The sequence below is a fragment of the Pseudoxanthomonas suwonensis genome, from assembly GCF_000972865.1.
GTDB classification, from domain to species: domain Bacteria; phylum Pseudomonadota; class Gammaproteobacteria; order Xanthomonadales; family Xanthomonadaceae; genus Pseudoxanthomonas; species Pseudoxanthomonas suwonensis_B.
The window spans coordinates 57,672-113,589 of sequence record NZ_CP011144.1 but is presented as its reverse complement, the minus strand read 5'-3'; the positions used below and the strand labels follow the sequence as shown (position 1 = coordinate 113,589).

49 protein-coding genes are annotated in these 55,918 nt (G+C 70.0%); 29 read left to right on the top strand and 20 right to left on the bottom strand.

Features of this window, described 5'->3' with window-relative positions:
• Window positions 1–159 precede the first annotated feature (159 nt).
• Window positions 160–1,782 (top strand): oligopeptide:H+ symporter, encoded by a 1,623-nt coding sequence (locus WQ53_RS00460; protein ID WP_052629508.1) that lies wholly within the window; start codon window positions 160–162, stop codon window positions 1,780–1,782.
• A gap of 8 nt (window positions 1,783–1,790) precedes the next feature.
• Complete coding sequence (locus WQ53_RS00455; RefSeq protein ID WP_052629507.1) at window positions 1,791–2,408, top strand: rhomboid family intramembrane serine protease; 618 nt, start codon at window positions 1,791–1,793, stop codon at window positions 2,406–2,408.
• Between the two features lie 288 nt (window positions 2,409–2,696).
• Here WQ53_RS00455 and WQ53_RS17125 read toward each other — a convergent pair whose 3' ends face one another.
• Window positions 2,697–2,864, bottom strand: a complete 168-nt coding sequence (locus tag WQ53_RS17125) for a hypothetical protein (protein WP_173427193.1) — start codon at window positions 2,862–2,864, stop codon at window positions 2,697–2,699.
• Between the two features lie 184 nt (window positions 2,865–3,048).
• Between WQ53_RS17125 and WQ53_RS00450 the strand changes: the two genes are divergently transcribed.
• From WQ53_RS00450 to cfa, 3 genes are all read left to right on the top strand, one after another.
• Window positions 3,049–3,333: a GNAT family N-acetyltransferase gene (locus WQ53_RS00450; RefSeq protein WP_052629506.1), complete on the top strand. Its 285-nt coding sequence runs from the start codon at window positions 3,049–3,051 to the stop codon at window positions 3,331–3,333.
• Window positions 3,334–3,401: 68 nt separating this feature from the next.
• Window positions 3,402–4,244, top strand: coding sequence for a DUF3298 and DUF4163 domain-containing protein (locus WQ53_RS00445; RefSeq protein WP_236685878.1), 843 nt, complete (start codon window positions 3,402–3,404; stop codon window positions 4,242–4,244).
• An 11-nt stretch (window positions 4,245–4,255) separates the two neighbouring features.
• On the top strand, window positions 4,256–5,374 hold the full coding sequence (gene cfa, locus WQ53_RS00440; RefSeq protein WP_052629505.1) for a cyclopropane fatty acyl phospholipid synthase: 1,119 nt from the start codon (window positions 4,256–4,258) through the stop codon (window positions 5,372–5,374).
• A gap of 414 nt (window positions 5,375–5,788) precedes the next feature.
• On the opposite strand, the gene WQ53_RS00435 is transcribed toward cfa, so the two are convergent.
• On the bottom strand, window positions 5,789–7,975 hold the full coding sequence (locus WQ53_RS00435; protein WP_052633796.1) for a M3 family metallopeptidase: 2,187 nt from the start codon (window positions 7,973–7,975) through the stop codon (window positions 5,789–5,791).
• Window positions 7,976–8,081: 106 nt separating this feature from the next.
• Window positions 8,082–8,678: a hypothetical protein gene (locus tag WQ53_RS00430; RefSeq protein WP_052629504.1), complete on the bottom strand. Its 597-nt coding sequence runs from the start codon at window positions 8,676–8,678 to the stop codon at window positions 8,082–8,084.
• Window positions 8,679–8,774: 96 nt separating this feature from the next.
• On the opposite strand from WQ53_RS00430, the gene WQ53_RS00425 reads away from it, so the two are divergent.
• Complete coding sequence (locus WQ53_RS00425) at window positions 8,775–9,266, top strand: glutathione peroxidase (RefSeq protein WP_052629503.1); 492 nt, start codon at window positions 8,775–8,777, stop codon at window positions 9,264–9,266.
• A 12-nt stretch (window positions 9,267–9,278) separates the two neighbouring features.
• On the opposite strand, the gene WQ53_RS00420 is transcribed toward WQ53_RS00425, so the two are convergent.
• From WQ53_RS00420 to WQ53_RS00395, 6 genes are all read right to left on the bottom strand, one after another.
• Window positions 9,279–9,818, bottom strand: coding sequence for a TlpA disulfide reductase family protein (locus tag WQ53_RS00420; RefSeq protein WP_236685877.1), 540 nt, complete (start codon window positions 9,816–9,818; stop codon window positions 9,279–9,281).
• Between the two features lie 85 nt (window positions 9,819–9,903).
• Window positions 9,904–10,686 carry a ferredoxin--NADP reductase gene (locus WQ53_RS00415; RefSeq protein ID WP_052629501.1) on the bottom strand — a complete coding sequence of 261 codons (783 nt, stop codon included), beginning with the start codon at window positions 10,684–10,686 and terminating at the stop codon, window positions 9,904–9,906.
• A gap of 99 nt (window positions 10,687–10,785) precedes the next feature.
• The gene (locus tag WQ53_RS00410; RefSeq protein ID WP_082112775.1) at window positions 10,786–11,970 is read right to left on the bottom strand and encodes a PQQ-dependent sugar dehydrogenase; all 1,185 of its coding nucleotides are present in this window, start codon (window positions 11,968–11,970) and stop codon (window positions 10,786–10,788) included.
• A gap of 30 nt (window positions 11,971–12,000) precedes the next feature.
• Window positions 12,001–13,881, bottom strand: coding sequence for an ABC transporter ATP-binding protein (locus WQ53_RS00405; RefSeq protein WP_052629500.1), 1,881 nt, complete (start codon window positions 13,879–13,881; stop codon window positions 12,001–12,003).
• 931 nt (window positions 13,882–14,812) lie between these two features.
• Window positions 14,813–15,244, bottom strand: coding sequence for a c-type cytochrome (locus WQ53_RS00400; RefSeq protein WP_052629499.1), 432 nt, complete (start codon window positions 15,242–15,244; stop codon window positions 14,813–14,815).
• Window positions 15,245–15,257: 13 nt separating this feature from the next.
• The gene (locus tag WQ53_RS00395) at window positions 15,258–15,653 is read right to left on the bottom strand and encodes a c-type cytochrome (RefSeq protein WP_052629498.1); all 396 of its coding nucleotides are present in this window, start codon (window positions 15,651–15,653) and stop codon (window positions 15,258–15,260) included.
• A 236-nt stretch (window positions 15,654–15,889) separates the two neighbouring features.
• On the opposite strand from WQ53_RS00395, the gene WQ53_RS00390 reads away from it, so the two are divergent.
• The 3 genes from WQ53_RS00390 to WQ53_RS00380 are packed head-to-tail and all read left to right on the top strand — an operon-like array spanning window position 15,890 to window position 23,645.
• Window positions 15,890–17,017, top strand: a complete 1,128-nt coding sequence (locus WQ53_RS00390) for an efflux RND transporter periplasmic adaptor subunit (protein WP_052633792.1) — start codon at window positions 15,890–15,892, stop codon at window positions 17,015–17,017.
• A complete protein-coding gene (locus tag WQ53_RS00385; protein ID WP_082112774.1) occupies window positions 17,014–20,541 on the top strand; it encodes an efflux RND transporter permease subunit in 3,528 nt (1,175 codons plus the stop codon). Before WQ53_RS00390 ends, WQ53_RS00385 begins: the two co-directional genes overlap by 4 nt.
• A complete protein-coding gene (locus WQ53_RS00380) occupies window positions 20,538–23,645 on the top strand; it encodes an efflux RND transporter permease subunit (protein WP_052629497.1) in 3,108 nt (1,035 codons plus the stop codon). Before WQ53_RS00385 ends, WQ53_RS00380 begins: the two co-directional genes overlap by 4 nt.
• Window positions 23,646–23,835: 190 nt before the next feature.
• On the opposite strand, the gene WQ53_RS00375 is transcribed toward WQ53_RS00380, so the two are convergent.
• The 6 genes from WQ53_RS00375 to ykgO all read right to left on the bottom strand — a co-directional run bounded on the left by WQ53_RS00375 (window position 23,836) and on the right by ykgO (window position 28,687).
• Window positions 23,836–25,071, bottom strand: a complete 1,236-nt coding sequence (locus WQ53_RS00375; RefSeq protein ID WP_052629496.1) for a TraB/GumN family protein — start codon at window positions 25,069–25,071, stop codon at window positions 23,836–23,838.
• Entirely contained in the window at window positions 25,061–25,591 is a 531-nt protein-coding gene (locus tag WQ53_RS00370) for a GNAT family N-acetyltransferase (RefSeq protein WP_052633790.1), read from the bottom strand. Before WQ53_RS00370 ends, WQ53_RS00375 begins: the two co-directional genes overlap by 11 nt.
• Before the next feature lie 11 nt (window positions 25,592–25,602).
• Window positions 25,603–26,487 (bottom strand): carbon-nitrogen hydrolase, encoded by an 885-nt coding sequence (locus WQ53_RS00365; RefSeq protein ID WP_052629495.1) that lies wholly within the window; start codon window positions 26,485–26,487, stop codon window positions 25,603–25,605.
• A 361-nt stretch (window positions 26,488–26,848) separates the two neighbouring features.
• Window positions 26,849–27,880, bottom strand: a complete 1,032-nt coding sequence (locus tag WQ53_RS00360) for an agmatine deiminase family protein (RefSeq protein ID WP_052629494.1) — start codon at window positions 27,878–27,880, stop codon at window positions 26,849–26,851.
• 142 nt (window positions 27,881–28,022) lie between these two features.
• Window positions 28,023–28,352, bottom strand: coding sequence for a hypothetical protein (locus WQ53_RS00355; protein ID WP_052629493.1), 330 nt, complete (start codon window positions 28,350–28,352; stop codon window positions 28,023–28,025).
• Window positions 28,353–28,561: 209 nt separating this feature from the next.
• A complete protein-coding gene (gene ykgO / locus WQ53_RS00350) occupies window positions 28,562–28,687 on the bottom strand; it encodes a type B 50S ribosomal protein L36 (RefSeq protein WP_010342887.1) in 126 nt (41 codons plus the stop codon).
• 174 nt (window positions 28,688–28,861) lie between these two features.
• On the opposite strand from ykgO, the gene cmk reads away from it, so the two are divergent.
• The 8 genes from cmk to galU all read left to right on the top strand — a co-directional run bounded on the left by cmk (window position 28,862) and on the right by galU (window position 37,152).
• Window positions 28,862–29,539 carry a (d)CMP kinase gene (cmk, locus tag WQ53_RS00345; protein WP_052629492.1) on the top strand — a complete coding sequence of 226 codons (678 nt, stop codon included), beginning with the start codon at window positions 28,862–28,864 and terminating at the stop codon, window positions 29,537–29,539.
• Window positions 29,540–29,714: 175 nt separating this feature from the next.
• Window positions 29,715–31,403 (top strand): 30S ribosomal protein S1, encoded by a 1,689-nt coding sequence (gene rpsA, locus WQ53_RS00340; RefSeq protein ID WP_052629491.1) that lies wholly within the window; start codon window positions 29,715–29,717, stop codon window positions 31,401–31,403.
• A 92-nt stretch (window positions 31,404–31,495) separates the two neighbouring features.
• Complete coding sequence (locus WQ53_RS00335; protein ID WP_052629490.1) at window positions 31,496–31,810, top strand: integration host factor subunit beta; 315 nt, start codon at window positions 31,496–31,498, stop codon at window positions 31,808–31,810.
• A gap of 62 nt (window positions 31,811–31,872) precedes the next feature.
• Entirely contained in the window at window positions 31,873–32,169 is a 297-nt protein-coding gene (locus tag WQ53_RS00330; protein ID WP_052629489.1) for a hypothetical protein, read from the top strand.
• Between the two features lie 4 nt (window positions 32,170–32,173).
• Window positions 32,174–33,352 carry a lipopolysaccharide assembly protein LapB gene (gene lapB / locus WQ53_RS00325; protein WP_052629488.1) on the top strand — a complete coding sequence of 393 codons (1,179 nt, stop codon included), beginning with the start codon at window positions 32,174–32,176 and terminating at the stop codon, window positions 33,350–33,352.
• A complete protein-coding gene (locus WQ53_RS00320; RefSeq protein WP_082112773.1) occupies window positions 33,352–34,329 on the top strand; it encodes a glycosyl transferase in 978 nt (325 codons plus the stop codon). Before lapB ends, WQ53_RS00320 begins: the two co-directional genes overlap by 1 nt.
• Before the next feature lie 10 nt (window positions 34,330–34,339).
• A complete protein-coding gene (locus WQ53_RS00315; RefSeq protein ID WP_052629487.1) occupies window positions 34,340–36,253 on the top strand; it encodes a polysaccharide biosynthesis protein in 1,914 nt (637 codons plus the stop codon).
• A complete protein-coding gene (gene galU / locus WQ53_RS00310) occupies window positions 36,250–37,152 on the top strand; it encodes a UTP--glucose-1-phosphate uridylyltransferase GalU (RefSeq protein ID WP_052629486.1) in 903 nt (300 codons plus the stop codon). The genes WQ53_RS00315 and galU overlap by 4 nt, the downstream gene beginning before the upstream one ends.
• A gap of 95 nt (window positions 37,153–37,247) precedes the next feature.
• Here the strand turns inward: galU and WQ53_RS00305 are convergent, their stop codons facing one another.
• Genes WQ53_RS00305 through WQ53_RS00295 form a run of 3 tightly spaced genes read right to left on the bottom strand, consistent with a single transcriptional unit; the run spans window position 37,248 to window position 41,507 of the window.
• Window positions 37,248–38,453: an acetyl-CoA C-acyltransferase gene (locus WQ53_RS00305; protein ID WP_052629485.1), complete on the bottom strand. Its 1,206-nt coding sequence runs from the start codon at window positions 38,451–38,453 to the stop codon at window positions 37,248–37,250.
• 23 nt (window positions 38,454–38,476) lie between these two features.
• Window positions 38,477–40,849, bottom strand: coding sequence for a 3-hydroxyacyl-CoA dehydrogenase/enoyl-CoA hydratase family protein (locus WQ53_RS00300; protein ID WP_052629484.1), 2,373 nt, complete (start codon window positions 40,847–40,849; stop codon window positions 38,477–38,479).
• Window positions 40,850–40,877: 28 nt separating this feature from the next.
• On the bottom strand, window positions 40,878–41,507 hold the full coding sequence (locus tag WQ53_RS00295) for a TetR/AcrR family transcriptional regulator (protein WP_052633788.1): 630 nt from the start codon (window positions 41,505–41,507) through the stop codon (window positions 40,878–40,880).
• A 233-nt stretch (window positions 41,508–41,740) separates the two neighbouring features.
• Between WQ53_RS00295 and ndk the strand changes: the two genes are divergently transcribed.
• The 11 genes from ndk (at window position 41,741) to WQ53_RS00240 (ending at window position 53,399) form a co-directional block, all read left to right on the top strand.
• Window positions 41,741–42,166, top strand: coding sequence for a nucleoside-diphosphate kinase (gene ndk, locus WQ53_RS00290; RefSeq protein ID WP_052629483.1), 426 nt, complete (start codon window positions 41,741–41,743; stop codon window positions 42,164–42,166).
• Between the two features lie 15 nt (window positions 42,167–42,181).
• On the top strand, window positions 42,182–43,390 hold the full coding sequence (rlmN, locus tag WQ53_RS00285; protein ID WP_052629482.1) for a 23S rRNA (adenine(2503)-C(2))-methyltransferase RlmN: 1,209 nt from the start codon (window positions 42,182–42,184) through the stop codon (window positions 43,388–43,390).
• Window positions 43,380–44,189 (top strand): type IV pilus biogenesis/stability protein PilW, encoded by an 810-nt coding sequence (pilW, locus tag WQ53_RS00280; protein ID WP_052629481.1) that lies wholly within the window; start codon window positions 43,380–43,382, stop codon window positions 44,187–44,189. Before rlmN ends, pilW begins: the two co-directional genes overlap by 11 nt.
• Complete coding sequence (locus WQ53_RS00275; protein WP_052629480.1) at window positions 44,186–45,040, top strand: helix-turn-helix domain-containing protein; 855 nt, start codon at window positions 44,186–44,188, stop codon at window positions 45,038–45,040. The genes pilW and WQ53_RS00275 overlap by 4 nt, the downstream gene beginning before the upstream one ends.
• 69 nt (window positions 45,041–45,109) lie before the next feature.
• On the top strand, window positions 45,110–45,736 hold the full coding sequence (locus tag WQ53_RS00270; RefSeq protein WP_052629479.1) for a YfgM family protein: 627 nt from the start codon (window positions 45,110–45,112) through the stop codon (window positions 45,734–45,736).
• 1 nt (window position 45,737) lies between these two features.
• The gene (gene bamB / locus WQ53_RS00265) at window positions 45,738–46,934 is read left to right on the top strand and encodes an outer membrane protein assembly factor BamB (protein ID WP_052629478.1); all 1,197 of its coding nucleotides are present in this window, start codon (window positions 45,738–45,740) and stop codon (window positions 46,932–46,934) included.
• Window positions 46,935–46,962: 28 nt separating this feature from the next.
• Window positions 46,963–48,363 carry a ribosome biogenesis GTPase Der gene (der, locus tag WQ53_RS00260; protein ID WP_052629477.1) on the top strand — a complete coding sequence of 467 codons (1,401 nt, stop codon included), beginning with the start codon at window positions 46,963–46,965 and terminating at the stop codon, window positions 48,361–48,363.
• A 2-nt stretch (window positions 48,364–48,365) separates the two neighbouring features.
• Window positions 48,366–48,971 carry a molybdenum cofactor guanylyltransferase gene (gene mobA / locus WQ53_RS00255; RefSeq protein WP_052629476.1) on the top strand — a complete coding sequence of 202 codons (606 nt, stop codon included), beginning with the start codon at window positions 48,366–48,368 and terminating at the stop codon, window positions 48,969–48,971.
• 28 nt (window positions 48,972–48,999) lie between these two features.
• On the top strand, window positions 49,000–50,226 hold the full coding sequence (locus tag WQ53_RS00250) for a molybdopterin molybdotransferase MoeA (protein ID WP_052629475.1): 1,227 nt from the start codon (window positions 49,000–49,002) through the stop codon (window positions 50,224–50,226).
• A 167-nt stretch (window positions 50,227–50,393) separates the two neighbouring features.
• The gene (gene moeB, locus WQ53_RS00245) at window positions 50,394–51,533 is read left to right on the top strand and encodes a molybdopterin-synthase adenylyltransferase MoeB (protein WP_052629474.1); all 1,140 of its coding nucleotides are present in this window, start codon (window positions 50,394–50,396) and stop codon (window positions 51,531–51,533) included.
• A gap of 45 nt (window positions 51,534–51,578) precedes the next feature.
• A complete protein-coding gene (locus tag WQ53_RS00240; RefSeq protein WP_052629473.1) occupies window positions 51,579–53,399 on the top strand; it encodes a monovalent cation:proton antiporter-2 (CPA2) family protein in 1,821 nt (606 codons plus the stop codon).
• Window positions 53,400–53,511: 112 nt separating this feature from the next.
• On the opposite strand, the gene WQ53_RS00235 is transcribed toward WQ53_RS00240, so the two are convergent.
• Window positions 53,512–54,297, bottom strand: a complete 786-nt coding sequence (locus WQ53_RS00235; protein WP_236685875.1) for an alpha/beta hydrolase — start codon at window positions 54,295–54,297, stop codon at window positions 53,512–53,514.
• Window positions 54,290–54,586, bottom strand: coding sequence for a DUF1244 domain-containing protein (locus WQ53_RS00230; protein ID WP_052629472.1), 297 nt, complete (start codon window positions 54,584–54,586; stop codon window positions 54,290–54,292). Before WQ53_RS00230 ends, WQ53_RS00235 begins: the two co-directional genes overlap by 8 nt.
• 77 nt (window positions 54,587–54,663) lie before the next feature.
• On the opposite strand from WQ53_RS00230, the gene folD reads away from it, so the two are divergent.
• Entirely contained in the window at window positions 54,664–55,530 is an 867-nt protein-coding gene (gene folD, locus WQ53_RS00225; protein WP_052629471.1) for a bifunctional methylenetetrahydrofolate dehydrogenase/methenyltetrahydrofolate cyclohydrolase FolD, read from the top strand.
• The last annotated feature ends 388 nt before the right edge of the window (window positions 55,531–55,918 follow it).

Below are 55,918 nucleotides of genomic sequence, written 5' to 3'. Positions count from 1 at the left end.
CGGCGTTTCCGGAGCGGGACGCGCCCATGATGCCAGCGCCGGCGGCGGCCCGGCAGCGGCCACGGGCGCTTGCCGACGGCCGCGGCGCGTCCCGGACCGGCGGTTCCGGTAGGGGTGGGCGATCGGGTAACCTCGGCTTCTTTTGCAGCAAGACTCCGGATGAGCACGACCACCGCAGACCACGGGCGCATGCCGCGCCAGATCTCCTACATCATCGGCAACGAGGCCTGCGAGCGCTTCAGCTTCTACGGGATGCGGAACATCCTGGTTCCGTTCCTGATCAGTTCGGTCCTGCTGGCGTACCTGCCCGAAGGGGCCGCGCGCGACACCGCCGCCAAGGACATCTTCCACACCTTCGTCATCGGCGTGTACTTCTTCCCGCTGCTCGGCGGCTGGCTGGCCGACCGGTTCTTCGGCAAGTACAACACCATCCTCTGGTTCTCGCTGGTCTACTGCGCCGGCCACGCCTGCCTGGCGATGTTCGAGAACAACGCCACCGGCTTCTACACCGGCCTGTTCCTGATCGCGCTCGGTTCGGGCGGCATCAAGCCGCTGGTGGTGTCCTTCTGCGGCGACCAGTTCGACCAGAGCAACAAGTCCAAGGCCAGGCTGGTGTTCGACGCGTTCTACTGGATCATCAACTTCGGCTCGTTCTTCGCCTCGCTGCTGGCGCCGCTGTTCCTGCGCCACTGGGGCCCGGCGGTGGCCTTCGGCATCCCCGGCGTGCTGATGTTCATCGCCACCTTCGTGTTCTGGCTGGGCCGCCGCCACTACGTCAACGTGCCGCCGTCGGGCAACGATCCGAACGGCTTCCTGGCGGTGGTGAAGACCGCGCTGCGCGCCCGCGCGCCGGGCCAGGGGCGCCCCGGCTACGTGGTCGCCGTGCTCGGCGTGGCGCTGGCGGTGGCGATGCTGCTGCTGTGGGCGTTGTCGGTGGCGGGGCTGGCGCCGTCGTGGTGGCCGGACTTCGGCTTCGTCATCACCGCCTGCCTGGCGCTGGGCGTGGTGATCGCGCTGGGTGGCTGGGGCGCGTCGCTGCAGCTGGAGCGCGCCCGCGGCGCGCATCCGGACGCGGCGGTGGACGGCGTGCGCGCGGTGCTGCGGATCCTGATCGTGTTCGCGCTGGTGACCCCGTTCTGGTCGCTGTTCGACCAGAAGGCCTCGACCTGGATCATCCAGGGCCGGGAGATGGTGATCCCGCACGCCTCGGCCTGGTGGCCGAGCTGGCTGATCAAGGACGCGGCGCAGATGCAGGCGCTCAACCCGCTGCTGGTGATGCTGCTGATCCCGTTCAACAACATCGTGCTGTACCCGCTGCTGCGCAGGATGGGCTTCCAGGTCACCGCGTTGCGGCGGATGGGCTGGGGCATCGCCATCTCCGGCGTGTCGTGGATCGTGGCCGGCGCGCTGCAGCTGTGGCTGGACGGCGGCCAGCAGGTCTCGCTGGCCTGGCAGTCGCTGCCGTACCTGCTGCTGACCTTCGGCGAGGTGCTGGTCTCGGCGACCGCGCTGGAGTTCGCCTACAGCCAGGCGCCGCACGCGATGAAGGGCGTGATCATGGCCTTCTGGTATCTGACCAGCACCTTCGGCAGCCTGTGGGTGCTGCTGACCAACTTCGGCATCCGCAACGAGGCGGTGCTGGGCCGGATCGCCGACACCGGGCTGAGCGAGAACGCGTTCCTGATGTTCTTCTTCGCCGGCTTCGCGTTCGTGGCCGCGCTGGCGTTCGCCGCCTACGCGCGCCGCTACCCGATGCAGGACAACTACCGCGCCGCCGCCTGAGGACCGCGATGCAGTCTCCCGTGACCCTGGTCCTGATCGCCGTCACCGCGCTGGTGTCATGGCTGGCCTTCAACAACCGCCGCCTGGCCGACCGCCTGATCCTGTGGCCTCCGGCGATCTCGCAGCGCCACGAATACTGGCGCCTGGTCAGCTACGGGCTGTTGCACGCCGACTTCCCGCACCTGCTGTTCAACATGGTCACGCTGTTCTTCTTCGGCCGGCTGGTCGAGCGGCTGATGCTGCAGATCACCGGCAGCGTGCTGACCTATCCGCTGTTCTACGTGACCGCGCTGGTGGTCTCGATCCTGCCCAGCTACCTGAAGAACCAGAAAAACCCCAACTACCTCAGCCTGGGCGCCTCGGGCGCGGTGTCGGCGGTGCTGTTCGCCTTCATCCTGATCTCGCCGTGGTCGCTGATCTTCGTGTTCTTCATCCCGGCGCCGGCGATCCTGTACGCGGTGTTCTACGTCGGCTACAGCATCTGGATGGACCGGCGCGGCGGCGACCGCATCAACCACAGCGCGCACCTGGCCGGCGCCGCGTTCGGGGTGATGTTCATGCTGGCGATGGAGCCGCGGCTGCTGCAGGTGTTCCTGGAGCGGGTGACCAATCCGAGCTTCGGCTGAGCCGCCACATCCCCGGGGTCACCCTGGCGGGGTGCCAGGCACCTTGCGGCGGCGAGTCCGTGCGCACGCCGCTGGGGGCGCAAGACGCGCCAACCCGTGAGGGCGCCTTAGGAAGAAGGGGTGGAGGCTGTGGCCGGATGCCGGATGCCGGATGCCGGTTCCGGGGCCGCTGCGCCGCCTGCATGGCCAAGGCGCCGATGTTGCCGCCGGGTAAAAAGGCAGCCCCGCCGCCGGCGGGGCTGCCCGGACGGTGCGCGTGTTGTCGCGCTCCGTCCTTCCCCCGAGCCGTCAGTTGGTGACCGCGTAGGTGTGCTTGAGGCGCTCGTAGACCACGCTGTCGAGCTGCTCGAATTCCCAGCCATCGGTGTGGCCGGTGACCACGAGCTGGTAGAGGCCCTCCAGCAGCGAGGCGTCGTTGGCGAAATCGGCCGAACTGTTGTGTTCCAGTGCGTTCATTGCTGCGTCCCCTGCAAACGATGGCGTCAAGACCGGTTGCCTGAATCCACGCAGAACCCGTGCCAACCTCTTGGACCGGGTCCGGCTTCCTGTTCAGCAATGTCGTCACCCGCTCTTGGCGAGTGCCACGCCAAAATGTGACGCAATGTGTCGGCTTTTGCCGTCGCGCCACCCGGGAGCCCCGATGACCGACCTGCCAGCCATCCAGCATGATGCCGGGCGCCAGCGCTTTCACCTCCGCCTGGAGGGCCACGAGGCCGAGTTGGCCTACCACCTCCAGGGTGGGGCGCTGGTGATCGACCATACCGGCGTGCCCCAGGCCATCGGCGGCCGCGGGTTGGCCGGCAGGCTGGTGCAGGCGGCCTTCGACCATGCCCGGGCCCAGGGCTGGCGGGTGGTGCCGGCCTGCTCCTACGCGCGGGGCTGGGTCGCCCGGCATCCGCAGTACGCTGATCTGGTCGCCGGCTGACTACACTTGCGCCAGGCCGGTGCCCGGCGGTCCGGCCGTTCCTTGCCAACGCACAGGGGAGGTGCCGCATGAACTGGATGACCCCCACGACCCGCATGGTCGCCGCCGGCCTGCTGCTGGTGGCGCTGGCGGCCTGCCGCCGCGACGAGGCGCAGGCCCCCGGCGCACCCGCCGGGCCACCTGCGGCCGACGATGCAGCCGTGCCGGCCGTCCCGGCTGCGGACGCGCCGGTCGCGCTGGCCGACGTGATCGAGACCGACCCACGCTACGTGGTCGGGATCAGCTACCCGCCGGGCGCCGCGGACGACCCGGGGCTGGCCCAGGCCCTGCACGGGTACGCCGAGGCCGCGCGCGGCGAGTTGATGCAGGCGGTCGCTGGCCTGGACGGCAATCCGACCGCCCCCTATGAGCTGTCGCTGGGCTTCCGCGAGACCCTGCGCAGTGCCGACGTGGTCGCGGTGGCGGCCGATGGCAGCCTGTACACCGGCGGGGCGCACGGCCAGCCGCTGGTGGCGCGCTTCGTCTGGCTGCCGCGCCAGCAGCGCATGCTCACCGCCCAGGACCTGCTGGCCTCGCCGGAGGACTGGCGGCCGGTGGCCGACTACGTGGCCGAACAGCTCGGTGCCGCCGCGCATACCCGCGCCGCCGACGAGGCGCTGGAGCCGGCCGACCGCCAGCGACTGCTGGCGATGGCGCTGAAGACGATCGCCGAGGGCACCGCGCCGCGGCCGGAGAACTTCGCCCAGTTCGAGCCGGTGCGCTCGGCCGACGGCCGCATCGCCGCGCTGCGGTTCGTGTTCCCGCCCTACCAGGTGGGTCCGTACGCCGACGGCGTGCAGAGCGTGGTGGTGCCGGCGGCGGTGTTGCGGCCGTACCTGGCGCAGGATATACGCGGGCTGTTCGCCGAGTAGGGGAAGCCGTCATGCCGGTATCGCGTTCCCAGCGCAGGGTCGAGGCGTTGCTTGGGGAGGCCGGCGTGCGCATCGGCGGCGGCCGCGACTGGGATCCGCAGGTCCACGACCAGCGCCTGTACGCGCGGCTGCTGGCGCAGGGCTCGCTCGGCCTGGGCGAGTCGTACATGGATGGCTGGTGGGACGTGCGTTCGCTGGACGCGTTCCTGACGCGGCTGCTCCAGGCGCGGCTGGACCGGCGCGTACGCGGCCTGGCCGAGATCGGTGACGCGCTGCTGGCCCGGCTGTCGAACCGGCAGACCCGCGCGCGCAGCGGCGAGGTCGGCCGGCGCCACTACGACCTGGGCAACGACCTGTACGCCGCGATGCTCGGCCGCCGGCTGGTGTACAGCTGCGGCTACTGGCGCCGGGCCGCCGACCTGGACGAGGCGCAGGAAGCCAAGCTCGACCTGGTCTGCCGCAAGCTGGAGCTGCGCCCGGGCATGCGCGTGCTGGACATCGGCTGCGGCTGGGGCGAGGCGCTGAAGTACGCGGCCGAGCGTTATGGCGTGTCCGGCGTGGGCGTGACCATCTCCAGGGAGCAGGCCGACTTCGCGCGGCGACTGTGCGAAGGGTTGCCGGTGGAGATCCGGCTGCAGGACTACCGCGACCTGGACGAGCCGTTCGACGCGGCGTTCTCGATCGGCATGTTCGAGCACGTGGGCGTGCGCAACTATCGGACCTACTTCGAGGTGGTGCGGCGCTGCCTGCCGGAGCAGGGGCTGTTCCTGCTGCACACCATCGGCAGGAACCTCTCCGCCAACCGCACCGATCCGTGGATCGCGCGCTACATCTTCCCCAACTCGATGCTGCCGTCGGCCGCGCAGGTCGCCACGGCCAGCGAGGGCCTGTTCGTGGTCGAGGACTGGCACAACTTCGGCATCGACTACGACCGCACCCTGCAAGCCTGGTGCGACAACGTCGAGGCCGCATGGGGCCGGCTCGATGCACGCTACGACGAGCGCTTCCGGCGGATGTGGCGCTTCTACCTGGCCGGCTCGATGGCCAGCTTCCGCACCCGCCGCGCGCAGCTGTGGCAGCTGGTGATGTCGCCGGGCGGGGTGCCCGGCGGCTACGTCGCGCCGCGCTGACCAGGAACGGCCTCTCCTTGTAGGAGCCGACTCCAGTCGGCGACACGTGCGTCGGGACTACGACGGCGTCGCCTGTGCCTAGGGCGTCGCGTCGCCGACTGAAGTCGGCCCCCTGCAAAAAGCGGCATCGAGCCGACACGGAACGACGGCGTACCGTGCAAAGGCATCGGACCTGCATGAAAGGCACCGCAAAGTGTGGCGGCGGCAGCGCAGTTCCGGGTGGTGTGGCTAAAAAACAGCCAGGCCTCTTGACAGTCCTGCCGTGCCTGCCGCTCCGGCGCTTATCCACAGCTTCGTGCAGGCTCCATCCACACCGGTTGTGGAAAACCATGGCCGCCGTCTGCCCGCCCTGCCAACCCGGAAACGACTGCGCCACCCGAAGGTGGCGCAGTGCGGTGTTGCCGGTGGAGTGGATCAGCGCGGCGGCGCCGCGTCCAGCCCGCGCTTCTCCAGCAGCGGCTCGATCTTCGGATCGGAGCCGGCGAAGTCACGGAACAGCTCCATCGCGTCCTTGCTGCCGCCGCGCGAGAGCAGGGTGGCGCGGAAGCGGTCGCCGTTCTCGCGCTTGAGGCCGCCGTTGGCAAGGATCCAGGCCTGGGTGTTGGCGTCCAGCACCTCCGACCAGATGTAGGCGTAGTAGCCGGCCGAGTAGCCGCCCATGATGTGGCTGAAGTACGGGGTGCGGTAGCGCGGCGGCACCGGGGTGAAGTAGATGCCGTCGGCGACCAGCGCGTCGTGCTCGAACTGCATCACCCCGGCTGCCTCGGGCACCTGGTCGGCGGTGATCTGGTGCCAGCGCTGGTCGAGCATGGCCGCGCCCAGGTACTCGGTGGTGGCGAAGCCCTGGTTGAACTTGCTGGCGGCCAGGACCTTGTCCAGCAGCGCCTGCGGCATCGGCTCGCCGGTCTGGTGGTGCTTGGCGTAGTTGGCCAGGATCGACGGCCAGTCGGCCCACATCTCGTTGACCTGCGAGGGGAACTCGACGAAGTCGCGCGGCACGCTGGTGCCGCTGAAGTACGGGTAGGTCACGTCCGAGAACATGCCGTGCAGGGCGTGGCCGAACTCGTGGAACATCGTGGTGACCTCGTCCCAGGTCAGCAGGGTCGGCTGGCCGTCGGCGGGCTTGGTGATGTTCTGGTGGTTGGCCACCACCGGCTGGGTGCCGCGCAGCTTGGACTGCGACACGTACGAGTTCATCCACGCGCCGCCGCGCTTGGACCCGCGCGCGTACGGGTCGAAGATGAAGATCGACAGCTGCTGGCCGTCGGCGTCGAAGACGTCGTAGGTCCAGGTGTCGGCGTGGTACTTTGGCAGGTCGGTGCGTTCCTTGAAGGTGATGCCGTACAGCTGGGTGGCGGCGAAGAACACGCCGTTCTCCAGCACGTTGCGCATCTCGAAGTACGGCTTGAGCTGCGACTCGTCGAAGTCGTACTTGGCCGCGCGCACCTTCTCGCTGTAGAACGACCAGTCCCAAGGCTCCAGCTTGAAGCTCGGTTCGCCCTTGGCGGCCTGCTCCTGGTCGATCATCTTCTGCAGCTCGGCGGCCTCGCGCCTGGCGTTGGCCACCGCGGCCGGGGCCAGCTTGCCGAGCATGTCGTTGACCGCCTGCGGGGTCCGGGCGGTGGCGTCCTCGAGCGCGTAGGCGGCGTGGTTCGGGTAGCCCAGCAGCGCGGCGCGCTCGGCGCGCAGCCGGATCACCTGCGAGACCACGCCGGTGTTGTCGTACTCGTTGCCGCGGTGGCCGCGGGCGACGGAGGCCTCGAAGATCCTGCGCCGCGATTCACGGTCGCTCAGGTAGGCCAGCGGCGGCTGGCCGGTGGTGTTGAGCAGGGTGACCACGTACTTGCCGTCCAGGCCGCGCTTCTTGGCCTCCTCGGCGGCGGCGGCGATCTGTGCGTCAGTGGCGCCGGCCAGGGCCTCGGCGCTGTCGAACGCCACGGCCGAGGCGTTGACCTCGTTGAGCACGTTCTGGTCGAACCGGGTGCCCAGGCTGGCCAGCTGCGCATTCATGTCCTTCAGCTTGGTCTTGTCGGCATCGGACAGCTGGGCGCCGGCGCGGACGAAGTCGGAGTGGTAGCGCTCGACCAGGCGCACGCCCTCGGCGTCCAGGCCCAGGCCGTCGCGCTGGTCGTACAGCGCCTGGATGCGGGCGAACAGGGCACCGTCCAGGAAGATCGCGTCGCGGTGCGCGGCGAACTTCGGCGAGTACTCGGCCTGCAGTTGCTTGCGGGTGTCGTTGGTGTCGGTGCCGACCAGGTTGAAGAACACGCGGGTGGCGCGGCCCAGGGTCTGGCCGCTGTTCTCCAGGGCGATGATCGTGTTGTCGAAGGTCGGCGCCTCGTCGTTGGCGGCGATCGCCGCGACCTCACGGAGCTGCTCGGCCATGCCGGCGTCGAAGGCCGGGGCGAAGTCGGCATCCTTGATCCGGTCGAAGTGCGGGTACAGCAGCGGCAGCTCGCTCTGCACGAAGAAGGGGTTGTCCTGCGTGGCCGGGGAGGCCTGCTCGGCGGTGCCGGCGGCGGGACTGTCGGTGCGGTTGCAGGCGGTCATGCCAAGTCCAAGGGCGGCGGCGAGCGCCAGGGTGAGGCCGGTCTTCTTCATCAACATGGGATCCTGCGGAAAGATTCCTCTGAATCTAACCCAGTGCCGGGTGCGGCGACCCGTGACAAAAGGCACAGGACGGCAGCGATTCAGGCCGCTCCCGGCGTCAAAGCGTCTCAAACTGGCGTGCGATCCATGAGATCTGGTAGGCCAGTCCCAGGCTGACGAACGCACCGTGGAACCAAGGGTTGCGGGTGAGGGCGGCGACCACGCACAGCACGATGTAGACCAGGTTCCGGATCACGAATTCCGGACCGAAGCCATGGAAGTAGGCCGGCCCCTTGATCCAGGTGTCGGCCATGTCAACGGCGTAGGCCAGCGCCAGCAGGCCGAAGAACCACTGCCGCCGCGCGTAGAAGTATTCGCGGTAGTCGGGATACTCGCTGGCGCTGTCGGAGAACACGCAGGCGCACAGCAGGTACAGGAGCAGCGCGTACAAGGTGACGAACAGGTACAGGTTGAAGCTCCACTGGACCAGGTGCCCGAGCCTGAACTCCCACCACCAGAAGTGGATCAGGTACAGGAACATCGACAGCGCCCAGCCCAGGTGCACCCAGTAGATCGGCTTGCGCCGCGGGTTCTCGATCAGGTTGGCGAAATGGCGCAGCAGGTGGGTCAGGCCCAGGCCCACGATCATGCCCATCAGGATCCGGATGTGGGCATAGAGGGTCGCCATCGAGGCGGTGTCGTGCGCGGCCTGCATGGGGCGGCTCCTGCGGGTTCGACCAAGGGTAGGGCATCGCGCGTATCGGTGGGAGGCGCGGTTATTCTGGTGCTCCCCGGCCCGGCTGCGACCGCCATGACCTGCGCCTACGACTTCACCGCCACCGACATCGACGGCCACGAGCGCGCCCTGTCCGAGTTCGCCGGCCAGGTACTGCTGGTGGTCAACGTGGCGTCGCGTTGCGGCTTCACCCCGCAGTACGCCGGGCTGGAGCGGCTGTGGCGGGAGCGGCGCAACCGCGGCTTCGCCGTGCTCGGCTTCCCCTGCGACCAGTTCGGCCAGCAGGAGCCCGGCGACGAGGCGACGATCCGCGACTTCTGCGCGCTCAACTACGGGGTGACCTTCCCGATGTTCGCCAAGGTCGAGGTCAACGGGCCCGGCGCGCATCCGCTGTGGAGCTGGCTGAAGCGGGAGAGGCGCGGGCTGCTGGGAACCGGCAGGATCAAGTGGAACTTCACCAAGTTCCTTGTCGGCCGCGATGGCCGGGTGCTGGCCCGCTACGCGCCGCGCGAGCGGCCCGAAGCGCTGACCAGCGCCATCGACCGGGCGCTGGCAGCCGCGTCGTAGTCGGGCTCGCGGCTAGCTCTTGGCCGGCGGCCGTCTCTTCACCTCGTCCGGGAGCAGCGACAGGATTTCGTCGATGATGCCGGGCAGCGCCCGTTCCGAATAGCCGAGGTGGGTGTAGGCCACCTTTCCCTCGTGGTCCAGGACGAACATGTGCGGCACCGACTTGACCCCGTAGAGGTCGCTGGTCGCGCCGCTGGCGTCGCGGACGTAGGTCAGGGCCAGCTTGCGGTTGGCGCGGACCACCGCGTTGAAGTCGCTGTGCGGCTCCTTGAAGTTGACCGCGATGACCTCGAGCGCGTCCTTGCCGATCACGTCCTGGAAATGGCCGAGGACGAGCAGTTCCTTGCGGCAGGGGCCGCACCAGGACGCCCAGAAGGTGACGATGGTGACCTTGCCGCGGTAGTCGGCCAGGTCGATCGGCTTGCCGTGGCGGTCCTTGCCCAGCTGCTGCGGCGGCAGTTCGCCCACCGCCGGCGGCGGTTGCAGGTCGGCCGCGGAAAGATCCATCGCCGACAGGGCCAGTCCGGCCAGCAGCAGCCATCGCATCGCCATGCGTTCCCCCTGTTCGCTGTGTGCCCCGTGTGCTGCGCGCACGCTAGCACGCGGCCGGGTGCGACGACAGGCCATCTGTTTACAGCTATTTCTCGACGAACGCGCGCTCGAACACGTACTGGCCGGGGCTGCCGATCCGCGGCGAGGCGGTGAAGCCGCGTCCGTCGAGCAGGGCGCGGAAATCGGCCAGCATCTGCGGGCTGCCGCAGATCATGGCGCGGTCGTGCGCCGGGTCGAGCGGATCCAGGCCCAGGGCGCGCATCATCCTGCCGCTGGCCATCAGCTCGGTCAGGCGGCCGCGGTGGGGGAAGTCCTCGCGGCTGACCGCCGGGTAGTACAGCAGCTTCTCGCGGATGGCCTCGCCCAGGAACTCGTGCTGCGGCAGTTCCTTCTCGAAGTAGTCGCGGTAGGCCAGGTCCTTGGCGTTGCGCACGCCGTGGCACACGACCACGCGCTCGAAGCGCTCGTAGGTCTCCGGGTCCTTGACCACCGACAGCCACGGCGCCAGGCCGGTGCCGGTGCCCAGCAGGTACAGGTTGCGGCCCGGGTGCAGGTCGCTGATCAGCAGGGTGCCGGTGGGCTTGCGCCCGATCAGCACGCTGTCGCCGGGCCGGATGTGCTGCAGGCGCGAGGTCAGCGGGCCGTGGGGCACCTTGATGCTGAAGAACTCCAGCTGCTCCTCCCAGTTGGCGCTGGCGATCGAGTAGGCGCGCAGCAGCGGCTTGCCGCCCTCGGTGGCCAGCCCGATCATCACGAACTGGCCGTTCTCGAAGCGGAAACCGTCGTCGCGTGTGGTGGTGAAGCTGAAGTAGTCGTCGGTCCAGTGACGGACATCGAGCACCGTCTCGGTGCCGTAGGCGGAGGACATCGCGGACAACTGGGGGGAGGGGAGGAAGACGCGTATTGTAGCCCAGCCGGATGAGAGCCGTTCTCATCCGGCTGCCGGTGCCCGCGGCGCCCGCGTGGCTCAGCCCTGCGGCGGCTCCAGCTTCAGCAGCTTGCCGTCGGTCTCGTCGGTGACCAGGTACAGGTTGCCGTCGGCGCCCAGGCGCACGTCGCGGATGCGCTCGCCCAGGTCGTGCAGCAGGCGTTCCTCGGCCACGATGCGGTCGCCGTCCAGCTGCAGCCGGATCAGGTTGCGCTGGGCCAGCGCGCCCAGGAACAGGCTGTCGTTCCACGGCTTGCCCGGATGGCCGGTGTAGAAGGCCATGCCCGACAGGCCGGGCGAGACCTCGAACACGAAGTGCGCCGGCTCCATGCCTTCCTGCGCCTTGCCCACCGCCTCGGGAATCGGCTGGCCGGAGTAGTTGATGCCGTGGGTGACGATCGGCCAACCGTAGTTCTTTCCAGGCTGCGGCAGGTTGATCTCGTCGCCGCCGCGTGGGCCGTGCTCGGTCTCCCACAGCTTGCCGGTGCGCGGATCGAAGGCCAGGCCCTGCGCGTTGCGGTGGCCGTAGCTCCAGATCTCCGGACGCGCGCCGGCCTGGCCGACGAAGGGGTTGTTGTCCGGCACGCTGCCGTCCAGGCGCAGCCGGACCAGCTTGCCCTGCAGCTTGTCCAGCTCCTGCGCGGTCGGGCGCTGGGTGCGGTCGCCCTGGCTGATGAAGACGTGGCCCTGGCCGTCGAAGGCGAAGCGCGAGCCGTAGTGGTTCTCGGCATCGACCTTCGGCTCCTGGCGGTAGAACACGGTGAGGTCCTGCAGGCCGGCGTCGCCCAGGGTGGCGTAGGCGGCGCTGGTGCCGGCCAGGCCGCTGTCGCCGGGCTCGGAGTAGCTCAGGTAGATGCGCCTGCTCTGGGCGAAGTCGGGCGCCAGGGCCACGTCGAGCAGGCCGCCCTGGCCGCGCGCGGCCACCGCCGGCACGCCGGCCAACGGCGCCGACACGCTGCCGTCGGCGCCGACGCGGCGCAGCTGGCCGCCGCGCTCGGTGACCAGGAAGCCGCCGTCCGGCAACGGCGCCACCGCCCACGGATGCGACAGGCCGCGGGCGACCACGGTGAGCCTGGCCTCGCCCTGCTCGCTGGCCACGCTGCGCGCCGGTCCGGAGGTGGCCGGTCCTGGCGTGGCGGCCGGTTCCTGCGCCGGCTTGCAGGCCGCCAGCGCGGCGGCCAGGGCGAGGGCGGAAACGGCGGTGGCGTGCGCGGGCAGCCGCATGGCGGGCATCCTGTCGTCGGGGAAGGGCCGTCAACGATAGCCGGCGGCCTGCAACTCGAACAACTCCGCGTAGCGCCCGCCCTGCGCCATCAGCTCGGCGTGGGTGCCGCTGGCCTCGAGCCGGCCGCCGGCCAGCACCAGGATCCGGTCGGCCATGCGCACGCTGGAGAAACGGTGCGAGATCAGCACCGCGGTGCGCCGGTGGGACAGTTCCTTGAAGCGCTGGAACACCTCGAACTCGGCGCGTGCGTCCAGCGCCGCGGTCGGCTCGTCGAGGATCATCACCTGCGCGTCGCGCATGTAGGCACGGGCGATGGCGATCTTCTGCCACTGCCCGCCGGACAGGTCCACGCCGGTCTTGAAGCGGCGGCCGATCAGCTGGTCGTACTCCTGTGGCAGGCTTTCGATCAACTCGTCGGCCATCGCCCGCCGCGCCGCCTCGCGGATGCGCGCGGCGTCGTCCATCGCCTCGATCCGGCCCACGCCGATGTTCTCGCCGGCGCTCAGGTGGTAGCGGACGAAGTCCTGGAAGATCACCCCGATGTTGGCGCGCAGGTCGTCCAGGTCGTAGTCACGCAGGTCGCGGCCGTCGAGCAGGATCCGGCCCTCGTCCGGGTCGTACAGCCGCGCCAGCAGCTTGACCAGGGTGGTCTTGCCGGCGCCGTTCTCGCCGACCAGCGCCAGCACTTCCCCTGCGCGCAGTTCGAACTCCAGTCCGCGTAATGCCCAGGTTTCGGCGTCGGGATAGCGGAAGCCCACGTTCTCAAAGGCGAAGCCGCGCGCGATCGGCCGCGGTACCGGCAACGCGTCCGGCTTGGAGGCGATTTCAGGCTCGATCTCGAAGAACGAGTACAGGTCGTCCAGGTACAGCGCCTGCCCGGCCACCTGCGAGAAGCCCACCAGCAGCCCTTCCAGCAGCTGGCGCAGGCGGCGGAAGCTGCCGGCCAGGAAGGTCAGGTCGCCGATGCTGAAGTCGCCGCGCACGGTGCGCCAGGCGATGTAGGCGTAGGCCACGTAGTAGCCGAGCGTGCCCAGCGCCGCCAGCAGGGTGCCCCACAGCGCGCGGCGCCGGGCCAGGGCGCGGTTGGCCAGGTAGAACTTCTCGGCCAGCGTGCGGTAGCGGTCGATCAGGAAGCGATGGAGGTTGAAGATCTTCACCTCCTTGGACGTTTCCACGCTGGCGCCGGTCTGGCGCAGGTACTCGAGCTGGCGCCGCTCCGGGGTCCACTGGTAGTTGAGCGAATAGCCCAGCGCGTTGAAGTGCGCCTCGCCGACGAAGGCCGGTACCAGCGCCACCGCCAGCAGCAGGATCAGCCAGGGCGCGTAGACCAGCAGGCCGGTGGCGAAGGCGATCACGGTGACCGCGTCCTGCGCCTGGCCGAACAGCTGGCTCATCAGGTTCATCCGGCTCATGGTCAGGCGCCGGGCGCGGTCGAGCTTGTCCTGCAGGTCCGGATCCTCGAAGTCCTCGAGGTCCAGGGTCGCGGCGTGCTCCATCAGGCGCACGCTGCTGGCGTTGGTGAACAGTTCCGAGAGCAGGCCGTCGGCGTAGCTGACCAGTCGTCCGAGCAGGTCGGAGGCCACCGCCAGGACCAGTTCCAGGCCCAGCAGCCACAACAGGTGGTCCAGGTCGCCGCTGCGCACGGCCGGGCCCAGTTCTTCGAAGCGCAGGTCCAGCCCGACCAGCCGGATCGCTTCGTCGATGATCAGCTTGCCGATGTAGAGCATGACCACCGGCATCAGTGCGCGTATCAGGCGCAGGCCGAGGCTGGTCAGGGTCAGCCCGGGGCTGGTGTCCCAGATCTGGCGCAGGAACGGCGGCAGGTTGCGCATGGCGTCGAAGCGCTCGCGCAGGCTGGGATTGCCGCGCTCACGGCGCGGCTTGGGCGGGGCGGACGGGGAGGCGGCCATGGCCGCATTGTGCCGCGTGCGGGCGTGCGATCGGAGTACACGCTCGAAGGGAAGTGTGTCGTGACCACGAAGATGCCGCTACAACCCGCAGCCGCAGCTGTATTGGCAACGGCGACCGCAACCGCAACCGCAACCGCAACCGCAACCGCAACAACAACGGCAACCGCCAAAGCGCCGGGCGTGGTCGGCTTCGGGCTGAGCCGCGGCGAGCCGGGAGTATTGCGGTCGTCTCGACGGCACATCCCTGTGCCGACTCGCCGACGCGGCCATCCCTGGCCGCTGCCGCAATACTCCCGGCCCGCCACGTCTTCGGGAGCTTCCGGGTTGTGGCTCCGTTCGCAGCCGACAGCCGCAAGCCTGGGCTTTTGTAGGAGCGGGCATGACCGCGACGCGACGCCGTCGGCCCAGGCGACGCCCTCGTGATTCCGACGCCCGTGTCGCGGTCATGCCCGCTCCTACAAAAAGCGGCGCCGTCGCGGATTCGCCCCCCTCCCTTTCGCCGCCGGCGAAGGGGAGGGGGGCGTTGCTGTTGCTCCCAGATCGAAGCCACGACCTGGAATCCGCCCGAGGCCGTCGTGCCCAGGGGATCTGGCGCAAGCAGCACAGGGATGTGCTGCGGTCGCGACTCGGAGGCAGGACGCCGCAGCGGAGCGATGCGCCAGACCCCCTGGGCATGGCGGCCCCCTCCGAAGCCGACGCTTCTGCTTCTGCCTTCACGGCACGGCGGCCCCTCCGAAGCCGCCGCTTCTGCTTCTGCGTTCACGGCACGGCAGCCCCCTGTGAAGCCGCCGCTTCTGCTTTTGCGTTCACGGAACGACGGAACCCAGTCCGAAGCCGCCGCGTTTCAAGACTGCACTCAGGGCTTTGCAACCGTTCCCCAAAAAGCGAAGGCCCGCTTGCGCGGGCCTTCGAAGTCCTTCGCGAGGGCGGCTCAGTGCACGCCCTGCAGGTCCCGCAGCTGCGAGGCGCGCGAGCCGAAGAACGCGGCCAGGTCGGCGATCTGCTGGTCGGTCAGGTCGGTGGCCTGCGGGGTCATCAGCGCGTGCTGGCGGTCGCCCTTGCGGTACTCCTGCAGCGCGTGGGCGAGGTAGTCGGGGTACTGGCCGCCGAGCTTGGGATAGGTGGCGTCGATCGGCGCGTTGCCGTCCGGGCCATGGCAGTCGATGCAGCTCTGGCCGGTGGCCTTGCCCTTGGCGCTGGCCAGCTGCTCGCCGGCGGCGACATGGCCAGCGGGCAGGCCGGCGGAGGAGCTCTTGGCGGTGCCGCCTTCGGCGTAGGAACTGTCCTGTCCGGAACAGGCCGCCAGCACGAGGGCGGCGGTGAGGGCGATGGCGAGACGCGGGGCGGTCACGGCTGTCGGCATGGTGGGTGGCTGCTTACTTGATGGTGGACAGGAAGGCGGCGATGTCGGCGATGTCCTGGTCCGAGAAGCTCTGGGCCTGGGCCTGCATGGTCGGGTGCTTGCGCTTGCCCTGCTGGTAGTCGTGCAGGGCCTGCGCCAGGTATTCGGCCGACTGGCCGCCGATCAGCGGCACCTTGAAGCTGGGATAGGCGTTCTTGTACCCGGTGATGCCGTGGCAGCCCTGGCAGGTGTAGGTCAGCAGGCGGCCGGTTTCCGGGTTGCCGACCGGCACCACCGGGGTGGCCGGAGCCGTGGCGGCGGGGGCGGCCGGTTCGGTGGCCGCCGGCTGCGCGGCCTCCTGGGCCGGGGCGGCGAAGGGCAGGGCGGAGACCAGGGCAAGGCAGGCGGCTAGCGGCAGCGGGCGCGTCATTCGGTGGTCCGGGGTCGGTCGCGAGTAGGAAGGCGGGTCATGCCGGGCGGGCCGGCATGGAGCCGGCGCAGTATAGCCGCGCGTTCACGCGACCGGAACCGGCGCCCCGCCGCCGCGGTCGAAAGGCGATCGCGGGTACCCATGACCTTCGGCGCATGGCAGCCGACTGTTCAGGTGATCTACTTGCATACAACACCTGATCACACCCCCGATCCCCTTCTTATATGGATATCGTCATGGCTACCCGCCATCGCTCTTACCCGCGCGCCGGACTGCGCGCCGCTGCGGCCACCCTCGTCCTTGCCACCGCCCTGGTCGCCTGCAAGAAGGGCGAAGGCGGCCCCGGGGAGGCCCAGGCCAAGAAGCCGGAGGTCGACGCCATTCCGGTCGAGGTGGTGAAGGCCGCCAACCGGCCGATCGCGGCCAGCTATACCGGCACCGCGGCGCTGGAACCGCTGGCCGAGTCGCAGGTGGTCGCCAAGACCTCCGGCGTGGCCCTGGCGGTGCTGGTCGAGGAGGGGCAGCAGGTCAAGGCGGGGCAGCCGCTGGTGCGGCTGGATCCCGACCGCGCGCGCCTGGCCATGGCGCAGGCCGAGGCCCAGCTGCGCAAGCTGGAGAACAACTACCGCCGCGCCCAGCAGCTGGTCGCCCAGCAACTGATCAGCGCCGGCGAGGTCGACCAGATGCGCTACGACCTGGAGAACGCGCGCGCCCAGCACAGCATGGCCAGCCTGGAACTGTCGTACACCACGGTGACCGCGCCGATCTCCGGCGTGATCGCATCGCGCTCGATCAAGCCGGGCAACTTCGTCCAGATCAACACCCCGATCTTCCGCATCGTCGACATCTCCAAGCTGGAGGCCACGCTCAACGTGCCCGAGCGCGAGCTGGCCACGATCAAGACCGGCCAGCCGGTGCTGCTGCAGGTCGACGCGCTGCCGGGCCGCACCTTCCAGGGCGTGGTCGACCGCGTCGCACCGGTGGTGGACGCCGGCAGCGGCACCTTCCGCGTGATCAGCGCCTTCGCCGGCGACGCGCTGCAGCCAGGCATGTTCGGCCGCATCCGCATCGACTATGACCGGCGCGCCGAAGCGCTGGTAGTGCCGCGCATCGCGCTGCTGGACGACCAGAGCGAATCGGCGGTGTACGCGGTGCGCGACGGCAAGGCGGTGCGCGTGCCGGTGGCACTGGGCTACATCGAAGGCGAATGGGCCGAGATCCGCGACGGCCTGAAGCAAGGCGACGAAGTGGTGACGGCCGGCAAGGTCGCGCTGCGCGACGGCAGCGCGGTGCAGGTGATCGGCCAGGAAGCGAAGCTGGCCGCCACCGGCGTGGCCGCCGAAGCCGACGGTAGCAAGCAATGAGCCCGCAACATTCCGGAGAACCGCGCGGGCCGGGCGCTTCCGGCTGGCAGGACGCCGCCCGCGGCGGCCTGGTGGAGTTCGCGGTGCGGCGCCGGGTGACGGTGGCGATGTTCACCATCACCCTGGTGCTGTTCGGCCTGCTGGCGCTGGGCGACCTCAAGGTCAACCTGCTGCCCGACCTGAGCTATCCCACCCTGACCGTGCGCACCGAGTACACCGGTGCGGCGCCGGCCGAGATCGAGACGCTGATCACCGAGCCGGTCGAGGAAGCGGTGGGCGTGGCCAAGGGCCTGCGCAAGCTGAAGTCGGTCTCGCGCACCGGGCAGAGCGACGTGGTGCTCGAGTTCGCCTGGGGCACCGACATGGACCAGGCCAGCCTGGAAGTGCGCGACAAGATGGAAGCGCTGCAGCTGCCGCTGGAGGCCAAGGCGCCGGTGCTGCTGCGCTTCAATCCGTCGACCGAGCCGATCATGCGCCTGGCGCTGACCACCAAGGGCGAGCCGGCCAACGACGCCGACGCGATCCGCCAGCTGACCGAACTGCGCCGCTATGCCGACGACGACCTGAAGAAGCGGCTGGAGCCGGTGCCCGGCGTGGCCGCGGTCAAGGTCGGCGGCGGCCTGGAGGACGAGATCCAGGTCGACATCGACCAGCAGCGCCTGGCCCAGCTGAACCTGCCGATCGACACCATCATCGAGCGGCTCAGGCAGGAGAACATCAACCTGTCCGGCGGCCGCCTGGAGCAGGGCTCGCAGCGCTTCCTGGTGCGCACGGTCAACCAGTTCGCCGCGCTGGAAGAGATCCGCAACATGCTGGTCACCACCCAGGGCGCGGGCGGCGGCGAGGCCGAGGCGGCCGCGCGGCAGATGGCGGCGATCGCCGCCTCCACCGGTTCGGCCGCGGCGATGGCGGCGGCGGCGTCGGTGCAGAGCGCGTCGTCCGGTTCGTCCGGCGTAGTGGCCGGCGGCATGCCGGTGCGGCTGAAGGACGTGGCCGACGTGCGCCAGGGCTACAAGGAGCGCGAGGCGATCATCCGCCTGGCCGGCCGCGAAGCGGTGGAGCTGGCGATCTACAAGGAAGGCGACGCCAACACGGTGTCCACCGCCGATGCGGTGCAGGCGCGGCTGGCGCAGATCCGCGAGCAGTTCCCGGCCGACATGGAACTGGCCGTGATCGACGACCAGTCCAAGTTCATCCGCAGCGCGATCCGCGACGTCAAGACCGATGCGGTGCTCGGCGGCAGCCTGGCGATCCTGGTGATCTTCCTGTTCCTGCGCAGCGGCTGGAGCACGCTGGTGATCGGCCTGTCGCTGCCGGTGTCGATCATCACCACGTTCTTCTTCATGGACCAGCTGGGCCTGAGCCTGAACGTGATGTCGCTGGGCGGCCTGGCGCTGGCCACGGGCCTGGTGGTGGACGATTCGATCGTGGTGCTGGAGAGCATCGCCAAGGCGCGCGAGCGCGGACTGGACCCGATCCGGGCGGCGATCGAGGGCACCCGCGAAGTGAGCATGGCAGTGGTCGCCTCGACCCTGACCACGATCGCGGTGTTCCTGCCGCTGGTGTTCGTCGAGGGCGTGGCCGGCCAGCTGTTCCGCGACCAGGCCCTGACCATCGCCATCGCAATCGGCGTGTCGCTGCTGGTGGCAATGACCCTGATCCCGATGCTGTCGGCCTGGAAGGGCCGCCCGCCGCTGGGCTTCCTGGAAGAGCCGCCGCATCCGCGCTGGCATCCGGACTCGAAACTGCAGAAGCCGGTGGCGGCGGTCGGACGCGGCATCGGCACGCTGGTGCGCGGCTTCTTCTTCGGCATCGCCTGGGCCCTGGTGCGCGCGTGGCGCGCGCTGGTGGCGGTGGTCTCGCCGGTCATGGGCAAGTTCAGCGACCTGGCGATGAAGCCGTACCACCGCGCCGAACGCCGCTACCTGGAACTGCTGCCGGCGGCGCTGGAGCGGCCCAGCCGGGTACTGGCATTCGCCGGCGCGGCGTTCGCGCTGGCGCTGGCGATCGTTCCGATCCTCGGCACCGACCTGATCCCGCAGCTGGCGCAGGACCGCTTCGAGATGACGGTGAAGCTGCCGCCCGGCACGCCGCTGCGCGATACCGACCGGCTGGTGCGCGACCTGCAGTCCCGGCATGCCGGCGACACCGGCGTGGAATCGCTGTACGGCGTCAGCGGCAGCGGCACCCGGCTGGACGCCAATCCGACCGAGAGCGGCGAGAACATCGCCAAGCTGACCGTGGTGATGGAAGGCGGCGGCAGCCGCGCGTTCGAGGTCGAGCAGAGCGACCGCATGCGCGCCAGCATGGCCCAGTATCCGGGCGCGCAGGTGGACTTCAGCCGCCCGCAGCTGTTCAGCTTCTCCACGCCGCTGGAGGTCGAACTGCGCGGGCAGGACCTGGACAGCCTGCAGCTCGCCGGCCAGAAGCTGGCCGCCCTGCTGCGCGACAACCCGCACTACACCGACGTGAAGTCGACGGTGGAGCAGGGCTTTCCGGAGATCCAGATCCGCTTCGACCAGGAGCGCGCCGGCGCCCTGGGCCTGACCACGCGCCAGATCGCCGACGCGGTGGTGAAGAAGGTGCGCGGCGAGGTCGCCACCCGCTACAACTTCCGCGACCGCAAGATCGACGTGCTGGTGCGCGCGCAGGAGTCCGACCGCGCCACGGTGCAGGACATCCGCCAGCTGATCGTCAACCCGGGCAGCGCGCGCGCCGTGCGGCTGGAAGCGGTGGCCGAGGTGGTCGCCACCACCGGCCCGAGCGAGATCCACCGCGCCGACCAGATGCGGGTGGCGGTGGTATCGGCCAACCTGCGCGGGATCGACCTGGGTTCGGCGATGGAGGAAGTGCGGCAGATGGTGGCCGCCGACCCGCTCGGCGCCGGCGTGGGCATGCACATCGGCGGCCAGGGCGAGGAACTGGCGCAGTCGGTACGCTCGCTGCTGTTCGCGTTCGGCCTGGCGATCTTCCTGGTCTACCTGGTGATGGCCTCGCAGTTCGAGTCGCTGCTGCATCCGTTCGTGATCCTGTTCACCATCCCGCTGGCGATGGTCGGCGCGGTGCTGGCGCTGGTGCTGACCGGCAACTCGATCTCGGTGGTGGTGTTCATCGGCCTGATATTGATGGTGGGCCTGGTGACCAAGAACGCGATCATCCTGATCGACAAGGTCAACCAGCTGCGCGAGGCGGGCGTGGCCAAGCGCGAGGCGCTGGTGGAAGGCGCGCGCTCGCGCCTGCGGCCGATCATCATGACCTCGCTGAGCACGCTGTTCGGCTTCCTGCCGCTGGCCATCGCGATGGGCGATGGCGCCGAGGTGCGATCGCCGATGGCGATCACCGTGATCGGTGGCCTGCTGGTGTCCACCCTGCTGACCCTGTTCGTGATCCCGGTGGTGTACGACCTGATGGACCGCCGCGCCGACGCGCACTACCTGGAGCGCGGCCGCCGGGTGCGGGCCGATGAGGCCAGCGGCGGCCTGGACGGCGAGGCGCCGGGCACGGAAGGACTGGAGCGCGCATGAGCCTTTCCGAGTTCAGCATCAAGCGGCCGGTCACCACGATCATGTGCTTCGTGTCGCTGGTCGTGGTCGGCCTGATCGCCTCGTTCCGGTTGCCGCTGGAGGCGCTGCCCGACGTGTCGGCGCCCTTCATGTTCGTGCAGCTGCCGTACACCGGATCGACCCCGGAGGAGGTGGAGCGGACCGTGGTGCGGCCGGTGGAGGAAGCCCTGGCCACGATGACCGGGATCAAGCGCATGCGCAGCCAGGCGCGCGCGGACGGCGGCGGCGTGTTCCTGGAGTTCTCCGACTGGGACCGCGACATCTCGATCGCCGCCTCGGAGGCGCGCGAGCGGCTGGACGCGATCCGCGACGAGCTGCCGGACGATTTCCAGCGCTACTACGTGCACAAGTGGTCGACCAGCGACGAGGCGATCCTGCGCGTGCGCCTGGCCGCCGACATGGACCTGACCGGCGCCTACGACCTGATCGACCGCGAGATGAAGCGGCGGCTGGAGCGCATCCCCGGCGTGGCGCGGGTGGAGATCAGCGGCGCGCCGCCGAACGAGGTCGAGATCGCGATCGATCCCAGCCGCCTGACCGCGCACGACCTGAGCCTCAACGAACTGGCGCGGCGGCTGCAGCAGGTCAACTTCTCCATCTCCGCCGGCCAGATCGAGGACGCCGGCCAGCGCCTGCGCCTGCAGCCGGTGGGCGAGCTGACCGACCTGCAGGAACTGCGCGACCTGGTGCTGAACCCGCAGGGCCTGCGCCTGGGCGACATCGCCGACGTGCGGCTGAAGCCGGTGCGGATGGACTACGGCCGGCGCCTGGACGGGCGCACCGCGGTGGGCCTGGACATCTTCAAGGAGCGCAACGCCAACCTGGTGGAAGTCTCGCGCAACGCGCTGCGCGAGATCGAGGCGATCCGCCAGCAGCCGGGGCTGGACGACATCGACTTCAAGATCATCCAGAACATGGGCCAGGAGGTCACCGACTCGCTGACCGAACTGGCCGAGGCCGGCGCGATCGGCCTGGTGCTGTCGATCGCCGTGCTGTTCTTCTTCCTGCGGCACTGGCCCTCGACCCTGATGGTCACCCTGGCCATCCCGATCTGCTTCATCGTGACCCTGGGCTTCATGCACTTCGCCGGCGTCACCCTCAACGTGCTGACCCTGATGGGCCTGCTGCTGGCGGTGGGCATGCTGGTGGACAACGCGGTGGTGGTGGTCGAGAGCGTCTACCAGGAGCGCGAGCGCATGCCCGGCAAGCCGCGGCTGGCGTCGATCATCGGCACCCGCAACGTCGCCATCGCGCTGTCGGCCGGCACGCTGGCGCACTGCATCGTGTTCCTGCCCAACCTGCTGGGCGAGACCAACAACATCAGCATCTTCATGGCGCAGCTGGCGATCACCATCTCGGTGTCGCTGCTGGCGTCGTGGCTGGTGGCGGTCAGCCTGATTCCGATGCTGTCGGCGCGGCTGAAGACGCCGCCCGCCGTGCACAGTCCCGACGGCCTGATCCCGCGCCTGCAGCGGCGCTACGCCGGCGCGCTGCGCTGGACCCTTGAGCACCGCGGCTGGAGCGTGCTGGGCATCCTGATGATCGTGCTGCTCAGCTTCGTGCCGATAGTGAAGACCAAGGTCGACTTCTTCGGCGGCGGCGACAGCAAGGAGATCCAGATCTACTACCAGTGGAAGGGCAGCTACACCAAGGCCCAGATGCAGCAGGAAGTGATCCGGGTCGAGGACTATCTCGACGCCAACCGCGAGCGCTTCGACATCGCCCAGGTCTATTCCTGGTACAGCGAGCAGGGCGAGGCCTCGACCATGGTGACCTTCGGCGACTCGGTCAAGGACAGCAAGCCGGTCAGCGACCTGATCAGCAAGGAACTGCCGAAGTCGGCGCGCGCCTCCATGGGCGTGCGCGGGCAGGCCGGTGGTGGCGGAGGTGGCGGCGGCGGTCCCGGCCAGAACGTGCAGGTGCAGCTGGTCGGCGACTCCACCCAGGTGCTGAACGAACTGGCCGCCGACATCATCCCGATGCTGTCCGCGCGCGGCGAACTGCGCGACGTGCGGGTCGAGGGCGGCGACCGCAGCACCGAACTGAGCGTGCGGGTGGACCGCGAGCGCGCGGCCGCGTACGGCTTCAGCGCCGAGGAGGTGTCCAATTTCATCGGGCTGGCGCTGCGCGGCGCGCAGCTGCGCGAGTTCCGCCGTGGCCAGACCGAGGTGCCGGTATGGGTGCGCTTCGAGGGCGCGCAGAGCTACGGCATCAACGACATTTCCGGCTTCACGGTGCGTTCCCCGGACGGCCGCACGGTGCCGCTGATGAGCCTGGTCCGCATCGACGTGCTGCCGGCGGCGAATCAGATCACCCGGTTCAACCGCCAGACCATGGTCACCGTGCAGGCCAACCTGACCGAAGGCACCACCATGCCGGACGCGCGCAAGGCGATGGAGGAAACACTGAAGGCGGTGCAGTTCCCGCCGGGCTACGGCTACACCTTCGACGGCTCCGGCTTCCAGGAGGACGCCGAGGGCATGAAGCAGATGATGTTCAACCTGCTGCTGGCGCTGGTGATGATCTACGTGCTGATGGCGGCGGTGTTCGAGTCGCTGCTGTTCCCGTCGGCGATCATGAGCTGCGTGCTGTTCTCGGTGTTCGGCGTATTCTGGCTGTTCTGGATCACCGGCACCCCTTTCACGGTGATGGCCTTCATCGGCATCCTGGTGCTGATGGGCGTGGTGGTGAACAACGGCATCATCATGGTCGAGCACATCAACAACCTGCGCCGGAAAGGGCTTTCGCGCACCGACGCGCTGGTCGAGGGCAGCCGCGAGCGGCTGCGCCCGATCATGATGACGATGGGCACGGCGATCCTGGCGATGGTGCCGATCTCGCTGAGCGACACGGTGGTGCTGGGCGGCCTGGAATACTCGCCGATGGCGCGCGCGGTGGCCGGCGGCCTGGCGTTCTCCACCGTGGTTAGCCTGCTGTTCCTTCCGACCATCTACGCGATCCTGGACGACCTGCGCAATGGCGTGGCGCGGCTGCTGCGGCGCGCGCGCGGCGTGCCGGAGACGGGGCCGACGGCGGCTGCCGTCGCCGCGATCCACCTGGAGTGAATGGTGCTTCCGCCGACCCGTCCCCTGTGGGCGGCCGGCGGAAGTCCGGACACGCTGGACGGGCCTGACGAGGGCCATCGGTTGCCGCGCCGTCGTCCAGGCGTATGCCGGGACCCAGCGACTTTCGCGGCAGCCGCCGGCGTCCACACACGTCAAGGCACTGGACCCCGGCCTGCGCCGGGGCGACGGATCAGCCCACCAAGCGTCCCAGCATGCGCAGCCCGCCGGTCCACACGCCGATCGCGGTACCCAGGCTGGTCAGGAAGAAGTTGAGCAGGATCCGCGCCACGCCGTTCCGCCACCAGCCCTTCACCGTCTGCACGTCGTCGCGCAGGGCCATGAAGTCGGCGTAGGTCGGCTTGCGCAGGGTGGCCTCGACCAGCGCGCTGATCGTGCCGGAGGCCAGCGCCGGATGCAGCGGGGTCAGCGGCGAGGCGAGGAACGCGGCGACGATGCTGAGCGGGTGCCCGCCGGCGATGGCGCAGCCGAGCGCGCCGAGCAGGCCGGTGGCCAGTACCCACTGCACGATCAGGTCCGAGCCCACGTCCAGCCCGCCCTGCCAGAAGCCCCAGACGAAGCCGCCGATCACGAACACGGTCAGCGCCAGGGTGAACCACGGGAAGCTCTTGCGGATCTCCACCGCCTCCAGTTCGGCGCGCACCGCGGCCGGCGCGGCGGTGTCCTCCCGCAGGTGCCGGGCCAGGCCGGGCAGGTGGCCGGCGCCGACCACCGCCAGCACCTCGCGCGCGCCGCGGCCGGTGTCGCGCAGGTTCGCCGCCATGTAGCGGTCGCGCTCGGCGATCACGCTCTCGTACAGCGCCGGGCTGTGCGCGGCGAATTCGCCGAAGCTGGATTCGAGCACGTCGCCGCGCTTGAGCTTCTCGATGTCGTCTTCGCCGATCTCCTCGTCGCCGACCATCGCCAGCAGGATGCCGGCGCCGGTCTTGGCGCGGCCCCACCAGCCCAGGCGCTGCATCGCGCGGCGGAAGGTCAGCCCGACCTCGCGGTCGATCAGGTGCACCGGCAGGTCGCGCGCGCGCGCCTCGTGCACGGCGGCCTTCAGTTCGGCACCAGGCTCGACGCCGAGCTGCTCGGCCAGCCGGCGCTGGTAGGCGGCCAGCGCCAGGTTGGCGGCAAACAGGTGGGTCTTGCCGTCGCGCAGGACCTTGACGATATCCATCCGCGCCAGCGCGTCCGGGTCGGTCAGCGAGTGCAGGCGGCCGGGGTCGAGTTCGACCGCCACCGCGTCGTAGCCGCCGCTGTCGATGGCCGCGCACACCGCGTCGATGCTGGCCTGGGAGATGTGCGCCGTACCCAGCAGGGTGTAGCGCACGCCATCGCGCTCGACGATCTGGTGCGGCTGGCCGTGCAGCGGATCGGTGCCGCTGGCGGGGGATTCGGTCGGGGTCATGGTCTCATCGGTCATGGGGGGGCTCGCCGCTGCCGGCGCCCAGTTCGCGCTGCATCTGCACCGTGTCCAGCCAGCGGTCGTGCTTCCAGGCGATGCCGCGGAAGATGCCGACCAGGCGGAAGCCGAACTTCTCGTGCAGGCGGATCGAGGCGGTGTTGGCCGGCTCGCCGATGACCGCGATCATCTGCCGGAAGCCGCGCGCCTCGCAGTCGGCGATCAGCCGCTCCAGCAGCGCCGCGCCGATCCCGCGGCCCTGGCGGCCGGCGGCCACGTACACCGAGTTCTCCACGGTCAGGCGGTAGCCGATGCGGGTGCGGTAGCTGCCGGCGTAGGCATAGCCGGCCACGCCCGCCTCATCCTCGGCGACCAGGTAGGGATAGCCGGCGTCGAGCGCGGCGCCCATGCGCCGTTCCATCTCGGCCTCGTCGGGAACGTCGTATTCGTAGGTGTTGACGTGGTCGCGGACTTCGGCGGCGTAGATCGCGGTGATCGCAGGCACGTCGGCCGGCGCGGCGTCGCGGACGGTGAGCGGCACGTGTACGGCCTTCAATCGATGTAGCGCTTGAGCAGGTCGCCGTAGGCGTCGATCCGGCGGTCGCGCAGGAATGGCCAGATCCGGCGCACGTGCTCGCTGCGCTGCAGGTCGACCTCGCAGACCAGCACGGTCGGCTCGCCGCCGGCTTCGGCGATGAACTCGCCCTGCGGGCCGAGCACGTGGCTGTTGCCCCAGAAGCGGATGCCCGACGCACCGAGCGGCGACGGCTCGTGGCCGACCCGGTTGCACGACAGCACCGGCACGCCGTTGGCCACGGCGTGGCCGCGGTGGCTGAGCACCCAGGCGTCGCGCTGGCGGTTCTGCTCGTCCAGCACGTCGTCCGGGTCCCAGCCGATCGCGGTGGGGTAGAGCAGCATTTCCGCGCCGGCCAGCGCCATCAGCCGCGCCGCTTCCGGGTACCACTGGTCCCAGCACACCAGCACGCCGAGGCGGCCGACCGAGGTGTCGACCGGCTGGAAGCCCAGGTCGCCCGGGGTGAAGTAGAACTTCTCGTAGAAGCCCGGGTCGTCGGGGATGTGCATCTTGCGGTACCTGCCCAGCAGGGTGCCGTCCTTCTCCAGCACCACCGCGGTGTTGTGGTACAGGCCGGCGGCGCGGCGCTCGAACAGCGAGCCGACGATGACCACGCCGTGCTTCTTCGCCAGTGCGCCGAGGCGTTCGGTGCTCGGCCCGGGGATCGGTTCGGCCAGGTCGAATTCGCACACCGACTCGTGCTGGCAGAAATAGGCGCCGTTGTGCAGCTCCTGCAGCAGCACCAGCTGCGCGCCCTGCGCGGCGGCCTCGGCCACCCGCGACTCGATCGCGGCCAGGTTGGCCGCGGCGTCGCCGTGGTTGCGCTCCTGGACCAGGGCGACGGTAAGGGTCTTGCGGCTCATCGGCGGGGCGTGTCGGTAGGGATCAGGGATGGTAACCCGATGCGGTTGCACCGGGCCTGAAAAGCCGTCTGCGGGGCGTGCGTTCGCATCCGACAGGCGCCCGGGGATCGGGATCGATTGCGTGCCGCCCGATGCTCGCTGTCCCACGTACATCCGACCCGTCACCCGTCGTCCCGGCGCACGCCGGGATCCAGCGATTTTCGCTTGTCGCGGCCTTTGCCGCTGCAAGGGATTGGAAGTCGCGGAGAGCCACTGGGTCCTGGCATGTGCCGGGACGACGGGATGCAACGGGGTCGAGCCTGTTGCCGGAGGGATCCGGAGGGATGCGGACCAGGGCCGGACTGCGGACCGGAATCGAAGCCTAGGCCGCGAGCCCGCGCGGCAGCTGCATGGTGATGCAGTGCAGGCTGCCGTTCTGCCAGATCAGCGGGCGGCAGGGCACCTGCACGATTTCGCGGCCGGGGAAGGCTTCGGCCAGCACGGCCGCGGCCTCGTCGTCGGCGGGGTCCCCGTAGGCCGGCATCAGCACTGCGCCATTGACGATGAGGAAGTTGGCGTAAGAAGCGGCCAGGCGGCGGTCCCCGTCGAGGATCGGTGCCGGCCACGGCAGCGGGAACAGCCGGTATGGCCGGCCATCGGCGGTGCGCAGCGCGGCGATCTCCGCGGCCATCGCCTGCAACTCGGCGTAGTGGCTGTCGGCCGGGTCGTCGCAGGCCTGGAACACGATCGCGTCGTCCGGCGCGAAGCGCGCCAGGGTGTCGATGTGGGCGTCGGTGTCGTCGCCCTCCAGGTAGCCGTGGTCGAGCCACAGCACGCGGTCCTGGGCCAGCCAGCCGCGCAGCTTCGCGTCCAGTTCGGTGCGGCTGGCGCCCGGGTGCCGCTCGTGCAGGCAATGCCGGGTGGTCAACAGGGTGCCGGCGCCGTCGGTCTCGATGCCGCCACCTTCCAGGGCGAAGTCGATGCGCTGGCGCGTGGCGTGCCCGAACAGGCCTTGTGCGGCGAGCGCTTCGACCAGTTGGTCGTCGCGCCCGGCCTCGAACTTGCCGCCCCAGGCGGTGAAGCGGAAGTCGAGCACGCGGAAACCCTGGCCCTCGCGCAGGGTGACCGGGCCGGAATCGCGCAGCCAGGTGTCGTCATAGTCGAAGGGGATGAAGCGCACCTTCGCCATGTCCACCCGCGCCGAGCGCAGGCGCGCCTCGGCATAGGTCTGCAGGTCATCGTCGGCCACGCAGATCCAGGCGTCCTGGAAGCGGGTGATGGCGGCGACCAGGGCGATGTAGGTCTCCTCGACCTCGGCCAGGCGCCCGGCCCAGTCGGTGCCGGCATGCGGCCAGGCGATGAGGATCGCGGACTGGGGTTCCCATTCCGCGGGGAAGCGCAGGTTCTCGGTCATTCCAGGGAGGTACTCAACCACGCCGGGCCGAAGCCCGGGCTTTTCCTTTGGTTCCCCGCACATCCACGCGCGGGCTCTTGCGAGGGATTCGCACGTTTGAACCCCCGCACATGGATGTGCAGGTTCCTGCGAGGGACTCGCATCAACGAATCGGCGGCTTCGGACCGACCTCGTTGGGACCGGCCTTGTGCGCGACCACGTCGATCACCTTGTTCTTCTCGAAGTAGACGATGAACTCGGGATAGACCCAGCGGTTGATCGTCGGCCACTGCCGCTTCTGGCCGCCGCGCGGATCCAGCTTCTCCCGCGGGGCGCCGAAGCGGGCCTCGACCTCGGTCATGGTCAGGCCGCGCGCGGGGGTGGCGACGGCGGCCTTCTGGTTGGCGCGGTCGACCAGCAGGGTGTCAGCCTGGGCGCCGCCGCACACGGCGAGCAGGGCCAGCAGGATCAGGGTGTTCGGGCGGTGCTTCATGGCGGTGCTCTCCCCGTGATGGATGGCCGCGGGCGGCCGTGGACGCAGGCTGGATGGACGACCGGCTGATTGTAAGCAGAAGCGCGCGTGCCAAGTGGGGCCGGCGTCAACATCCGCGCGCCCGACCCGGGCCCCGGAAACGCGGAAGGCCGCATCGCTGCGGCCTTCGCGTCACACCGCGCACCGGCATGGCCGGGCGCCTGCCGGCTTCAGCGCTGGCGGGCCTTGAAGCGCGGGTTGGACTTGCAGATCACGAAGACCTTTCCGCGGCGGCGGACCACCTTGCAGTCGCGGTGACGGGCCTTCGCCGACTTCAGGGAGGACAGGACTTTCATGACACACCTCGGAGGACGACGGATGGGATGCCAGGGCCGATCTGGCCAAGGCGTGCAAACAAGCCCGCCATTCTAGCCGGCTTTCCTTTTCAGTTTCAAGTGCTTGCGGTCCGGCGCCGGGCGGGGCGGGGTGACCGGGCTACAATCCGCCGCCCAGACCCCCGCGGAGCCTCCATGTCGACCCCTGTCCCGGTGCTCACCATCGATGGTCCGTCCGGCGCCGGCAAGGGCACGGTCAGCCGCTTTGTGGCCTCGCGCCTGGGCTGGCACTACCTGGATTCGGGGGCACTGTACCGGGCAGTGGGGGTGGCGGCCAGCTGGGCCGACCTGGACCTGTCCGACCCGGCGGCGCTGGTTCGCTGCACCTTCGATACCGAGGTCCGGTTCGAGGAAGATGGCGGCAGTTTGCGGGTTTTTGTCAACGGTACCGACGCCACGGAGGAACTGCGGCTGGAGACCACCGGCACCCTGGCCTCGGCGATCGCAGCCATCCCGGAGGTCCGGGCCGCCCTGAAGGAGCGGCAGCGCGCCTACCGCCTGCCGCCCGGCCTGGTGGCCGACGGCCGTGACATGGGCACGGTCATCTTCCCGGACGCTCCGACCAAGGTGTTCCTGACCGCCAGCGCCGAAGAGCGCGCCCGCAGGCGCCATAACCAGTTGAAGGAAAAAGGGGTTTCGGTTACATTTGACGGTCTGCTGCGGGAGATCCTGTCCCGCGACGCCCGTGATGCCCAGCGCACGGTGGCACCGTTGAAGCCGGCCGACGACGCCGTTCTCCTCGACACCACCGGCCTGTCCATCGACGAGGTCGTCGACCGCGTGCTGGCCCTGGTGCCGGCGCGCGCCGACTGACCGGCCGACCCCGGCCGGATCGAACGCCGCAGGTGGCGCACCCGCGCCAAGGCTCCGCCGTGGATCGTCCGCGGCGGTTTTTCCAATCAACCACACAAGGCCCTCGCGGGCCGATCAGGGGGGCGGGACGCGGTCATGCGCGCATCCGTCCGTGTGTTCAACCGAGTATTCAACAATGACCGAATCTTTTGCCGAACTGTTCGAACAGAGCCAGGCCAACCTGGCCAAGCTGAAGCCGGGCGCGATCGTCGTCGGCACCGTCGTGGAAGTCCGCGGCGATGTCGTGGTGATCAACGCCGGCCTGAAGTCCGAAGGCATCGTGCCGATCGAGCAGTTCCGGAATGACGCCGGCGAGATCGACGTGGGCGTGGGCGACCAGGTCAAGGTCGCGCTCGACTCCATCGAGAACGGCTTTGGCGAGACCGTGCTGTCGCGCGAGAAGGCCAAGCGCGCGATGGTGTGGGACGAGCTGGAGGAAGCCCTCGAGAAGAACGAGACCATCACCGGCCGCATCAGCGGCAAGGTCAAGGGTGGTTTCACCGTCGACATCAAGGACGTCCGCGCGTTCCTGCCCGGTTCGCTGGTCGATGTGCGCCCCGTGCGCGACCCGGCCTACCTGGAAGGCAAGGAGCTGGAGTTCAAGCTCATCAAGCTGGACCGCAAGCGCAACAACGTGGTCGTCTCCCGCCGCGCGGTGGTCGAGAGCGAGCACTCCGAGGAGCGCGAGCAGCTGATGGAGAAGCTGCAGGAAGGCGCCGTGCTGAAGGGCGTGGTCAAGAACCTGACCGACTACGGCGCGTTCGTGGACCTGGGCGGCATCGACGGCCTGCTGCACATCACCGACATGGCCTGGAAGCGCGTGCGCCATCCGTCCGAGGTGGTCAACGTCGGCGACGAGCTGGACGTGCGCGTGCTGAAGTTCGACCGCGAGCGCAACCGCGTCTCGCTGGGCCTGAAGCAGCTGGGCGAGGATCCGTGGGACAACATCGCCCGCCGCTACCCGGCCAACAGCCGCGTGTTCGGCAAGGTCTCCAACGTCACCGACTACGGCGCGTTCGTCGAAATCGAGCCGGGCGTCGAGGGCCTGGTGCACGTGTCCGAGATGGACTGGACCAACAAGAACGTCAATCCGTCCAAGGTGGTGCAGGTCGGCGACGAGGTCGAGGTCATGGTCCTGGACGTGGACGAGGAGCGCCGCCGCATCTCGCTGGGCATGAAGCAGGTCGCCGCCAATCCGTGGGAGACCTTCGCCGCGATCCACAAGAAGAACGACAAGGTGTCCGGCCAGATCAAGTCGATCACCGACTTCGGCATCTTCATCGGCCTGGACGGCGGCATCGACGGCCTGATCCATCTGTCCGACATCAGCTGGAACACCACCGGCGAGGACATCCTGCGCAACTACAAGAAGGGCGACACGCTGGACGCGGTCGTGCTGGCGGTCGATCCGGAACGCGAGCGCATCAGCCTGGGCCTGAAGCAGATGGAGCAGGATCCGTTCGGCCAGTACATGGCCGCCCACCCGAAGGGCTCGAAGGTCGAGGGCACGGTCAAGGAAGTGGATGCCAAGGGCGCCACGATCGAGCTGGCCGACGGCATCGAGGGCTACGTCTCGGCGCGCGACATCAGCCACGACCGCGTGGACGACGCCAGCCAGCACCTGAAGGTCGGCGACAAGGTCGAGGCCAAGTTCGTGGGCATGGACCGCAAGGGCCGCAGCCTGCAGCTGTCGATCAAGGCCAAGGACGAAGCCGAGACCGCCGAGGCGCTGGCCGAGTACAACAAGTCCGCCGCCGAAGCCGCCGCCGGCACCACCAGCCTGGGCGCGCTGCTGCGCGCGCAGCTGGGCGGCAAGTCCGAGTAAGAAGCTACATGGTGTAGAAGCCACAGCCACCACGGCGGCCCGGGATCCCCGGGCCGCCGTGGCCTGTCAACCCGCATCCAGCCAAGCCTGAGATGACCAAGTCCGAACTGATCGAGATCCTGGCCCGCCGCCAGTCGCACCTGAAGGCCGAGGACGTGGACCTCGCCGTCAAGTCGCTGCTGGAAATGATGGGCGGCGCGCTCGCGTCCGGCGAGCGGATCGAGATCCGCGGTTTCGGCAGTTTTTCCCTGCATTACCGCCCGCCGCGGCTGGGACGCAACCCCAAGACCGGCGATTCGGTCGCCCTGCCGGGCAAGCACGTGCCCCACTTCAAGCCGGGCAAGGAACTGCGCGAGAAGGTCAGCGACGTGCTGCCGGCCCCGGCCTCGGCCGAAGACGGCGCCTGACCGGTCTCGTCGGCCGCACTCCGGTCCGTTAAGCTTTCCCCGACGTTCGCAGGAGTCGGGACATGACCATTCTTCGTCTGTTGCTGCTGGCCGCGTTCCTGGCTGCCGGCCTGGTGGTCGGTTCGCTCAATCCGCAGCGGATCGTCCTCGACTTCGGCATCGTCGAAGTCGTTACCACGACCGGCATCGCGGTCATGGTGTCGCTGCTGGCAGGGGTCCTGCTGGGGGGCGGCATCGTCATGGCGACCACCGTGCTGCCGCTGCAGGCGCGCCTGCGTCGTGCCAGCCGGCCCGCCGCCGACGCGACGACCGCTCCGGCGGCCCCGGAAAGCCCACGGCCGCCCTACCAGGGAACCTGAGTCCATGGAATTCCTCAACGAGTGGTTCTGGTTCTTCCTGCTGCTGCCGCTGGCTGCCCTGACCGGCTGGGTGGTGGGGCGGCGCGGCGGCCAGCGCCACGGCGACACCCAGGTCAGCCGCCTGTCCAGCACCTACTTCCGTGGCCTGAACTACCTGCTCAACGAGCAGCCGGACAAGGCGATCGAGCTGTTCCTGCACATCGCCGAGCTGGACAAGGAAACCTTCGAGACCCAGGTGGCACTCGGCCACCTGTTCCGGCGCCGCGGCGAGGTCGACCGCGCGATCCGCCTGCACCAGGGCCTGGTCCAGCGCAACGACCTCAGCGACCAGCAGCGGGTCCAGGCGCTGCTCGCGCTGGGCGAGGACTACATGAAGTCCGGCCTGCTGGACCGCGCCGAGACCGTGTTCACCGACCTGGCCAGGATCGACGAGCGCGCACCGCAGGCGCTGCGGCACCTGATCGGCATCTACCAGGCCGAGCGCGACTGGGAGCGGGCGATCGACAACGCCGCCCGTTACGAGGAAGTGGCTGGCGAGCCCATGGGCAAGCTGGTGGCGCAGTTCGAGTGCGAACTGGCCGAGCGCCACCGCGCCAACGGCGACCTCGGCGGCGCCCGCGCCGCGATCGCCCGCGCCTACCAGGCCGACGCGACCTGCGTGCGCGCGGGCATCCTCGAAGGCCGGATCGAGGCCGACGCGCGCAACCCGGAGGGCGCGATCCGCGCCTTCGAGCGCGCCGCGCGCCACGATCCCGATTACCTGCCCGAATTCCTGCCCAGCCTGCTGGCCTGCTATGGCGAGGTCGGTGACAACGCCGGCGCGCGCGCCTTCCTGGCCGAGATGAGCGAGCACTACCGCGGCATCGCCCCGGTGCTGGCGTTGACCCGGCTGATCGAAGGGCAGGAGGGGGCGAGGGCGGCCCGCGACTATCTCGGGCGGCAGCTCAAGGACCGGCCCTCGGTCCGTGGCGAGGCCGCGCTGATCGACCTCACCCTGGCGGTGGGCGCCGACAGCACCGCGACCCTGCACGACCTCAAGCACATCACCGACCAGTTGCTGGTGCGCAATCCGAGCTACCGCTGCACCCGCTGCGGTTTCGGCGCGCGCACCCACCACTGGCAATGCCCCAGCTGCAAGGAGTGGGGGACGGTGAAGCCGCTGCTCAACTACGCGGTCGTCTGATGGCGATGGTGGCCTGGCTGGCACTCCTTGCGGGGGTGTCGGTGGTGGCGACGTGGCTGGCGCTGGCCTATGCCCGACGCCGCAACCTCGTCGACCAGCCCGGCGAACGCCGCAGCCATGCCGTGCCCACGCCGCGGGGCGGCGGGATCGGCATTACCGCCGCACTGCTGGCCGGCTGCCTGGCCGCATTGTGGGTCGGAGTGGCGGCCATGCCGGTGTTGTGCTTTGCCGGGGGGCTGCTGCTGGTCGCGGGCATCGGTTGGGTGGATGACCACCGGCCGCTGTCGCCCTGGTCGAGGCTGGCCGTGCAGTGCCTGGCCGGGATCCTGCTCGCGTGGGGACTGCATGGTGTCGACGGACGCTGGGGCTGGGCCCTGCTGGCTGCCGGCCTGGTCCCGGTGCTGGTCAACGTCTGGAACTTCATGGACGGGATAGACGGACTGGCCACCACCCAGGCGTTGCTGGCCGCCGCGGCCTTGGCCTTGCTGGTGCCCGACACGGCCTATGGCGCGCTCGCCCTGGCGGCGGCCGCGGCCGGCTTCCTTCCCTTCAATTTCCCCCGGGCCCGGATCTTCCTCGGCGATGTCGGCAGCGGCACCCTCGGCTACGCACTGGCCGCCCTGGTCGCCTGGGGCGCGCCGGCGAAGGGCTTGCCGTACGCGCTGGTACTGCTGCTGCCGCTATCGGCGTTCCTGGTTGACGCGACGTTGACACTGGGTTCGCGCATGCTGGCCGGCGAGCGCTGGTGGCAACCGCATACCTCGCACCTCTACCAGCGCTGGGTAAAAGCGGGACGCAGTCACGCATTCGTAACCTCCGTCTACGCTGCATTCAGCATCACCACTATTATCCTTGCGCTGTTTTTGGAGAGAGCCACGCCATGGCTCGTAGGGGGGGGCATGGCGGCCTGGTTCACTGTCGCGCTCCTTGGCTGGCTCCGCTTGCGTCGGCGCCTCTTCCCAGGGAAAGGGATTTGAAAGGGCACGAATGAACCACGGAACAAGCTCGACAGCCGTCATGACCCGCATCGCGGTCGTGGCCCACGACCTGGTCATGGTCTATGTCTGCTGGCAGCTGATCCACGTGCTGCGCTACGCCAGCCGGCACGAGGGCTACCAGTGGATGGAGTTCTCGCCGACGATCGCCCTGGTGCTGGTGGCGCAGGGTCTGGTGTTCTGGCGGGTGGGGCTGTACCGCGGCCTGTGGCGCTTCGCCAGCGTGCCGGACCTGTGGAACATCCTGAAGGCGGGCATTTTCGGCCTGCTGGCCATCGCCCTGGGACTGGCCGTCTACAACCGGCTCGAGTCGGTACCGCGGACGGTACTGGTGGTGTACCCGTTCGCGCTCACCGTGCTGCTCGGCATGCCGCGCCTGCTGTACCGCGTCTGGAAGGATCACCATGTCAGGCAGCGCGGTATGGCGACGCGCCGCGTCCTGGTGCTCGGCGCCGGGCGCGCCGGCGAGGCGCTGGTCCGCGACCTGCGCCGTTCCGGCGCCTATGAGCCGGTCGGCTTCCTCGACGACGCGCCGCGGCTGCGCGGATCGCGCCTGCACGGCCTGGCGGTGCTGGGCCGGCTGGAGGACGCGGTGAAGGTGGCGAAGGAGACCGCGGCAGGCATGCTGGTCATCGCGATGCCGTCGCTGGACGCCGCCGGGATGCAGCGGGTGATGGCGATCTGCGAGCGCACCGGACTGCCGTTCCGCACCGTGCCGCGGCTGACCGACGTGCTCGAGGGGCAGGCACTGCCCGGCGAGCTCAAGGAAGTGGCGATCGAGGATCTGCTCGGGCGCAAGCCCGTCACCCCGGACTGGAAGCTGATCCGTGGCTGGCTGGGCGGGCGTACCGTGATGGTGACCGGCGCCGGCGGTTCGATCGGCTCGGAACTGTGCCGGCAATGCGCGCGCCACGGCGCGCGCCGGCTGGTGCTGCTGGAAATCGACGAACTGGCGCTGATCACCATCCACGGCGACCTGATGCGAGCCTTCCCCGACCTGGAGATCGATGCGGTCCTGGGCGACTGCGGCGATCCGGCGGTGACGGCGCATGCGTTGCGCCTGGGGCAGCCGGACGCGGTGTTCCATGCCGCCGCCTACAAGCAGGTGCCGCTGCTCGAGACCCAGCTGCGCGAGGCCGTGCGCAACAACGTGCTGTCCACCGATACGGTCGGCCGGCTGTGCGGCGAGAACGGCGTGGGCACGTTCGTGTTCATTTCCACCGACAAGGCGGTGGATCCGGCCAACGTGCTCGGTGCGACCAAGCGCTTCGCCGAGATGATCGCCCAGTCGCTGGACGCCAAGATCCACGGCACCCGCTTCGTCACCGTGCGCTTCGGCAACGTGCTCGACTCGGCCGGCAGCGTGGTGCCACTGTTCCGCGAGCAGATCCGCAAGGGCGGGCCGGTGACGGTGACCGATCCGGAGGTTACCCGCTACTTCATGACCATCCCGGAGGCCTGCCAGCTGATCGTGCAGGCGGCCGCCTCCGGTTCGCATGCGGCCATCTACACCCTGGACATGGGCGAGCCCGTGCCGATCCGGCTGTTGGCCGAGCAGATGATCCGGCTGGCCGGCAAGCAGCCGGGACGCGACATCGCCGTCGTCTACACCGGGCTGCGGCCCGGCGAGAAGCTGCACGAGACGCTGTTCTACGCGGACGAGCACTACCGGCCGACCTCGCATTCCAAGATCCTGGAGGCAGGCGCCCGCGAATCCTCGACCGAGCAGGTCAGGGCGGGCGTGGAGCGCATGCGCGACGCCGTGGCACGCTATGATGAAACGGGACTTCGCCACGTACTGCGCGAATTGATCCCCGAATTCATCCCTGCGGAACTGGCCGAAGTGCCCGAAACGAGCGCTGTCGTGGTTCAGTTTCCCGCGCGCGAGGCACGATCGACACAATGACGTCCAGAAGGATCAGGAAGGCTGTTTTCCCCGTCGCGGGGCTCGGTACCCGTTTTCTCCCCGCCACCAAGACCGTCCCCAAGGAGATGCTGCCGATCATCGACCGGCCGCTGATCCAGTACGCGGTAGACGAGGCGATCGAGGCCGGTTGCGACACCCTGGTGTTCATCACCAACCGCTACAAGCACGCGGTCGCCGACTATTTCGACAAGGCCTACGAACTGGAGCAGAAGCTCGAGCGGGCGGGCAAGACCGAGCAGCTCGAACTGGTCCGGCATGTGCTCCCCGAGGGCGTGCGCGCGATCTTCGTCACCCAGGCCGAGGCGCTGGGACTGGGCCATGCAGTGCTGTGCGCGAAGGAGGTCATCGGCGACGAGCCTTTCGCCGTCCTGCTGCCCGACGACCTGATCTGGAACCGCGGCCCGGGCGCGCTCAAGCAGATGGCCGACGCGGCCGAAGCCTCCGGCGCCAGCATGATCGCGATCCAGGACGTGCCCCGCGAGGCGACCGGCAGCTACGGCATCGTCGCCACCGAGGCCTTCGACGGCAGGCAGGGGCGGATCAACGCCATCGTCGAGAAACCGAGGCCGGAGTCGGCGCCGAGCAACCTGGCGGTGGTCGGCCGCTACGTGTTGAGCCCGCGCATCTTCGCCCTGCTCGAGGCGACCACGCCCGGCACGGGCGGGGAGATCCAGCTCACCGACGCCATCGCCGCGCTGCTGGCCGAGCAGCCGGTGCACGCCTACCGCTTCCAGGGCACGCGCTTCGACTGCGGCACCCACATCGGCCTGATCGAGGCCACGATCCGCTACGCGCTGGACCACGAGAAGCTCAGCGATCCGGCGCGCGACATGATGCAGCGCGCCCTGGGCGAACTGGGCGTCAGGGACCAGGAGTGAGCTGGGAGGCCGCCCCGGTCGGCGTATGCAAGGCAGTGAACGGAGACGGCGCCTAGAGGGCGCCGTCTTCGTCTACCGCACCTGCCGGTCCGGGCTCAGAGCGCCTCGAAGATCCCCGCCGCGCCCATGCCAGTACCAATACACATGGTGACCATGCCGTACTTCTGCTGCCTGCGGCGCAGGCCATGGACCAGGGTCGCGGTGCGGATCGCGCCGGTGGCGCCCAGCGGATGGCCCAGGGCGATGGCGCCGCCCAGCGGGTTGACCTTGGCCGGGTCCAGCTGGCTGTCGCGGATCACCGCCAGCGCCTGCGCGGCGAAGGCCTCGTTGAGCTCGATCCAGTCCAGCTGGTCCCTGGACAGGCCGGCCTGCTTCAGCGCCTTCGGGATCGCCGCGATCGGGCCGATGCCCATCACCTCCGGACGCACCCCGGCCACCGAGAAGCTGACGAAGCGGGCGAGGGGAGTCAGGCCGTAATCCTTGATCGCCTGCTCGGAGGCCAGCAGCACCGCGCCGGCGCCGTCGCTCATCTGCGAGGAGTTGCCGGCGGTGACGCTGCCGCCGAACTGGCCGTTGCGGAACACCGGTCGCAGCCTGGCCAGGCCTTCCAGCGAGGTATCCGGACGCGGGCCTTCGTCGGTGTCGACCCGCTTCTTCCGCAGCTGGACGGTGTTGCCGGCCAGGTCGGGCAGGTGCGAGAGCACTTCGTAGGGCGTGATCTCCGAGCTGAATTCGCCGGCGGCAATCGCGGCCAGCGCCTTCTGGTGCGAGGCCACCGCGAAGGCGTCCTGCTCCTCGCGCGAGACCTTCCATTCCTCGGCGACCTTCTCGGCGGTGATGCCCATGCCGTAGGCGATGGCGACGTGGTCGTCGCGGAAGACCGACGGCGACAGGGCGACCTTGTTGCCCATCATCGGCACCATCGACATCGACTCGGTGCCGCCTGCCAGCATCAGGTCGGCGTTGCCCAGGCGGATCTGGTCGGCGGCCAGGGCCACGGCCTGCAGGCCGGAGGAGCAGAAGCGGTTGATGGTCTGCGCGGCGACGGTGTCGGGCAGGCCGGCCAGCAGCACGCCGATGCGGGCCACGTTCATGCCCTGCTCGCCCTCGGGCATGGCGCAGCCGATGACCGCGTCGTCGATGCGGCCCACGTCGATGCCTGGCGCCTGCGCGACCACGGCCTTGAGCACGTGGGCCAGCATGTCGTCCGGACGGGTGTTGCGGAACACGCCCTTGGGCGCCTTGCCGACCGGGGTGCGGGTGGCGGCGACGATGTAGGCGTCCTGTACTTGCTTGCTCATGTTCGTATGTCCTCGTTCGTCGCTCAGTTGCGCAGCGGCTTGCCGGTCTTGAGCATGTGGCCGATGCGGGCCTGGGTCTTCTCCTGCTGGGCCAGCTCGACGAAATGCTTCCTTTCGAGCCCGATCAGCCATTCCTCGTCGACCAGCGCGCCGCGGTCGACCTCGCCACCGCACAGCACCGTGGCGATGCGCGTGGCGATCTCGTCGTCGTACGGGCTGATGAAGCGGCCCTCGAGCATGTTCACCAGCAGCATGCGGAAGGTGGCGACGCCGACGTCGCCGGCGACCTGCACCCGACGCGCCGGCAGCGGCGGCCGGTAGCCGGCCTCGGCCAGCGCGCGCGCCTGCGCCTTGGCCACGTGCAGCAGTTCGAAGGCGTTGAACACGATCGTGTCGTCCGCGCGCAGCAGGCCCAGTTCCTTGGCTTCCAGCGCCGAGGCCGAGACCTTGGCCATGGCCACCGCCTCGAAGGTCTTCTTCAGCTCGGCGAACACGTCGCCGCCCGGACCGGCCGCGCGCGAGGCGCGCACCGCCAGTTCCTTCAGGCCGCCGCCCGCCGGCAGCAGGCCCACGCCGGCCTCGACCAGGCCGATGTAGCTCTCCAGGTGGGCCACGGTGCGCGCGGCGTGCATCTGGAATTCGCAGCCGCCGCCCAGCGCCAGGCCGCGCACCGCCGCGACCACCGGCACCAGTGCGTACTTGATCCGCTGGCTGGTGCGCTGGAAGTTGGCGACCATCGCCTCGAACGCGTCGACCTTGCCGGCCTGCAGCAGGCCCAGGGCGCCGGCCAGGTCGGCGCCTGCGGAGAACGGTTCCTTCTGCTGCCAGATCACCAGGCCCTGGAAGTCGCGTTCGGCGATCGCGATCGCCTCCTGCAGCCCGTCGAGCACCTGGTCGGACACGGTGTTCATCTTGGTCTTGAACGAGACCACCGCGATGCCGTCGCCGTCGTGCCACAGGCGCACGCCGTCGTTCTCGAACACGGTCTGGCCCGGGTCGAACCGCTCGCCCAGCAGCGGATCGGGGAAACGCTGGCGCCGGTAGACGGGCAGGGAGGAACGCGGCACCAGCGCATCCTGCGCCGGGCTGTAGCTGCCCTCGGCGGCATGCACGTCGTCGCGGCCGTCCAGCACCCAGGCCGGCAGCGGCGCATCGCTCATGGTCTTGCCGGCGGCGATGTCGTCGGCGATCCACTGCGCCACCTGCTTCCAGCCGGCGGCCTGCCAGGTCTCGAACGGGCCCAGCGACCAGCCGTAGCCCCAGCGGATCGCCAGGTCCACGTCGCGCGCGGTCTGCGCGATGTCGGCCAGGTGGTAGGCGCTGTAGTGGAACAGGTCGCGGAACGCGGCCCACAGGAACTGAGCCTGCGGGTGCGCGCTCTCGCGCAGCCTGGCGAACTTCTCGGCGGGGTTCCTGATCTTGAGGATCTCGACCACCTCGTCGGCGGCCTTGCGGTCGGCGGCCCGGTAGTCCTGCTTCTCGAGATCCAGGACCACGATGTCCTTGCCGACCTTGCGGAAGATGCCGGCGCCGGCCTTCTGGCCCAGCGCGCCCTTGCCGACCAGCGCGGCCAGCCAGTCCGGCGACTGGAAGTAGCTGTGCCACGGATCGTTCGGCAGGGTGTCGGCCATGGTCTTGATGACGTGGGCCATGGTGTCCAGGCCGACCACGTCGGAGGTGCGGTAGGTGGCCGACTTCGGCCGGCCGACCAGCGGCCCGGTCAGCGCGTCGACCTCGTCGAAGCCCAGGCCGAACTGGCGGGTGTGGTGGATTACCGACAGGATCGAGAACACGCCGATCCGGTTGCCGATGAAGTTCGGAGTGTCCTTGGCGTAGACCACGCCCTTGCCGAGCTGGGTGGTCAGGAATGTCTCCAGACCTTCCAGCACGGCCTTGTCGGTGGTCCTGGCGGGGATCAGCTCGGCCAGGTGCATGTAGCGCGGCGGGTTGAAGAAGTGCACGCCGCAAAAGCGGTGGCGCAGCTGCTCGGGCAGTACCTCGGCCAGCCTGTTGACGCCCAGGCCGGAGGTGTTGGAGGCCAGCACCGCGTGGTCGGCCACGAACGGGGCGATCTTCCTGTACAGGTCCTGCTTCCAGTCCATCCGCTCGGCGATCGCCTCGATGATCAGGTCGCAGTCCTTGAGCTGCTCCAGCCCGGTGTCGTAGTTGGCCGGGGTGATCGCCTCGGCCAGGGACTTGCCGGCCAGCGGGGCGGGGCTGAGCTTGCCCAGGTGGGCGAGGGCCTTGAGCACCACGCCGTCGGCCGGACCCTCCTTGGCGGCCAGGTCGAACAGGACGGTGTCCACGCCCGCGTTGGTCAGGTGGGCGGCGATCTGCGCGCCCATGACGCCGGCGCCCAGGACCGCGGCACGGCGTACAAGCAGTTTCTCAGACATGTCTTTCAACCTATTGAAGTGACAGTGGTTACTTGGCCGGGGTTTGGAGGCCCGCGGCAGCGAAACGGATCAGTTCGCGCGCCGCGCGGGCGCGGTGGGTGGCCTCGCTGGCGCCGGCCGGCCGCTTGATCAGGCCGAAGTCGGACATGGCGTAGGTCAGGGCGCCGGCCAGGAAGTCCAGGCGCCAGTACAGCGTTTCCTTGTCCAGCCCCGGCAGGCAGGCGGACAGGGCCTTGCCGAACTCGCGCAGCACGTGGCCGTAGTGGTCGGACAGGAACTTGCGCAGGCTTTCGTTGTGTTCGGCATAGGCGCGGGCGATCACCCGGACGAAGGACGCGCCGCCGTTGCGGTCCTGGGCCAGGGCCAGGGCCGGCTCGATGAACGCGGCCAGGACCGGTTCGAGTTCGCCGGGGTGGTCGCGCAGCGCCGCTTCCAGCTGCTGCAGGCGCTGGGCGGTCATCTCGTCCATGCGCCGGCGGAAGACCTCGTTGACCAGGTTTTCCTTGGAGCCGAAGTGGTAGTTGACCGCGGCGATATTGACCGCCGCCAGGCTGGTGACCTGGCGCAGCGAGGTGCCGGCGAACCCGTGCTGGGCGAACAGTTCCTCGGCCGCGCCGAGGATCCGGTCCTTGGTGGAGAAGTGTGCTGGCCTGCCCATGCCCTGCATCCGGATTAATCAAACGATTGTTTTATCCTAGGCCGACACTCCGGCCGGGTCATTTTGCAGTGCAGCATGAAGGAGTGCGCGAGCCGGTCTGCAAACTTGCACCAGCAATGTTAGAATTGCGCTACGCATTTGAAGCTAAGCCCGCGTCCCGACGCGGGTTTTTCCGTGCTAACCTCCGGGCCGTCCTGGTCCGGAACGTCCGTCCGTCACTAGAGAAGAAGTCCATGGCGCTGGAGCGCACCCTTTCGATCGTCAAGCCCGATGCCGTCGCCAAGAACGTCATCGGCGAAATCTACTCCCGTTTCGAGAAGACCGGCCTGAAGGTCGTGGCCGCCAAGTACAAGCAGCTGTCGCGCCGCGAGGCCGAGGGCTTCTACGCCGTGCACCGCGAGCGCCCGTTCTTCAACGCGCTGGTCGAGTTCATGATCTCCGGCCCGGTGATGATCCAGGTGCTGGAAGGCGAGAACGCCGTGGCCGCGCACCGTGAGCTGCTGGGCGCGACCAATCCGAAGGAAGCCGCGCCGGGCACCATCCGCGCCGACTTCGCCGAGTCGATCGACGCCAACGCCGCGCACGGCTCGGACTCGGTCGAGAACGCCGCCATCGAAGTGGCCTACTTCTTCGCCGCCACGGAAGTGGTCTCGCGCTGACCCGGATGTAGGAACGTGGCCGAACTGCAGCAGATCCCCAGCGTCACCGTCACCGGCGAACCGCTCGCCGGCGTAGCGGTGCGCCAGAACCTGCTCGACCTCGACCGCGAGGGCCTGGAGCGCTTCTTCGCCGAGACCCTCGGCGAGCAGCGCTACCGCGCCCACCAGGTGATGAAGTGGATCCACCACCGCTACGTCACCGACTTCGACCAGATGACCGACCTCGGCAAGGCGCTGCGCGCCAAGCTGCACGCGCATGCCGAGGTCGTCGTCCCCAACGTGGTGTTCGACAAACCCTCCGCCGATGGCACCCACAAGTGGCTGCTGGCGATGGGTGCCGACGGCAAGAACGCCATCGAGACCGTCTACATCCCCGACAAGGGGCGCGGCACCCTGTGCGTGTCCTCGCAGGTCGGCTGCGGCCTGAACTGCACTTTCTGTTCGACCGCCACCCAGGGCTTCAACCGCAACCTGACCACCGCCGAGATCGTCGGCCAGGTCTGGGTCGCCGCCCGCCACCTGGGCAACGTGCCGCACCAGCAGCGCCGGCTCACCAACGTGGTGATGATGGGCATGGGCGAGCCGCTGATGAACTTCGACAACGTCGTGCGCGCGATGAGCGTGATGCGCGACGACCTCGGCTACGGCCTGGCCAACAAGCGGGTCACGCTGTCGACCTCGGGCCTGGTGCCGATGATCGACCGGCTCTCGGCCGAGAGCGACGTGTCGCTGGCCGTCTCGCTGCACGCGCCCACCGACGAACTGCGCGAGACCCTGGTGCCGCTCAACAGGAAGTACCCGATCGCCGAGCTGATGGCCTCCTGCGCGCGCTACCTGCGGGCCAACAAGAAGCGCGACTCGGTGACCTTCGAGTACACCCTGATGAAGGGCGTCAACGACCAGCCCGAGCATGCCCGCCAACTCGCGGCACTGATGCGCCGGTTCGACAACGCGGTGCAGGCGCGCGATTCGGGCAAGGTCAACCTGATCCCGTTCAACCCGTTCCCGGGCACCCGCTACGAGCGCTCGGACGAGGCGCAGATCCGCGCCTTCCAGAAGATCCTGCTCGATTCGCAGGTGCTGACCATGGTCCGTCGCACCCGCGGCGATGACATCGACGCGGCCTGCGGCCAGCTCAAGGGCCAGGTCATGGACCGCACCCGGCGCCAGGCTGAGTTCCGCCGCAGCCTGCAGAAGGGCCAGGTCGACGGACATGCGGCCTGACCCGCGACTGGTGCTGCTGGCGGGCGCGCTGCTGCTGGCGGCGTGCTCGAAGTCGCCGACGGTCAAGCCGCCTAAGATCAAGGGCAGCGAACAGATCGCGCCCGACTACCGCTATTCCGACAGCGAGCAGACCAAGCGCCGCGTGCAGGTCCGCGAGCTGCTCGGCCTGGCCTCGCAGCGATTCGCCAGCGGGGAACTGGCCGAGGCCGAGAAGCAGGCCAACAGTGCACTGAAGCTCGACCCGGGTGCGGCCGATGCCTACACGCTGCTCGGCGCCATCGCGGCGCGGCGCGGCAACATCGCCCAGGCCGGCGAGCATTACCGTCGCGCCGCCGAGTTGGCGTCCGACCGTGGCGAGGTGCTCAACAACTACGGTGCCTGGCTGTGCGGCAACGGCTATCCGGCCGAGGCGCTGGTCTGGTTCGACCGCGCGCTGGCCGTGCCCGGCTACCGGTCGCCGGGCGCGGCGCTGGCCAACGCCGGCGGCTGCGCGCTCAAAAGCGGGCAACGCGAACGCGCCGAGCGTGACCTCCGTCGCGCTCTGGACATCGAACCCGGCAATGCCTATGCACTGGCCAGCATGGCGGAGTATCAATATGGCCAGGGGCGATATTTCGAGGCACGCGCGTTCGCGGAACGCAGGCTGGCGGCTGCGCCTGCCGATGCATCCGTGTTACAACTCGCGGCCAGGATCGAAGACAGGCTTGGCGACAGGGTGGCCGCCAGTCGATACCAGCAGCGGCTGAGGGCGGAGTTCCCGCAGGCCGCGCTCGTCAGAACCGGGGAAGATCCACAGTGATCCACGAGTCCAGCGCGAACATCCAGGGCGATGCGCGGGGGTGTGGCGTACGCTTGCGCGAAGCGAGAATCGCGGCGGGCCTGAGCCTGCAGGAAGTCGCCACCAAGTTGCGCATGCCGGTGCACGTGGTCCAGGCGCTGGAGGACGGGCGCTGGCAGGTGATCGGTGCCAGCGTGTTCGTGCGCGGCCAGCTGCGCAGCTATGCGCGCCTGCTGGACGTGGACGTGGAACCGTTCCTGGACACGGAAGTGGCACCGGCCGCGCCGGTGGACCTGGTGAGCCACGCGCACGCACCGCGTTACCAGCGGCTGATGGAGAACATGGGCCGCCGCGCCGTGTACGTGGTGATCACCGCGGCCATCGCGGTGCCGGTATGGCTGGCCACGCGCTCGCATTTCGCCGATGCGCCGCCGACCACCGCCTCGCTCGATGCGGTGCCGCCGGAAACGGTGCCCGCGCTGCCGGCGCAATCGCCGGTCCTGCCGGCCACCGGCGTCGGCAGCGGCGTGGCCGGCACCGGCGATGTCGAGCCGGCCGGTCCCTACGTGGCGTCGCTGGCGCCGCCGGTCAGCCGCGCAGCGCCGTCGGCCGCCGGCAAGCTGGTGCTCGACTTCAACGGCGAAAGCTGGATGCAGGTCGTCGCACGGGACGGCTCCACCCTCGAGCAGGGCCTGATGCATGCCGGCGACAGTCGCAGCTTCGATGCGGCCGGCGTGGGCCGCGTAGTACTGGGCAATGCCTCGGTGGTACGCGTTCAGCAAGCAGGCAGTATCGTGGACACGACGCCGTACCAGCGGGCGAACGTGGCCCGCTTTGCGGTATCCTCTGACGGTTCCGTCACCGCCGAATAACCGACGCGTGCCGGTACTCCACTGGGACACAGAAGACCCCGCCGGGGCCCGCGCGGGGCAGGGAACTGCATGGCAATCGACGACCTTCTGGACGAGCACGAGCAGGGCGAACGCGTCCGCTCGTGGTTGCGCAACAACGCACTGGGCATCCTCGGCGGACTGGCCCTGGGCATCCTCGCCATCTACGGCTGGCGCTGGTGGGGCAGCCACCAGGCGCAGCAGCAGCAGCAGGCGCATTCGGCCTACACCGAGGCGGTCAGGCAACTCGAGGAAGGCGCCGTGGACCAGGCCGGCGCGCTGCTGGCCGGGCAGGCGGGCACCTACGCCACCCTGGCTGCGCTGCGCGTGGCCAAGTCGCAGGTCGAGGCGGGCAAGGCCGAGGAGGCCATCGCCACGCTGCGCGGCATCCAGGCCGAGCCGACCCTGCAGCCGGTCGTCAACGAGCGGCTGGCGCAGCTGCTCAACGCCACCGGCAAGCCTGACGAGGCGCTGAAGGCGCTGGAAGGCCAGGGCGGCAGCGCCGCGCTGGAACTGCGCGGCGACGCGCTGTTCGCCTCCGGCAAGCGCGACGAAGCCCGTGACGCCTATGCCCAGGCGCTGACCGGCACCGACGTGGCCTCGCCCTCGCGCCGACGCGTCGAGCTCAAGCTGCAGGAAGCCGGTGGCCAGGTGCCCGAGCCGGCGGAGGCGATCTGACATGACCCGCATGCACATGCTCCGCCCGGCCGTCGCGGCCGGCCTGCTGGTGGTGGCGCTGTCGGGTTGCACCACCGTGAGGGGCTGGTTCGCCGGCAAGGACGCGGAGGCCAAGAAGGCCGCCGAGCCCGCCGAGCTGGTCGACTTCCAGGCCAGCGTGCGCCCGGCCAAGGCCTGGTCGGTCAACCTCGGCGACGGCGAGCGCAGGATCGGCGCCCGCCAGGGGCCGGCGGTGGCGGATGGCCGCGTGTATGCGGCGGCCGCCGAGAACCGCGTGGTCGCGCTCGACCTGCAGAGCGGCAGGCAGGTCTGGGAATTCAAGGCACCGAAGGACCAGGCACTGCGCCTGGCCGGCGGTCCCGGCGCGGGCGAGGGGCTGGTGGTGGTCGGCAGCCTCGGCGGCGACGTGATCGCACTGGACGCGGCCAACGGCGCCGAACGCTGGCGCGCCGCAGTGAGCAGCGAGATCATCACCGCGCCGCTGGTGGCGCAGGGCACCGTGTACGTGCGCAGCAACGACGGCCGCATCAGCGCCTTCGACGCCGCCACCGGCGAGCGCCGCTGGTTCACCGAGCATGAACTGCCGTCGCTGACCGTGCGCGGCAACGCCCCGCTGGCCTATGCCCCGGGCGTGCTGTTCTCCGGCAACGACGACGGCACCCTCAGCGCGCTGGCGCTGCAGGACGGCCGCGTGCTCTGGGAGCAGACCGTCGGCACCCCGGACGGCCGCAGCGAACTGGAACGCATGGCCGACGTCGACAGCGCACCGCTGATCGACGGCACGCTGCTGTTCGCCAGCAGCTTCAAGAACCGCACGATCGCCATCGACGGCCCCTCTGGCCGCCCGATGTGGCAGAGCGAGCACGGCGGCATTGGCGGCCTGGCCGCGGCGCCGTCGGGCCTGGTGCTGTCCAGCCCCGCCGGCACCGTCTACCTGCTGGACAAGTACAGCGGCGCGGCCCTGTGGTCGCAGCCGGTGCTGGCGCGGCGCTCGCTGACCGGACCGGCCGTGCACGGCAATTACGCAGTGGTCGGCGATTTCGACGGCTACCTGCACTGGCTGCGCCTGGAAGACGGCGAACAGGCCGGACGTGCGCGCGTCGGCCGCAAGGCGATCAAGGCACAGCCGGTCGCGGCCGACGGCCTGCTGCTGGTACAGACCGTCGACGGCGGGCTGACCGCCTTCCGGCTGGACTGACCGGACGGATGCGGGCAGGGATCGCGCCATGTTGCCGCTGGTTGCACTGGTCGGACGGCCGAATGTCGGCAAGTCCACCCTATTCAATGCGCTGACCCGCAGCCGCGACGCGCTGGTCCACGACCAGCCCGGCGTCACCCGCGACCGCCACTACGGCGTGTGCCGGCTCGACCCGGAGCGGCCGTTCCTGCTGGTCGACACCGGCGGCATCGCCGGCGAGGAGGAGGGCCTGGCCGGCGCCACCGCGCGCCAGGCGCGCGCCGCGGCCGGCGAGGCCGACCTGGTCCTGTTCGTGGTCGACGGCCGCGAGGGCGCATCGGCGCTGGACGACGAGATCCTGGCCTGGCTGCGCAAGCTGGCGCGGCCGACCCTGCTGGTGATCAACAAGATCGACGGCACCCACGAGGAAGCGGTGCGCGCCGAATTCGCCCGCTACGGCTTCGCCGACGTGCTGGCGGTGTCCGCCGCGCACCGGCAGGGCATGGACGACCTGCACGGCGAGATCCTCGAGCGGCTGCCGGAAGAGGGCAGCGCCGAGGAACTGGACAACGATCCGAACCGGCTGCGCGTGGCCTTCGTCGGCCGCCCCAACGTGGGCAAGTCGACCCTGGTCAACCGCCTGCTCGGCGAGGAGCGGATGATCGCCTCGGAAGTGCCGGGCACCACCCGCGACTCGATCGCCGCCGACCTGGAGCGCGATGGCCGCCTGTACCGGCTGATCGACACCGCCGGCATCCGCCGCAAGGGCAAGGTCGAGGAGGCGGTCGAGAAGTTCAGCGTGGTCAAGACCCTGCAGGCGATCGAGCGCTGCCAGGTCGCGGTGCTGATGCTCGACGCCACCGAGGGCGTCACCGACCAGGACGCCACCGTGCTCGGCGCGGTGCTCGACGCCGGCCGCGCGCTGGTGGTCGCGGTCAACAAGTGGGACGGGCTGACCACCTACCAGCGCGAGCAGGCCGAGGCGCTGCTGTCGCGCAAGCTGGCATTCGTGCCCTGGGCCGAGGCGGTGCGCATTTCCGCCAAGCACGGCTCGGGCCTGCGCGAGCTGTTCCGTGCGGTCCACCGCGCGCATGCCTCGGCGATCCGCAGCTTCAGCACCAGCGAGGTCAACAAGGCGCTGGAAATCGCCTACGAGACCAACCCGCCGCCGAGCATCCGCGGCCACGTCTCCAAGCTCAGGTACGTGCACCCGGGCGGCGAGAACCCGCCGACCTTCGTGGTCCACGGCACCCGCCTCAAGGACCTGCCGGACTCGTACAAGCGCTATCTTGAGAACTTCTTCCGCAAGCGCTTCAAGCTGGTCGGCACGCCGGTGCGGATGCTGTTCCGCGAAGGCACCAATCCCTACGAAGGCAAGAAGAACGAGCTGAGCGAGCGCCAGGTCGCGCGCAAGCGGCGGCTGATGCGCCACGTCAAGCGCGGCAAGTGAGCATGGCCGCCCAGGTGGCCGCCGACGCGCCGACTCCGGACCGGTTGACCCTGGGCCTGCTGGCCGGTGGCCGCGGCAGCCGGCTCGGCGGCGCCGACAAGGCCTGGCTCGAGCGCGACGGTGTGCCACAGGTGCTGCGCTTCGCCCGCCGCTTTCCGGGCGAGACCGGCCCGGTGCTGGTCAGCGCCAACCGCGACCTGCAGCGCTACGCGGACGCCGGGCTGGACACGGTTCCCGACCGGCTGGACGCGGGCAGCGGGCCGCTGGCCGGGATCGAGGCGCTGGCCGCGGCCTGCGCCACCGAGTGGCTGCTGACCCTGCCGGTGGACCTGTACGACGTGAACGACTGCCTGGTCCGCAGCCTGGCCAGCGGCGCGTCGGACACCGGCGCGGTCGCCGAGGACGACGACGGCCTGCAGCCGCTGGTGGCGCTGTACCGCCGCGATGCGTTGCGGCGCGAGTTGCCGGCGATGCTCGTGGCGGGCGATCTTGCGCCGCGCAGCCTGCGGCAGCGCCTGGGGCTGGGCCGCGTGCGCCTGCCGGGGGTACGCTTCGGCAACCTCAACACACCGCAGGACCTGGCCGCGGCGCGTATCCGCCTGCCGTAGCGCGCCAGGTCCGCACAGCGATTCCCGGATGAGCAGCGACGATTTCCCTACCCGCATCGCCCTGGACGAGGCGCTGCGCATCGTCCGCACCGTCGCCGCGACGCGGCGCGCCGAGCCCGAACGTGTCGCCACCGCACGCGCCGACGGCCGCGTGCTCGCGGCCGACGTGGTGGCGCCGGTGGCCTTGCCGGCCTTCGACAACAGCGCCATGGACGGATTCGCACTGCGCCACGCCGACCTGGCCGCGGACACCACGACCCCGCTGCGCCTGGCCGGCGAACAGTTCGCCGGCCGCGACCTGGCGTTGGTCCCGGGGCCGGGCGAGTGCGTGCGCATCACCACCGGCGCGCCGCTGCCGCAGGGTGCCGATACGGTGCTGATCAAGGAGAACGCGGTCGTCGACGGCGACCGGGTGCTGGCGCCGGCCGGCCTGGCGCACGGCGCCAACGTGCGCCGGCGCGCCGAGGACGTGGAGGTCGGCGACCGCGTGCTGCAGGCGGGGCAGGTGCTGACGCCGGCGCGGATCGGCCTGGCCGCGTCGCTGGGCATCGACCGCCTGCCGGTGGCGCCGCGGCCGACAGTGGCGGTGTTCGCCAGCGGCGACGAGCTGGTCGAGCCGGGCCTGCCGCTGCAGCCGGGCCAGGTCTACAACAGCAACCGCGACCAGCTGATGGCGCAGTTGCGCGCGCTCGGGCTGGAACCGGTGGCCTGGCCGACGCTGCCGGACGACCCGGCGCGGATCGGGGCGATGCTGGACGATGCGGTCGAGAGCTTCGACGTGGTACTGACCTGCGGCGGCGTGTCCGCCGGCGAGAAGGACCACCTGCCGCACTGGCTGCGCGCGCGCGGCCGGATCCATTTCTGGAAGGTGCGGATGCGGCCGGGCATGCCGCTGCTGTTCGGCGAGGCCGGGCGGGCACTGGTGCTGGGCCTGCCCGGCAACCCGGTCTCGGTGCTGGCCACCTTCACCGTGCTGGGGCGCGAACTGCTCGATACGCTGCAGGGGCGTGGCGAACCGCGCCCGCGCTGGCGCGCCCGGCTGGCCGCGCCCTGGCGCAAGCGGCACGAACGGCTGGAACTGCTGCGCGGCCAGCTGGCGCAGGGCGAAGACGCGGTGCTGCAGGTGCACCCGAATCCGGCCGACGGTTCGCACCGGCTGCGCGGCGCCGCCGGCAGCGACGCGCTGATCGTGCTGGAGGAGGGCGCGCGCGAATACGCGACCGGCGACCTGGTTGAGGTCCTTCCGCTGTTGTAGGAGCGGGCATGACCGCGACATGGGCGTCGGGGAAACTGAGGGCGTCGCCTGTGCCGACCGCGACATGGGCGTCGGGGAAACCGGGGGCGTCGCCCGTGCCGACGGCGTCGTGTCGCGGTCATGCCCGCTCCTACACAAAGACCGCGCGCGGGGCCGATAATCGACCCATGGCCATCTCCGAAATCACCCCGCGCCAGGCACGCGACCGCCAGCGCCAGGGCGCGCTGTTGGTCGACATCCGCGAGGCGCACGAGCGCGCCGGCGGCCAGGCCGAAGGCGCGCTGGGCATCGCCAAGGCTGAGCTCGAGGCCGACCACGGCCGCCACCTGCCGTCGCCGGACGCCGCGGTCCTGCTGATCTGCCAGTCCGGGCGGCGCTCGGCCGCCACCGCCGCCGTGCTGGAGGAGGCCGGCTACACCAACGTGCATTCGGTGGCCGGCGGTACCAGCGCCTGGATCGCTGAGTCCTTGCCGCTGGTGCGGCCGCAGCTGGACGCAGACGAGGCCGATTTCCTCGAGCGCTACTCGCGCCACCTGCGCCTGGCCGAGGTCGGCATCGAGGGCCAGCGCCGGCTGCAGCGCGCCCGCGTGCTGCTGGTCGGCGCCGGCGGGCTCGGCTCGCCGGCCGCGTTCTACCTGGCCGCGGCCGGCGTCGGCCACCTGCGCCTGGTCGACGACGACGTGGTCGACCGCAGCAACCTGCAGCGGCAGATCCTGCATGTCGAGGCCACGATCGGCGCGCCTAAGGTGGACTCGGCGCGCGAGCGGCTGGCCGCGCTCAACCCGCGCGTGCGGATCGAGGGCGTGCGCGAGCGGGTGACCTCGGCCAACGTCGAGGCGCTGCTGGACGGCGTGGACGTGGTGGTGGACGGCTCGGACAACTTCCCGCTGCGCTACCTGCTCAACGACGCCTGCGTGAAGCTGGGCAAGCCGCTGGTCTACGGCGCGGTGCAGCGCTTCGAGGGCCAGGCCAGCGTGTTCGACGCCGGCCGCCACCGCGGCCAATGCCCGTGCTACCGCTGCCTGTTCCCGGAGCCGCCGCCGCCACAGTTCGCGCCCAGCTGCGCCGAGGCCGGCGTGCTCGGCGTGCTGCCGGGCATCGTCGGCCTGCTCCAGGCCAACGAGGCGCTCAAGCTGCTGCTCGGCATTGGCCAGCCGCTGGCCGGGCGGCTGCTGCAGTTCGATGCGCTGGCGATGCGTTTCCGCGAGGTCCGCCTGGTGCCGGACCCGGAGTGCCCGGTGTGTGCGCCGGAGCGGCCATTCCCCGGCTACATCGACTACGCTCGGTTCTGCGGCTCGGACGGCTGAGGCCGGCCGAGCCGGCATGGCGCATCAGGCAAGGAGTGGCTGAGCATGGCGGTCGAGAGCGCAACCGGCAGCGAACTGGTCAAGGTGGTCGCGCTGCTCGGCGCGGCGGTGGTGATGGTGCCGCTGTTCCGGCGCCTGGGCCTGGGCTCGGTGCTCGGCTACCTGGCCGCGGGCCTGCTGATCGGCCCGTTCGGGCTGGGCTGGTTCTCCGACCCGCAGGCGATCCTGCACGTGGCCGAGCTGGGCGTGGTCATGTTCCTCTTCGTGATCGGGCTGGAGATGCGCCCGTCGCACCTGTGGAGCCTGCGCGGCGAGATCTTCGGCCTGGGCTCGCTGCAGATCGGCACCTGCATCGCGGTGCTGACCGGGGTGGCGCTGCTGTTCGGTCTGCCCGGCAAGATCGCCTTCATCGGTGCGGCCGGTTTCGTCCTGACCTCGACCGCCATCGTCATCCAGCTGCTGAGCGAACGCGGCGACATCGCGCTGCCGCGCGGGCAGAAGATCGTCTCGATCCTGCTGTTCGAGGACCTGCTGATCGTGCCGCTGCTGGCGCTGGTGGCGTTCATGTCACCGATGCCGGCCGAGCACGCCGGCTCGCGCTGGGCGGACATCGGGATCGCGATGGCCGCGCTGGCGGGCCTGGTGGCCGCCGGGATCTGGCTGCTCAACCCGCTGTTCCGCCTGCTGGCTGCGGCCAAGGCACGCGAGGTGATGACCGCGGCGGCACTGCTGGTGGTGCTGGGCGCGGCGCTGCTGATGGAGATCGGCGGACTGTCGATGGCGATGGGCGCGTTCCTGGCCGGCGTGCTGTTGTCCGAATCCACCTTCCGCCACCAGCTGGAGGCGGACATCGAGCCGTTCCGCGGCATCCTGCTGGGCCTGTTCTTCCTGGCCGTGGGCATGGCCCTGGACCTGCGCGTGGTCGCGGCCAACGCCGGGCTGATCCTGTCGCTGGTGGTGGCGATGATGGCGGCCAAGGCGGTGTGCATCTACGCGATCGCGCGGCTGCTGCGCAGTTCGCATGGCGAGGCGCTGGACCGCGCGGTGCTGATGGCGCAGGGTGGCGAGTTCGCCTTCGTGCTGTTCGCCGCTGCCTCGGCGGCCGGGGTGATCGACGCGCAGGCCGACGCCAACCTGACCGCGGTGGTGGTGCTGTCGATGGCGCTCACCCCGCTGGTGGTGCTGGCGGTCCGGCGGCTGCTGCCGGAGAAGCCGCAGCTTTCCATGGACGGCATCGAGCTGGCCGACGGGCTCGCCGGCAGCGTGCTGATCATCGGCTTCGGCCGCTTCGGCCAGGTGATGAGCCAGTCGCTGCTGGCGCGCGACGTGGACGTGACCATCATCGACACCGACATCGAGATGATCCGCAGCGCCGGCGAGTTCGGCTTCAAGGTGTACTACGGCGACGGCACCCGCCTGGACGTGCTGCACGCCTCGGGGGCGGGCAGCGCGCGCGCCATCGCCGTGTGCATCGACGACCGCGTCGCCGCCAACCGCATCGTCGAGCTGTGCCGGGCCGATTTTCCGCAGGCCAGGCTGCTGGTCCGCGCCTTCGACCGCGAGCACGCGCTGGAACTGGTGGCGCAGGGCGTGGACTACCAGGTGCGCGAGACCTTCGAGTCGGCGGTGCTGTTCGGCCGTGCGGCGCTGGAGGAGCTGGGAGTGGACCCTGACGAGGCCGGGCAGGTGTCGGAAGAGGTGCGGCGCCTTGACGCCGAGCGCTTCGTCCTGGAAGTGGCCGCCGGCGACGTGCGTGCGGGCCGGCCGCTGATCATCGGCAACACGCCACCGGCCACGCCGACGCCGTTCACCACGCCGCGGCGCGGGTCGCGGCGCCTGGACCCGACCGGCGAAGCCGAAAGCTAGGGAAGGCGGAATAGCTCTCTCCGTCGCCGAAAGAGGCTTCTAGCCTGCGCCGGAACGACGGGCAGAAAACCAGATGGCCCAGGCGTCCGCGGACGGCCAGCGTGCCGCCCGCTCAGCGCATGAAGCCGGCCAAGGCCTCGCCGTAGCGCGGATCCTCGGACAGGTCGTTGTGGCCGTGCTGCGGGAACTCGACGACCTGCGGCGGCACCGGCAGCGCCGCCAGCAGGCGGTCGGTGTTGCGCGCCGGCACCACCTCGTCGCGGCCGGCGCGCAGGAGCAGCAGCCGGCCGCGGTAGCCGCGCAGGTAGTCCGCGGACGGGTAGCGCTCGCTCGCCAGCAGGCGCACTGGTAGCCACGGGTAGTGGGCCTGGCCGACCTCGGCCAGGCCGTCGAACGGCGTGACCAGGGCCAGCCGCTCGACCGGACGCTGCGACGCGAGGTAGGCGGCCACACCACTGCCCAGGCTGCGCCCGACCACGGCGATGTCGCCGTCGGGATGGCGCCGCCGCACCTCGTCGTAGAGCGTCAGCGCATCGGCCAGGATCGCCTGCTCGCCGGGCTGGCCCTCGCTGGCGCCGTAGCCGCGGTAGCCGACCAGGTAGACCGTGCGGTCGCCGAACCACTGCGCGAACGGTCCGCGCCAGGCCTCGACCCGTTCGGCGTTGCCGCCGAAATAGAGCAGGGCGTCGCTGCGTCCCGGATTCACCCGCCAGCCGCGCAGCACGACTTCGCCGGAACGCAGCTCGAAATCGGTGGTTTCCGCGGCCACCCGGGTGAACTGCGGGTAGTAGACCAGATCGCGCTGGCGCAGGTACATCAGGGCGCTGAGGGCCGCGTAGCCCAGCAGCCCGAACAGCGCGGCCGCCAGCAGCATCCGCCCGCCGCGCAGCTCAGCCATGGCGCCGGCGCGCGGCCTCGAACGCGGCCAGCTGTTCGGGCGTGGCCTCCTGCTGGTGCAGCGCCTTCCATTCGGCGAATGGCATGCCGTAGACGGCCTCGCGCGCCTGCTCCCTGTCCATCGGCTGGCCGGCGTCCCCGGCTGCCTCGCGGTACCAGTCGGCCAGGCAGTTGCGGCAGAACCCGGCCAGGATCATCAGGTCGATGTTCTGCACGTCGGTGCGCTCCCGGTTGAGGTGGCGCAGCAGGCGGCGGAACGCGGCCGCTTGCAGTTGCACGGTGTCGACCATGGTTCGTCCCTACCTCACGGTTGCCGAATCGGGGACAATGTGCCGATTCCCGGCCCCGACCCGCAAGCACCGCCCTGATGACCGCCCGCATCCTCGATGGCCGCCGCGTCGCCGACGCCCTGCTCGACGAACTCAAGGTGCGGGTCGACGCGCGCGTGGCCGCCGGCCGGTCGCGGCCAGGGCTGGCGGTGGTGCTGGTCGGTTCCGATCCGGCCTCGGCCGTGTACGTGCGCAACAAGCGCCGCGCCGCCGAGAAGGTGGGGATCGAGGCCTTCGACTACGACCTGCCGGCCGGCACCTCTGAGGCGCAGATCCTGGCCCTGATCGACCGGCTCAACGCCGATCCGAAGATCCACGGCATCCTGGTCCAGCTGCCGCTGCCGGGCATCCCGGACGCCAGCGGCCTGATCCGCCGGATCGACCCGCGCAAGGACGTGGACGGCTTCCACCCCGAGAACGTCGGCCACCTGGCGCTGCGCCAGTTCGGCCTGCGCCCGTGCACTCCGCGCGGGATCATGACCCTGCTGGCGCATACCGACCGCCCGGTGCGCGGGCGCAACGCCACCATTGTCGGCGTGAGCAACCATGTCGGCCGGCCGATGGCGCTGGAACTGCTGATCGCCGGCTGCACCGTCACCAGCTGCCACAAGTTCACCCCGCGCGAGGTGCTGGAGGCGCGCGTGCGCGACGCCGACATCCTGGTGGTGGCGGTGGGCCGCCCGGGGATCGTGCCGGGCGAGTGGGTCAAGCCGGGCGCGGTGGTGATCGATGTGGGCATCAACCGGCTCGATGACGGCCGCCTGGTCGGCGATGTCGGCTACGAGGCCGCCGCGCAGCAGGCCAGCTGGATCACGCCGGTACCGGGCGGGGTCGGGCCGATGACCGTGGCCACGCTGATGCAGAACACCCTGGAAGCGGCCGCGGCGGCGCAGACCTTTACCTAGTCGCGCCTGCGCGACATGTGCGGGGCTTTGCGGAATTTTGGTTCTGTGGGAAGGCACCCCGGTTCTGGGGGGTGTGGCCACTGCCACCGCGGCCAGGGTGTCGGCTTGGCGCAAAGCCGCCGCCTGCAAGGCAGAAGCCTCTCTTCGGCCGGGGCCGCCGTCCTGCCGGGGCATGGCTTACCCCTCGGTCGGGCATCCTGCCCTCAACTCGGGGCCGTGGCCCATCCCTGTGCCACTTGCGCCATACCCCGGCAGGACGACGTCCTCGGGCGGCGTGGCGGTCGTGGCTTCTATTGCCTGGCGAAAAGACACCGCGATCTGACTGTTGGAGCTCAGCTTGCTGGCGACATGGGCGTCGGAACCACAAGGGCGTCGCCTGTGCCGACGG

Coding starts and splice junctions, on each gene's coding strand:
- cmk (WP_052629492.1), top strand. CDS start 28,862: ATGTCGACCCCTGTCCCGGTGCTCACCATCGATGGTCCGTCCGGCGCC.
- WQ53_RS00385 (WP_082112774.1), top strand. CDS start 17,014: ATGAGCCCGCAACATTCCGGAGAACCGCGCGGGCCGGGCGCTTCCGGC.
- WQ53_RS00450 (WP_052629506.1), top strand. CDS start 3,049: ATGACCGACCTGCCAGCCATCCAGCATGATGCCGGGCGCCAGCGCTTT.
- WQ53_RS00235 (WP_236685875.1), bottom strand. CDS start 54,297: ATGGCTGAGCTGCGCGGCGGGCGGATGCTGCTGGCGGCCGCGCTGTTC.
- WQ53_RS00455 (WP_052629507.1), top strand. CDS start 1,791: ATGCAGTCTCCCGTGACCCTGGTCCTGATCGCCGTCACCGCGCTGGTG.
- WQ53_RS00330 (WP_052629489.1), top strand. CDS start 31,873: ATGACCATTCTTCGTCTGTTGCTGCTGGCCGCGTTCCTGGCTGCCGGC.
- moeB (WP_052629474.1), top strand. CDS start 50,394: ATGGCCATCTCCGAAATCACCCCGCGCCAGGCACGCGACCGCCAGCGC.
- lapB (WP_052629488.1), top strand. CDS start 32,174: ATGGAATTCCTCAACGAGTGGTTCTGGTTCTTCCTGCTGCTGCCGCTG.
- WQ53_RS00295 (WP_052633788.1), bottom strand. CDS start 41,507: ATGGGCAGGCCAGCACACTTCTCCACCAAGGACCGGATCCTCGGCGCG.
- WQ53_RS00335 (WP_052629490.1), top strand. CDS start 31,496: ATGACCAAGTCCGAACTGATCGAGATCCTGGCCCGCCGCCAGTCGCAC.
- WQ53_RS00390 (WP_052633792.1), top strand. CDS start 15,890: ATGGCTACCCGCCATCGCTCTTACCCGCGCGCCGGACTGCGCGCCGCT.
- ndk (WP_052629483.1), top strand. CDS start 41,741: ATGGCGCTGGAGCGCACCCTTTCGATCGTCAAGCCCGATGCCGTCGCC.
- WQ53_RS00395 (WP_052629498.1), bottom strand. CDS start 15,653: ATGACGCGCCCGCTGCCGCTAGCCGCCTGCCTTGCCCTGGTCTCCGCC.
- WQ53_RS00375 (WP_052629496.1), bottom strand. CDS start 25,071: ATGACCGATGAGACCATGACCCCGACCGAATCCCCCGCCAGCGGCACC.
- galU (WP_052629486.1), top strand. CDS start 36,250: ATGACGTCCAGAAGGATCAGGAAGGCTGTTTTCCCCGTCGCGGGGCTC.
- WQ53_RS00305 (WP_052629485.1), bottom strand. CDS start 38,453: ATGAGCAAGCAAGTACAGGACGCCTACATCGTCGCCGCCACCCGCACC.
- WQ53_RS00410 (WP_082112775.1), bottom strand. CDS start 11,970: ATGCGGCTGCCCGCGCACGCCACCGCCGTTTCCGCCCTCGCCCTGGCC.
- WQ53_RS00365 (WP_052629495.1), bottom strand. CDS start 26,487: ATGAGCCGCAAGACCCTTACCGTCGCCCTGGTCCAGGAGCGCAACCAC.
- der (WP_052629477.1), top strand. CDS start 46,963: ATGTTGCCGCTGGTTGCACTGGTCGGACGGCCGAATGTCGGCAAGTCC.
- WQ53_RS17125 (WP_173427193.1), bottom strand. CDS start 2,864: ATGAACGCACTGGAACACAACAGTTCGGCCGATTTCGCCAACGACGCC.
- rpsA (WP_052629491.1), top strand. CDS start 29,715: ATGACCGAATCTTTTGCCGAACTGTTCGAACAGAGCCAGGCCAACCTG.
- WQ53_RS00435 (WP_052633796.1), bottom strand. CDS start 7,975: ATGAAGAAGACCGGCCTCACCCTGGCGCTCGCCGCCGCCCTTGGACTT.
- WQ53_RS00360 (WP_052629494.1), bottom strand. CDS start 27,880: ATGACCGAGAACCTGCGCTTCCCCGCGGAATGGGAACCCCAGTCCGCG.
- WQ53_RS00430 (WP_052629504.1), bottom strand. CDS start 8,678: ATGCAGGCCGCGCACGACACCGCCTCGATGGCGACCCTCTATGCCCAC.
- WQ53_RS00400 (WP_052629499.1), bottom strand. CDS start 15,244: ATGCCGACAGCCGTGACCGCCCCGCGTCTCGCCATCGCCCTCACCGCC.
- WQ53_RS00355 (WP_052629493.1), bottom strand. CDS start 28,352: ATGAAGCACCGCCCGAACACCCTGATCCTGCTGGCCCTGCTCGCCGTG.
- folD (WP_052629471.1), top strand. CDS start 54,664: ATGACCGCCCGCATCCTCGATGGCCGCCGCGTCGCCGACGCCCTGCTC.
- WQ53_RS00425 (WP_052629503.1), top strand. CDS start 8,775: ATGACCTGCGCCTACGACTTCACCGCCACCGACATCGACGGCCACGAG.
- WQ53_RS00415 (WP_052629501.1), bottom strand. CDS start 10,686: ATGTCCTCCGCCTACGGCACCGAGACGGTGCTCGATGTCCGTCACTGG.
- WQ53_RS00320 (WP_082112773.1), top strand. CDS start 33,352: ATGGCGATGGTGGCCTGGCTGGCACTCCTTGCGGGGGTGTCGGTGGTG.
- mobA (WP_052629476.1), top strand. CDS start 48,366: ATGGCCGCCCAGGTGGCCGCCGACGCGCCGACTCCGGACCGGTTGACC.
- WQ53_RS00405 (WP_052629500.1), bottom strand. CDS start 13,881: ATGGCCGCCTCCCCGTCCGCCCCGCCCAAGCCGCGCCGTGAGCGCGGC.
- WQ53_RS00380 (WP_052629497.1), top strand. CDS start 20,538: ATGAGCCTTTCCGAGTTCAGCATCAAGCGGCCGGTCACCACGATCATG.
- WQ53_RS00420 (WP_236685877.1), bottom strand. CDS start 9,818: ATGGCGATGCGATGGCTGCTGCTGGCCGGACTGGCCCTGTCGGCGATG.
- WQ53_RS00250 (WP_052629475.1), top strand. CDS start 49,000: ATGAGCAGCGACGATTTCCCTACCCGCATCGCCCTGGACGAGGCGCTG.
- WQ53_RS00445 (WP_236685878.1), top strand. CDS start 3,402: ATGAACTGGATGACCCCCACGACCCGCATGGTCGCCGCCGGCCTGCTG.
- bamB (WP_052629478.1), top strand. CDS start 45,738: ATGACCCGCATGCACATGCTCCGCCCGGCCGTCGCGGCCGGCCTGCTG.
- ykgO (WP_010342887.1), bottom strand. CDS start 28,687: ATGAAAGTCCTGTCCTCCCTGAAGTCGGCGAAGGCCCGTCACCGCGAC.
- WQ53_RS00300 (WP_052629484.1), bottom strand. CDS start 40,849: ATGTCTGAGAAACTGCTTGTACGCCGTGCCGCGGTCCTGGGCGCCGGC.
- WQ53_RS00230 (WP_052629472.1), bottom strand. CDS start 54,586: ATGGTCGACACCGTGCAACTGCAAGCGGCCGCGTTCCGCCGCCTGCTG.
- WQ53_RS00270 (WP_052629479.1), top strand. CDS start 45,110: ATGGCAATCGACGACCTTCTGGACGAGCACGAGCAGGGCGAACGCGTC.
- cfa (WP_052629505.1), top strand. CDS start 4,256: ATGCCGGTATCGCGTTCCCAGCGCAGGGTCGAGGCGTTGCTTGGGGAG.
- WQ53_RS00460 (WP_052629508.1), top strand. CDS start 160: ATGAGCACGACCACCGCAGACCACGGGCGCATGCCGCGCCAGATCTCC.
- WQ53_RS00240 (WP_052629473.1), top strand. CDS start 51,579: ATGGCGGTCGAGAGCGCAACCGGCAGCGAACTGGTCAAGGTGGTCGCG.
- WQ53_RS00315 (WP_052629487.1), top strand. CDS start 34,340: ATGAACCACGGAACAAGCTCGACAGCCGTCATGACCCGCATCGCGGTC.
- pilW (WP_052629481.1), top strand. CDS start 43,380: ATGCGGCCTGACCCGCGACTGGTGCTGCTGGCGGGCGCGCTGCTGCTG.